We start from the raw sequence: 55503 nt of genomic DNA on the forward strand, positions 1-55503 counted from the left end.
CGGCCCGATCACCGCCCACGACTCATCAGTCAGCTCATGACGACGCACCACGAACAGACCAACGACGCCCCCACTTTGCGGACACGACCTAGGGCTGGGGTCCGGCCGGATCCGCGACCTCGGGCGGAGGTGCGGGACCGGGACCGCGGGCTAGCGTGCGGGCATGTCGACCGACCGGCCGCCCCGCGGCATCGAACAGCGCACCCGTGACGTCCTCGACCGGTTCGCGCGGGAGACCGACGTCTGGGTGGCGTCGGCCGACGCCGACGGCGTGCCGTACCTCGTGCCCCTCTGGTTCGTCTGGCACGACGGTGCGCTCTGGCTCGCCACCCGGCCCGCCACCCCGACCGCCCGCAACCTCCGTACCTGCCCCCGGGTCCGGGTGGCCCTGGGCGACACGCTCGACGTGGTGACGGTCGACGGGGAGGCCGAGGCGCTGAGTTCCGCCCAGGTGCCGGACGGGGCGGCGGGCGCGTTCACGGCGAAGACGGGCTGGGACCCGCGGCGGGACGTGAAGGAGTACGTCTGGTTCCGGCTGCGGCCCCGGTCGATCGAGGCCCGCAAGGGGATGCACGAGATGCGGGACCGGTGGGTGATGCGCGACGGCGCGTGGGCGGCGCCCGAGGCCGTCGCCGGGGCCGTTGTCCGGGAGGCCGACGCGGTCGTACGGTGACCGGCATGAGGCCGCAGCAGCTGCACCCCGCGATCCGCAACCGCGTCCGCTTCCTGCCGAGCATCCCCGCCGGGCCGCTCGGCCGCCGGATCGGACGCGCCGTGCGGCAGCGGCTGCCCGAGCCGAAGCTGCCCGACGGGGTGCTGTGGGGGACCGTGGACGGGCTGCCCGGCGGACCGGTGCGGCTCTACGTCCCCGCGCCGGGCCCGTCGCGTACCGGGGGCGCGGTGCTGTGGATCCACGGCGGCGGGCTGGTCAGCGGCTCCGCCGCGCAGGACCACCGGTGGGCGGGGCGGCTGTGCGCCGAGCTCGGCGTCGTCGTGGTGTCCGCCGAGTACCGGCTCGCGCCCGAACACCCCTTCCCCGTACCCCTCGACGACTGCCACGCGGTGTGGCACTGGCTGCTGGAGCACGCCGGTGACCTCGGCGTCGACGCCGGCCGCGTCGCCGTCGGCGGCCAGAGCGCGGGCGGCGGCCTGGCGGCCGCGCTGGCGCAGCGGCTGCACGACGAGGGCGGCACGCGACCGGTCGCCCAGTGGCTGTTCTGCCCGATGCTCGACGACCGCACGGCGGCCGACCGGGCCCTGGACGCGGTCCGCCACCCGGTGTGGGACAACCGCAGCAACCGCGCGGGCTGGACCGCCTACCTCGGCACGGAGGTCACCGAGGGCGCGTCGCCGCCACCGCCGTACGCCGTGCCCGCCCGCCGCGAGGACCTGGCGGGGCTGCCGCCGGCCTGGGTCGGCATCGGGGACGCCGACCTCTTCCACCGGGAGTCGTGCGACTTCGCCGCACGGCTCCGGGCGGCCGGCGTCGACACCGAACTGGACGTGATGCCGGGCGCCCCGCACGGCGTCGAGACCCTCGCGGGTGACGTGCCGTGGGTGCGGGCCTACATCCGCCGCGCCGAGCGGTGGCTGGCGGAACGGCTCGCGAAGGCCTGAGCCGGGGTCCCGCACGCCCTGGGGGACCCCGGTGCGGGGCGGATCAGCCGGTGCGGGGCGCCAGGGACTCCGCGTAGGCCGCGAACGCGTACGCCGCCTCCAGCGATCCAGGCCGCGGCGGGTCGGCCGGGTCCCAGCCGCGGTCACGGTCCCTCAGGACCTGGGTGAGCAACGGCCGCCACCGCGGGGCGAGTTCCTCGCACCCCCAGGCCAGCGCCCCCGGCTTGGACGCCACCCGGCCGGTCCGCAGCGAGTACAGCACCCGGCAGTACGTCGTCACGACGTAGCGCTGGGTCCAGGCCAGGTCGAACGACGCCCAGGTCCGGACGGACGCCAGCACGCCCGGAAGTGCCGCGCGGGCCTCCGCCCGCACCGCCTCGGGCGGAACCTCGTCCACCACCTCGGTGACCGGCGGGCCGGCCAGCGTGATGCCGTGGTGGCGCAGGATCCACCGGCTGTGCGCGCTGTTGCAGTGGGTGTCCCAGGTCAGCTCCCGGTGGCCGTGGTCGTTGAACAGCCAGGGCGTGCCGAGGCCGCCGACGTCGCGGAGGGAGGCCGTGTCGGCGTACGAGCCCTCGAGGTGCTGCGGCCAGTGGCCCGGCCGCAGCGGGATGCCGTCGTGGAGCCGGCGCAGCGCCGCCTCCGTCCGGCCCCGCGGCAGGCGGGTGGCGGCCACGACGAAGTCGCAGTCGCTGTGGAGGTCTCCGGCGCCGAGGGCGAAGGACCCCTGGACGTAGGCGCCGACGAAGGTGTCACCGAGGATGTCGCGGACCGAGCGGGTCAGGTCGGCGAGGAGCGCGTCGAGCTCCGGGTAGGGGGTGAAGGACGGTGCAGACATGCGGAATCTCCGTGCCCGTGGAAGTGGTCGAAGGACGATCGACGGGCGCGGCGGGGCAGGCTGGGCCGGATCGCCGCGCTCAGGCGGCGCGGCGCGTGCGGATCGCGGCGAAGCAGGTCACGCAGGTCAGGAAGGCCATGGGGGCAGGGTAGCCCCGTCCGGCGGTCCGGGGCGGCGCCTTCCGCGGCCGGGACCGTCCGGCGCGGGGCGGGGCGGCGTGCGCTCCGCCTGGACCCGGACCTCCTGGTACGCCTCGTGCGAGGTGATCCGGAACGCCTCCTCCCAGGAGGCGAGCGCGGCGGAGGCCGCCGCCCCGGCGGTGCCCCGGCGGCGCACCCTGCGGGCCAGCCGGGCGAGGGCGGCCACGGCGACGGCCAGGCCGCCGAGCACCGTCAGGGGCGGCAGGAGCGGCCCGAGCACCTGGAGAGCGTTCATACGGCCATGAGCTTAGGTCGTTTCTTCTGGATCATCTCGCTGACCGGATGAAGATGGCGGCGATGTGGGAGTCCGGCAAGGTAGATGGTGGCGGTCCTGTCGTAGCGGGTGGTCAGGCCGCGCCACTGCTTGAGCTTGTTTATGCACGGCTCGACGATGTTGCGCTGCTTGCAAGCCTCGGGGTCGAAGGCTGGTGGTCTGCCGCCGTTACGGCCCGCACGACGAGGAGTGGGGCGTGCGCCGCTTCTTCGTCCGCGACCCGAACGGCCGCGTGGTCAACGTACTGACGCACCGTTGAGCCGCCGCACCGCCTCCACGGTCTCCGCGGCCCCGTCCTCCGCGGCCATTCGCTCCGCCGCCCGCGCGGCCGCCTCCCGGTGGGCCCGCTGCCTGACGACGCGGTCGAGGGCATCGGCGAGGCGGTCGGCGGTGAGGGTGCGGAAGGGGATCGGCTCGTCGGCGGCGCCGATGGTGGCGAGGCGGCCGGCCCAGAACGGCTGGTCGGCGGTCACGGGCACGGTCACGGCGGGGACCCCGGCCCGCAGCGCGGCGGCCGACGTGCCGGCCCCGGCGTGGTGGACCACGGCGGCCAGGTGCGGGAAGAGCCGGGCGTGTGGGACGTCCCCGATGGTGAGCATGTCGTCGCCTTCGGCGGCGAGCCCGGCGCTGCCGGCCTGGAGGATGCCGCGCAGCTTGGCGCGGCGCAGGGCTCGCACGGCGAGCTCGCTGAGCCGTTCCCCCTCGCCGACCGCCATGCTGCCGAAGCCGATGAGGACGGGCGGGGCGCCGGCGCCCAGGAAGTCCGCCACTTCCCCGGGCAGTTGCCCGTCCGGGTCGTGGTGCGGCCACCAGTTCCCGATCACCTGGAGGCCGGGGCGCCAGTCGGTGGGCCGGGGCACCAGGGCGGGGCTGAATCCGTGCAGGACGGGCCAGTCGGCGCGCTCCTGGCGGCGGCGCGTGTCGGAGGGCTTGGCCGGGGGCAGCCCGAGCTGTTCGCGGAGCGCGGTCACCGCCGGGGCGTACAGGCGGTCGGTCATCCGGAGGGCGAAGCGGCCAGCCAGGCGGTTGCCGGGGCGGCCCAGTGAGCGGGTGCCCGTAACGACGGGCGGGAAGTCGCGGGTCGGTGCGGTGGGCTGGAGGTAGACGCCGATGGCGGGGATGCCCGTGGCCTCGGTGAGGTGCCAGCCCAGCGGGGCGGTCGTGGTCGAGAGCAGCAGCAGATCCGTGCCGTCGGTCATCGCGTCGGCGAACCCCTGGCCCAGGTCCGCGATGAACGCGGAGGCGGCCCGCATGAGTTCGCGCCTGTCCCCGCTCCCGCCGCCGCTCTTGGCCGTGTTGCGCGGGAGGGCGCGGAAGTCCAGCCCGGCGGCGCGGACGAGGGGCTCGAAGGTGCCCGTCGCGGCCAGGGCGACCTCATGGCCGGCCGCGCGGAGTGCGACGCCCAGGCCCGTGTAGGGGGCGATGTCACCGCGCGATCCGGCGGCGGCGATCAGTATTCTCATCGGTTCTCCTCGGGCTCGTCGGTCCGCCGGGCTCGTCGGCCGGCCCGGCTCATCGGTCGTCGCCGCTGTCGACCCGCCGGGCCGCGTTGGCGTGGACGGCCTTGCACAGGTAGGCGGCCAGACCGGGGCGCTGCCGGCTCGGCGGTACGACCAGGGCGAAGGCGCGCGGGTCGGCGGCGAAGTCGTCCGCGATGCGCACGTGCATGGCGGGCGGGCAGGAGGTGAACCAGCGGGAGATGTGCAGCCGGTGCTCCTCGGCGAGGTCCATGGCCCGTTCACCGTCGCTCGGCTCGCCGTCGTCGAAGGCCGCCAGCAGCTCGGCGCGCCAGGCCGTGGCCTCGCCCATGAGCTGCCGCCAGTCCTCCTTGGTGTGCGCGGCGGCCCGGGCCATCGTCTCCCGCTGCCCCGGTGAGTCCGCCCACTTGAGCGCCGCCTCGGTGGCGTAACTCAGGTCGGCGGTGATCTCGCCGAACACCTCGAAGCGCTCCCGGGGGGTCAGCGAGACGCCGGTCCGCTGCACCTCGATCGCCCCCCGGGCCACCTCGGAGAGCCGCCGCAGCCTGGCGATCTCCGCCTCCAGCTGCTTCTGCCGGGCCCGCAGATGGTCCAGGGCGTTAGCGTGCGGGTCCTTGAAGATCTCGGCGATCTCGTCCAGCGGGAAGCCCAGTTCGCGGTAGAAGAGGATCTGCTGGAGCCGGACCAGGTCCGCCTCGTCGTACAGCCGGTAGCCGGCCCGGCTGCGCCCGCTGGGCGAGAGCAGCCCCGACCTGTCGTAGTGGTGCAGCGTGCGCACCGTCACTCCGGCGAAGGCCGCCACCTGCCCCACGGAATAACTCATCCACCCGCCCTTTCCTCGCGACCGATCATCAAGCCTGACGTAAGGGGAGGGTCAAGCCGCGCCCCAGTCCGGGAACACCGGCCCGGCAGCGGTGCTCCATGCTCTGCGGTTCCTACTTGATGGCGGGCACCCCTCGGTCCAGACAGGCCCCAGGCCGCTTCTTCCGGATCATCTCGCTGACCAGATGAAGATGGCGGCGATGTGGAGTCCGGCAAGGTAGATGGTGGCGGTCTTGTCGTAGCGGGTGGCCAGGCCGCGCCACTGCTTGAGCTTGTTGATGCACCGCTCGACGGTGTTGCGCTGCTTGTATGCCTCGCGGTCGAAGGCCGGTGGTCTGCCGCCGTTGCTGCCGCGGCGTTTGCGGTGGGTGGCCTGGTCGGAGGGCTGCGGGATCACCGCCCGGATGCCGCGTCGGCGGAGATGACCGCGGATCGCGCGGGACGAATACGCCCTATCCGCCATCACCACCTCCGGGTTGGTTCTGGGCCGGCCGATGGGCCGGGGCACTCGTAAGCGGGCCATGATCTGGGCGAACGCGGGTGCGTCACCTGCCTGGCCGGGTGTGAGGACGAACGCGAGCGGGTGGCAGCGGCTGTCCGCGACAAGATGGATCTTCGTGGTCAGTCCGCCACGGGACCGTCCGAGGGCATGGTCGTCCGGCTCGCCGGCCGGGGCCCCTTTTGACGGGCCCCGGCGGCGTGCTGATGAGCCCGGGCGACGGTGGAGTCGACCGCGACGATCCAGTCGAGGTCGCCTTCGGCGTCGGCCTGGGCGAGCAAGGCAATGAAGACCTTCTCCCAGGTTCCGTCGACGGCCCACTTCCGCAAGCGGTTGTGGGCGCCCTTCCACGAGCCGAAGTGCTCGGGAAGGTCCATCCACGGCGTGCCGGTGCGGTACTTGAAGGCGATCGCATCGATGACCTGCCAGTGATCACGCCACCGCCCGCCTCGCCTCGGAGTGCGCTCCGGTAGCAACGGCTCGATCCTCGCCCACTGGGCGTCAGTCAACGACACACATCAGCCAACGATCAGATGATCCGGAGGAAACGCCCTAGCCGTCGCCCCGCCCGGGGCAAGGGGCCCCACCGTGCTGGAGCCGCCGGCGGCGGCGAGGGCGTGGGCGCGGTACGGGTCTTCCGGACCGGCCGGCACGTCTCACGGGAGCGGAGAGGAACTGGCCACGCCGGACGACGCCGCACGCCCGGTCGGCGCACGAGACGGCCCGATGGGCGGGACCGTGCACTCCGCCACCCCCGCCGCACCGCACCGACCGCCTCTCGATGCGAGGCCGAACTCGCTTCCGGAGGCGCGTCGTTGGGGCGTCCGGAGCGGCCGGTGGCAGCCAGGGTCCGCAACCGGTCCGGGCATGGCGGACGCCGTGAAGGCGGGCGTACGGGGCACCATGAAGGCATGACCGAAGCCGAACCCTTCCCGCCCGAGCCGTGGCACCTGCGCGGCCGGATGCACGTCAGCCTCTGGCGGGCCCGCCGGAACCGGCTGCCGCGCTGGGCGCTGCCCGCGGGGGTACGCCCGCTGACGGTCGGCGGCCGGTGCGCGCTGCTCACCTTCTGCGTCGACTACTCACCCGAAGGGACCCTCGCCTACCGGGAGTTGCTGCTGGCCCTCGCCGTGCGCCAAGGACGGCGGATCGGCTGCACGGCGGTGGCGGTCTGGGTCGACAGCGAGCAGTCGAAGGCCGGTGGACGGACCCTGTGGGGCATCCCCAAGGAGATCGGCGGCTTCGCCTGGGAACCCTGGGCCGGGGTGCCCGGCACCGAGCACGTCAGGCTCCGGGCCCCCGGCACCGGTGAGGTGCGCGCCGCGTTCCGGCCGGGGCGGCCGCTGCCCGGCCGGCTGCCCGTCCGGACACGCCTGCTGCAGGAGGTGGACGGCGAGACCCTGGCCGTTCCCGCGCATCTGACCGGCAAACCGTCCCTGACCAGGGCCTCCTTCCGCCCCGACCCGGCCGGGGCGCTGGCCTTCCTCGGCGAGGGGCGCCCCCTGCTGTCGTTCACGCTGGAGGACTTCCGGTTCCGGGTGGGGTTCCGGCCCCCGCGCGAGCGGCTCGGCTGAACCGGTCCCCCCACTCCCGTGCCCGGTCGGCCAGTTCGGGCGGGCCGGCGATCCGGAACTCCGCGCCCGCCATGCCGAGGGCCACCAGCGGCCAGTCCAGGTCGTCGGAGGTCATCCGGACCCGGCAGCGGCCCTCGCCCGCCTCCTCCACCTGGCTCCACCGGCCGATCCGCCCCCGCACGGCCTCGGCCGGGGCCTCCACCAGCGCCTCCACCCGATGGGGGCGCGGCGCGTTCTCCAGCCCCGCCCGGACGAAGGCCGCGGCGTCGGCGGCGGGCAGCTCACGGGGACGGAACCGCTCACCGGTGGGCTCCGGGGACCCCAGCCGGTCCAGCCGGAAGCTGCGCCAGGCCGCCCGGTCCAGGTCGTAGGCGACCAGGTACCAGCGGCGTCCCAGCGGCACCAGGCGGTGCGGCTCGGCATGGCGCTCCGTGCGGGCCCCGTCGGCGGCGCGGTAGCCGAAGCGGATCCGCTCCTCGTCACGGCAGGCCAGCGCCACCGTGGTCAGCGCCGACGGATCCACCCCGGCGTCCTCGCCGTCGCCCCAGCGGGCCGGGACCGTCACGGCCCGCAGCGCCTCCACCCGGCGGCGCAGCCGGGCCGGCATCACCCGCACCACCTTCGCCAGCGCCCGCACGGACGACTCCGCCATCCCGTCCACCGCGTTCTGCGCCGCCGTCTGCAGCCCCACCACCAGGGCCACCGCCTCCTCGTCGTCGATCACCAGCGGCGGCAGCGCCGCCCCCGCCGCGAGCTGGTAACCGCCGTCCACGCCCCGGTTCGCCTCCACCGGATAGCCGAGCTCGCGGAGCCGGTCGACGTCCCGGCGCAGGGTGCGGGTGGAGACGCCGAGCCGGCCGGCGAGTTCCGTCCCCGGCCAGTAGCGATGGGTCTGCAGCAGGGACAGCAGCCGCAGGGTGCGTGAGCTCGTGTTCGCCATGACTTCAGTCTGGCGGCCATTGAGGCCGGAAACTGGCCGCAATCCCTTCTAGCGTGGAACACGTCCGGGAACGACGGCCCACGGACCACGGACCACGGACGACAGACGACCGACGACGGCCGACAGATCCAGCGAAGGCGGAGACCCGTAATGAGCGTCAACGAGACGACCACCACCACCGGCGGCACCGACACCCTCACCGGCGAGCGCGCCGACCTGGTGGAGGTGCTGCGGCGGCACCGCGCGTTCCTGCGCACCACGACCGACGGCCTCACCGACGACCAGGCCCGGCAGCGGACCACGGTGAGCGAACTGTGCCTCGGCGGGCTGATCAAGCACGTCGCCGCGGTGGAGAAGGGCTGGGCGGAGTTCATCCTCGAAGGGCCCGCGGCGATGGGCGACTTCGAGAACATGACGGAGTCCGACTGGGCGGAGCGCGCCGCGGAGTTCCGGCTGCTGCCCGAGGAGACGCTGGCCGGCGTGCTCGACGCCTACGCGGAGGTGGCCGCCCGCACCGACGCCCTGGTCGCCTCCCTGCCCGACCTGGACGCGAGCCACCCGCTGCCGAAGGCCCCCTGGTTCGAGGAGGACGCCCGCTGGTCCGCGCGGCGGACCCTGCTGCACATCATCGCGGAGACCGCCCAGCACGCGGGCCACGCGGACATCATCCGGGAGGGCCTGGACGGCGCGAAGACGATGGGCTGAGTCACCGCGCCGCTTCCGCCCCGGTCACCGCGCCGCTTCCGGCCCGGTCACCGCGCCGCAACCGGCCCGGTCACCGGTCCGCGCCGACGGAACGGTCGCCGGCGGGGGAGAGGCACCAGTCGAGGAGGCCGGACCACGGCCCGTACCCGGAGTCGGGGTTCAGGTGGGCGGTGCCCGGGAGGACGTCGGCGGGCAGGCCCAGCGGCTCGGCGTAGGCGGCGTCCGCGCCCTCCACGCAGTACGGGTCGTCGTCGCCGCAGACCACACGGGTGTGGCGGGCGGCCGCCGCCACCCGCTCGGGCGCGAGCGGCGGGGGAGTGAAGGCGGCGATCTCGCGGTGCTCCCGCAGGAAGGCGGGCCCCGGCGGGGCGATCAGCAGGACGCGGTCCACCGGCGTGGTCACCAGGCCGCGGTCGACGGCGTGCAGCCAGGTCGGGCAGGCGAGGCTGTGGCACAGGACGGTGCGGTGCGGGGCGCGCAGCGAGGCCAGGTGGGTGGCGTACTCCGACAGCCAGTCGTCCAGGCGCGGCTCGTCCGGCTCCGGCATCTGGGGGTAGACCACCTCGTGCCCCAGCTCGGCGAGCCGGTCCGCCAGCCGGTGCTGCCAGTGGTCGGCGGGCCGGCGGTTCTGCCAGCCGTGCAGGATGAGGAAGCCCTGCTCGGGCGCGCTGTCGTTCATGGCACACATGATCGGCCGCTGCCGTCCGGGGAGTCCAGGCCGTCTCGGGACACGAACACCGGGCCGGAGCCGGGGACGGAGGAAACGGGCCCCGGCCGTCCTACCGTGAGGGCATGGCCATCGACTGGAACAACGAGCTGGTCGAACAGCTCGACCGGCACTGGCGGAACCAGCTGCGGCCACGCCTGGCGGGCCTGACCGACGAGGAGTACTTCTGGGAGCCGGCGCCGGACTGCTGGAACGTCCGCCACCGGGGCGAGAGCACGGCCCCGATCGCCGCGGGCGCGGGGGAGTTCACCATCGAGTACGCCTTCCCCGAGCCCGACCCGCCGCCGGTGACCACCATCGCCTGGCGGCTGGGCCACCTGGTGGTCGGCGTCCTCGGAACGCGGGTCGCCGCCCACTTCGGCGGACCGGCCGTCGACTACGCGACCTTCGCGTACGCCGGCACGGCCGACGCGGCGCTCGCCCAGCTCGACGAGGCCTACGCGGGGTGGACGGCGGGGGTGCGCCGGCTGGGCGAGGACGGGCTGGCGCGGCGCTGCGGCCCGGCGGAGCACGACTTCGCCGAGTACCCGATGGCCTCGCTGGTCCTGCACATCAACCGCGAGGTCATCCACCACGGGGCGGAGGTCGCGCTGCTCCGCGACCTCCACCGTGCCCGTGGGGCGGACAGGATCTAGGGCCGGTCGGGCCGGGCGTACGGTCGCGTCATGATCTCCATGTTGTGGCCGTCCGGGTCGGTGAAGTACGCGCCGCGTCCGCCGAAGAGGCGGTTGAAGCGGCCCGCTTCGCTGTGGTTCGGATCGGCGAAGTAGGTGACGCCGAGCGCGTCCAGGCGGGCCAGCATCACGTCGAACTCCTCGTCGGGGACCAGGAAGGCGTAGTGCTGGCTCTGCACCGGCTCGTCGCGCTGCTCGTAGAAGTCGAGGGTGACGCCGTTGCCGAGGTCGACGGGCAGGAAGGGGCCGAAGGGCGCGCCGACCCTCAGCCCCAGGACGGCGGCGAGGAACTCCGCCGAGAGCTGACGGTCCTTGGCCAGGACGGCGACGTGGTCGAGCCGGACTGCGGTGACGGACATGGGAAGCAGGTCTCCAGGGATGCGGTTCCGGAAGGGGCGGTGGGACGGGGATTCCGGAACCGGGGGCGGGCCGCGGGCCCGCGCCGGAGTCATGCCGAGGCCGGGCGCCTCACTCGTGCGTGGCCCAAGGCCGACCCGGCAGTCATGGGGGTGAGTCTAGTGCGGTGACCACGCCGGGGGACAGGGCCACCCGGCTGTTCCCGGCGCCCCGCGGCCCGGCACGTCGGGGCGCCGGTCGTGCCCCCGCCGATACGCTGGGGCCACGTCGGCACCCCCGCCCCGCCATCAAGGGCTTCCGGGAGTTCTTCCAGGAGTTGTGGAGACAACGCATGACTGATGTGGGCCTCGGCAGCGGCAAAGTGGTCGTGAACAGGGCGATGTCGCTGGACGGCTTCATCGCCGGTCCCGACCACGCGATGGACTGGATCGGCGAGTACCTGCCCCCGGACGCGTTCCCGGAGATCATGGCGGCCACCGGCGCCATGCTCGTCGGCCGGGGCACGTACGAGGTCGCCCGGCGCATGGCCCCGCAGGACACCACCTACGACGGAGGGCACCAGTTCGTCCTCACCCACGAGCCCCCCGACGACCCGGTCCCCGGCGTCACGTTCCTCACCTGCGACATCGAGGAAGCCGTCGCCACCGCCCGCGGCGCCGCGGGCGGCAGGAACCTGGAGATCCTCGGCGCCGACCTCGCCGCCCAGTGCCTGCGACGCGGTCTCGTCGACGAGATCCTGGTGTACGTCGTGCCGGTGCTGCTCGGCGACGGGGTGCGCTTCTCGCCCCCGGGCCTCGGCCGGATCGACCTCGAACCCTTCGACAACACCCAGGCGGGCGCCGTCACGGTGCTCCGCTTCCGCGTGCGGAAGTAGACGGCCGTCGGCCCGTGGCCAGGGTCAGGCGACCGGGGCCGGGGTGCGGAGGTCGCACCGGGACGCCTGGTCGACCAGGTCGCGCAGGCAGGCGAGGTAGCGGGCCCGCCCCTCGGCCCCCGTCTCGGCCCCCGAATCGGCCCCCGTTTCGGGGGCGGTCCCGGTCGCGGGCGTGGGTGCGGGCTCGGTTTCGGGCGCGGCCCCGGTCGCGGGCTCGGCCAGGCGGTCGAGGACGCCGTGGGCCGTCGCGCGGTAGGCGTCCAGGTCGCGCCGGAAGCGGTCTAGCACCGGTTCGCGGAGCAGCACGGCCAGCAGTTCCTCGCGGGCCTCCGGCGAGGTGCGGGCGACCGGGCGCAGCACCCGCAGCCGGGCGGCGTCCCGGGGCGGGGCGCACTCGGCGGCGCAGGCCAGGAGGTGGGTGACCGTGCCGTTGCGGAGGTCCTCGTGGCGGCCGGAGGTGATGTCCTCCTGGTCGTTGAAGAGCTGCCAGAGGACCCCGAACACGTCGCCGAACTCCCGCCAGAGCGCCGTGCGGGCCCGGCCCGCCCCCGCGAGCAGCGCCGCCATCGCGGTGATCATCGCGAATGGGGCGCCGGACTTGCCGCGGTAGGTGGCCAGCACCGCGTCGCGCCGCGGCTCGCCCCGCCCGCCACCGAGGTCGGCGAGCTGGCCGGCCACCGCCGCGAGACCGCAGGAGGTGAGCTCCGCGCCGAGGTCACGGCGGACGGCCGACGGCAGGCGGGGGGAGTCGAGCAGGCGCAGCGGCAGCAGGGTCCCGACCGCCAGCGTGGTCAGCGCGGCCTCGGGACCGCTTGCGGGGCCCGTGCCGGACCCGCGTCCGGACAGTGCCTCGGCGTCCGCGAGGTCGTCCATGCGGCAGGCGGCCGTCCACCACAGCAGATGCACCGCCGCCAGCGGGAGCGCCGGCTCCGGGTCGCCGGTCTCCGCGCCGTGCACCGCCAGGGGCAGCACCGACAGCGGGTAGCGCATCGGCTGCCGGCGCAGCAGCTCCTCGCAGGAGGTCCGCAGCAGACTGCCGGGCGGTCCGGTCAGTTCGAGCGCGGCGGCCAGTTCGGCCCGGATGCCGTCGGCGTGGCCGGCGTGAAGTTCCTGGTAGGTCAGGGAAGGCACGCGTTTTCCCCCGTCAGCCACTGGGTGCCGAGTGAGCCTTGATTCGAGCACCCACGCCGCGGGAAGAGCCAGGCGGATTTCGGCCAGATCGGCCGATTGCCGCTGTTCGGAGCGGTGGGGCGGTCGGTCGGGGTGGGGTTTCGGTCAACTCGTGTGCGTGACGATGATGTTGGTGTCTAAGTTTAGTCGTACAAGCCGTTCTGACGGGGTGACAGCAGGGACACCGACCGCTTCGCCCACGGCCGGAGGAGAGCACGCATGACCACGCAGCCCCACCGCACCATCGACACCTCGGTGCCGCACTCCGCGCGCATCTGGAACTACTGGCTCGGCGGCAAGGACAACTACCCCGTCGACGAGGAGGCCGGCAACGCCTACACGGCCGTCTTCCCCGGGATCACCACCATCGCCCGGTCCAGCCGCGCCTTCCTCGGCCGCAGCATCCGCCACCTCGTCGTGGAGTGCGGCATCCGCCAGTTCCTCGACGTCGGCACCGGTCTGCCCACCAGCGACAACACCCACGAGGTCGCCCAGCGGCACGCTCCCGACGCCCGGATCGTCTACGTGGACAACGACCCGCTGGTGCTCACCCACGCCCGCGCGCTGCTGACCTCCACCCCCGAGGGCGCCACCGCCTACCTCGACGCCGACCTCTACCGGCCCGAGGCGATCATCGAGGCCGCGGCCGAGACCCTCGACCTCACCCGGCCGACCGCACTGATCCTCAGCGGGACGCTCGGGCACGTCCCCGAGCACAAGACCGCCCGTGACCTGGTCCGCAGGCTGATGGGCGGGCTGCCCACGGGCAGCTACCTGTGCGTCAACGACGGTTCGCGCGGCGTGGACCCCGAGTACGAGCGCGCGCAGGACGGCTACAACGAGACCGGCGCCGTCCCGTACTTCCTGCGCCCCGTCGAGGAGATCGAGGCGTACTTCGAGGGCATGGAGATGATCGAGCCGGGCGTCGTCTCCGTGCCGCTCTGGCACCCGGAGGAGGGCGCGGACACCACGCCGATCGGCCAGCACGGAGGCGTCGGCCGCAAGGTCTGAGGAAGCCGCCGGGAACGCCGCCGGAAGCCTCGCCGGGAACGCCGCCGGAAGCGCCGCCGGGGGCTCCCGCGCGGACGCCGCGAGCGGTGCCGCGAGGGTCGCCGGGAACGCCGCCGCGGCGGGCGACGACGGCCGGGTGGATCGGGAGGGCCGCGAGGGCCGGAAAGGTCCGCATACCGGCTGAACAGCATCCGTGCGGACGGGAGTTCCCGTTCGCCCCGGTTTCACGCGAAGGTGTGGAGCCGGGGCCCGGGGCGCATGCCGGGACGCCCTCCCGGACAGGACCCGGCCATGACGCAGCCGTTCCGACTCCCGCAGTTCTACATGCCGTATCCCGCGCGGCTGAACCCGCACCTCGACGAGGCCCGGACCCACTCCACCCGGTGGGCCCGGGAGATGGGGATGCTCGAGGGTTCCGGTGTCTGGGAGCAGTCCGACCTCGAGGCGCACGACTACGGCCTGCTGTGCGCCTACACCCACCCCGACTGCGACGGTCCCGCCCTCTCGCTGATCACCGACTGGTACGTCTGGGTCTTCTTCTTCGACGACCACTTCCTTGAGATGTTCAAACGCGGCCTGGACCGGGCCGGCGGACACGCCCACCTGGAGCGCCTGCCGCTGTTCATGCCGCTCGACCCGGCGACCCCGGTGCCCGAGCCGCTGAACCCGGTGGAGGCCGGCCTCGCCGACCTGTGGGCGCGCACCGTCCCGGCCATGTCGGAGCACTGGCGCCGCCGCTTCGCCCTCGCCACCGAGCACCTGCTGAACGAGTCCCTCTGGGAGCTCTCCAACATCGGCGAGGGCCGGATCGCCAACCCGGTGGAGTACATCGAGATGCGCCGCAAGGTCGGCGGCGCCCCCTGGTCGGCCGGCCTGGTCGAGTACGCCACCGCCGAGATCCCGCACCGCGTCGCGGGGTCCCGGCCGCTGAGGGTCCTGATGGAGACCTTCTCCGACGGCGTCCACCTGCGCAACGACCTGTTCTCCTACCAGCGCGAGGTCGAGGAGGAGGGCGAGCTCAGCAACGGCGTCCTGGTCCTGGAGAACTTCTTCGGCTGCGGCACCCAGCAGGCCGCGGAGATCGTCAACGACGTCCTCACCTCACGCCTCCACCAGTTCGAGCACACCGCCCTCACCGAGGTGCCCGCCGTCGCCCTCGAGGCCGGCCTCACCCCCGACGAGGTCGCCGCCGTCGCCGCCTACACCCGGGGCCTCCAGGACTGGCAGTCCGGCGGCCACGAATGGCACCTGAGGTCCAGCCGGTACATGAACCAGGGCGCCCTCGACGCCCGCACCGACCCGCTGCGCGGCCCCACCGGCCTGGGCGCCTCCGTCGCCGACGTGCGGGCGCTGCTGGCCAGCGCCGGGGCGCAGCGGCTGCGGAACCACACCCACGTGCCCTTCCAGCGGGTCGGCCCGTCCCGGATCCCCGATCTGCCCATGCCCTTCCAGCTCACCCTCAGCCCCCACCTGGGCGACGCCCGCGGCCGCCTGCGCGACTGGGTGGAGGCCACGGGGATCTTCGCCGAGGGCGTGTGGGACGAGGACAAGCTCCGCGCCTACGACCTGCCGCTGTGCGCCGCCGGCATCCACCCCTCCGGCACCGCCGACGCCCTCGACCTGGCCTCCGCCTGGCTGGCCTGGGGCACCTACGGCGACGACTACTACCCGCTGGTCTTCGGACACCGCCGGGACCTCGCCGCCGCCCGGCTCACCACCGCGCGCCTGTCCGCCTGCATGCCCCTGGACGGTTCGCCGCCCCCGCCGCCCGCCAACGCCATGGAACGCGGACTCGCGGACCTGTGGGCCCGCACCACCGCCGGCATGGACCCCGCGCAACGGCGGACCCTGAGGGAGTCGGTCGACTCCATGACCGAGAGCTGGGTCTGGGAGCTCTCCAACCAGCTCCAGCACCGCGTCCCCGACCCGGTGGACTACCTGGAGATGCGGCGCGCCACCTTCGGCGCCGACTTCACCATGAGCCTGTGCCGCCTCGGCCACGGCCCCGCCGTGCCGCCCGAGGTCTACCGCAGCGGCCCGGTCCGCTCCCTGGAGAACGCCGCCGTCGACTACGCCTGCCTGGTGAACGACATCTTCTCGTACCAGAAGGAGATCGAGTTCGAGGGCGAGATCCACAACGCCGTGCTGGTGGTCCAGAACTTCTTCGGCTGCGACTACCCCGACGCCCTCCGCGTCGTCCAGGACCTCGCCACCCGGCGGATGGAGCAGTTCCAGCACGTCGTCGCCCACGAGCTGCCCGTGCTGCAGGAAGACCTCCGGCTCGGCGCCGAGGCGCGGCAGGCCGTCGACGGCTATGTCGCCGACCTGCGGAACTGGATGGCGGGCATCCTGAACTGGCACCGCGAGGTCGACCGCTACAAGGACGCCTGGCTCTCCCGGCGCGCCCACCGGTTCCTGCCCGGAGCGCCCCCCGGACCGCCGCCGTCCCTCTCCGCCACCGGCGCCCGGGACGCCTTCGGCCGGCCCGTCGGACCGCAGTTCCTGACCGTCCCGTAGCGCCTGTCCGGGCGGGGGCCGGGGTGGTGGCGGGCGGGGGCCGGACGGGGACGGGGGGTGGGGCCGCGCGGTGGCGTAGGTGGGCGTGAACATGCCGATGCCGCTACGGCGCGGGGGCCGATGGGGGACACTGGGGAGCTGGGGCGGACGGTCCGCGGCCGTCCCCCGCCGTGCGCGTCCGCCCGTCCGTCCACCGCGTCCGTCACCGCCAGGAGGCCCCCGATGACCGGCCCCTTCGACCCCTTCAGTGCCGACGACCACCGGGCGCGGATGGAGCGCGCCGCCCGTGAGGCCGAGGCGGCGGGACTGGCCGGACTGCTGATCGCCCCGGGCCCCGACATGGTGTGGCTCAGCGGCTACACCCCGCCCGCCGCCACCGAGCGCCTCACCCTCCTGGCCGTCGTCCCCGGCCGGGACCCGGTGCTGGTCGTACCGACCCTGGAGGCCCCGGACGCCGCCAAGGCCGCCGGCGCGCCCGCCCTCACCCTGCGGGACTGGACGGACGGCAAGGACCCCTACGCGATCGCCGCCCTCGGCCTCGACGCCCGGGGCCGCTTCGGCGTCAGCGACAACACCTGGGCGCTGCATCTCCTCGGCATGCGGCGAGCCCTGCCCGACAGCTCCCACGTCGCCCTGAGCGAGGCGCTGCCGATGCTGCGGGCCGTCAAGGACACCGTCGAGCTCCAGCGGATGGCCGCCGCCGGAGCAGCCGCGGACGCCGCGTTCGGCGAGATCCGCACGGTCCGCTTCGCCGGCCGCCGGGAGAGCGAGATCGCCGCGGACCTCGCCGGCCTGCTGCGCCGCTTCGGCCACGAGCAGGTCGACTTCACCGTCGTCGGATCCGGCCCCAACGGCGCCGACCCGCACCACGAGGCCGGTGAGCGTGTCGTCGAGGAGGGCGACATGGTGGTCCTCGACTTCGGCGGCCTGATGCACGGCTACGGCTCCGACATCTCCCGCACCGTGCACGTCGGCGAGCCCACGGAGGAGGAACGCCGCGTCCACGACATCGTCCGCGAGGCCCAGGAGGCCGGTTTCCGCGCGGTGCGCCCCGGCGCCGAGTGCCAGGACGTCGACCGGGCCGCCCGCGCGGTGATCACCGAGGCCGGCTACGGCGACCGCTTCATCCACCGCACCGGCCACGGCATCGGCGTCACCACGCACGAGCCGCCGTACATGGTCGAGGGCGAGCGGCAGCCGCTGGTGCCCGGCATGTGCTTCTCGGTCGAGCCCGGCATCTACCTGCCCGGCCGCTTCGGGGTCCGGATCGAGGACATCGTGACGGTCACCGAGGGAGGGGGACTGCGCCTCAACGAGGCGCCTCGTGAGATCGTGAAGGTCGGCTGATGCGCCACGCGGACCGGCCGACGGCATCCCGAACCCCCTTCGGGCCGGACGAACACGAGCAAAACGGCACCACCACCATGAATCAGGCACCGACGGCACCGCCACCGCCTTCCGAGGACGAGCTGCGCGAGCTGGTCCGCACCCTCCTTCCGTCCGCCTCCGGAGACGGAGACGAGTCCTCCGGGGAACCGGAGATCCGGCCCGTGGTGGACGAGAAGACACCCGAACCGGAGCGAGGGCACAGCACCTGGTGGGTCGGCGACCGGCACGTGCTGAGGCTCGCCCACGACCGCGAACAGTCCGCGCGGCGGCTCAGGGAGCTGCGGCTGCGGGATCTGGTCCGGCCGTACGTCGGGGTCCCGGTGCCGGTGAGCCGCGGGCACGGGGAGTGGCGACCCGGCCTGGTGTACACGTTGGACACCCGTCTGCCGGGCGGCGCCGGCGCACGGCACAAGGTGACCGCGCTGGGCGAGGCCGACCTCGCCGGGCTGCTCACCGGCCTGCACGCGGTGCCGCTGCGGCAGGCGGAGGCGGTCGGCGTGCCCAAGGAGACGCCCCGGTCCCTGGAGACGCTGCGGCGGGAGGCCGGGCTGGCCGCCAAGGAACTGGTCGCCGCCGACGAGATCGACGCGGCGTGGCTGCGGCCCCTGAGCGAGGCGGGCGCGGCGCAGCTGGAGGTCCGGCCCGGGACGGCGGCGCTGGCGCACCGGGCGATGAGCGCGGAACACCTGGTGATCAGCGAGGACGGCCGGGTGCGGGGGGTGCTGGACTGGACCGACGCGGTGCTGGGGGACCCCGCGGAGGACATCGCGGGCCTCGCGCGGGCGATCGGGTCGCCGGCCGCGGTCCGGGCGGCGACGCTCGCGGGGTACGGGCCCCGGCCGTGCCTGCGGGGGCTGTGGCTCGCGCGGTGCGACGCGGTGCTGCGGCTCGCGGCGCTGGTGCGGCGGTTCGGGCCGGGGGAGTCGGAGCGGCACACGTTGTTGCGGACGGAGTTGGCGCAGGCCTGGGAGCCGATCCTTCTCGAACGCGTGTCCGACCTCCGCGAAGAACCCTACTGACCCCTCCGCCCCGCACGAGCCCTGGCCCTTGCCGACGGCACCGTGCGCACGTGACGCCCGCCGCAGCGTGCGTGCGCGATGGCCTGCGCCCACCCTCCCCCAAGCTCTCGGTTTCGCTCGAGCATGGGGGAGCCCCGTCGCCCCAGCGGCATGGTTCGCCCGGTGGGCGGGGGCGGGGTGGCGCGTGGGGTCAGGACTGGAGGAGGACCGCGCAGGATTCGGCGGGGAGGTGGAGGAGGCCGTCGGGGTCGGGGGTCTCGAGGGGGGTCCAGGAGGCGAGGATCTCGACGGGGCGGGACCCGAGGGGAATCTCCGCCGCCTCGGACCCGAGGTTGAGGACGATGCGGAGGTCACCCCGGCGGAAGGCGAACCACCGCGCCTCCGCGTCGTGGACGACCCGCACGTCCGCGAGGTCCGGATCCGTGAGGTCCCCCTGCTCGTGCCGCAGCGCGATCAGCATCCGGTACCACGCCAGCAACCGCGCGTGCGGCTCCTTGGACGGCTCCGTCCAGTCCAGGCAGGACCGGTCCCGCGTCGCCGGGTCCTGCGGATCCGGCACGTCCTCCTCCGCCCAGCCGTGCGCCGCGAACTCCCGCCGCCGCCCCTGCCGGACCGCCTCCGCCAGCTCCGGGTCCGTGTGGTCGGTGAAGAACTGCCAGGGCGTCGAGGCGCCCCACTCCTCACCCATGAACAGCATCGGCGTGAACGGCGAGGTCAGCGTGAGAGTCGCCGCGCAGGCCAGCAGGCCGGGGGAGAGCGTGGCCGACAGCCGGTCGCCCTGCGCCCGGTTGCCGATCTGGTCGTGGGTCTGGGAGTAGCCCAGCAGCCGGTGCGCCGCGAACCGGGTCCGGTCCAGCGGCCGCCCGTGCCGCCGGCCGCGGAAGCTGGAGTACGTGCCGTCGTGGAAGAACCCGGCGGTGAGCGTCTTGGCCAGCGCGGTGAACGGGTCGCGGGCGAAGTCCGCGTAGTAGCCCTGCGACTCGCCGGTCAGCGCGGTGTGCGCCGCGTGGTGGAAGTCGTCGTTCCACTGGGCGTGCAGCCCCAGCCCGCCCGTCTCGCGCGGGGCGACCAGCCGGGGGTCGTTGAGGTCGGACTCGGCGATCAGGAACAGCGGCCGCCCCAGTCCCACCGCCAGCCGGTCCACCGCCGTGGAGAGCTCCTCCAGGAAGTGGTAGGCGCGGTCGTCGCAGAGGGCGTGCACGGCGTCCAGCCGCAGACCGTCCAGCCGGTAGTCCCGCAGCCAGGACAGGGCGCTGTCGATCAGGAACTCGCGGACCTCGTCGGAACCCTGGGCGTCCAGGTTGACGGCGGCCCCCCACGGCGTGTGGTGGGTGTCGGTGAAGTAGGGGCCGAACCGCGGCAGGTGGTTGCCGGACGGCCCCAAGTGGTTGTGGACCACGTCGAGCACGACGCCCAGCCCCAGTTCGTGCGCCCGGTCCACGAACCGCTTGAGGGCCTCCGGGCCCCCGTACGGCTCGTGCACCGCCCACAGCGAGACGCCCTCGTAGCCCCAGCCGTGCCGCCCGGGGAACGGGCAGAGCGGCATCAGCTCCACATGGGTGACGCCGAGGTCGGCGAGGTGCTCCAGCCGCGAGGCGGCGGCGTCCAGCGTGCCCTCGGGCGTGAACGTGCCCACGTGCATCTCGTAGAGGACCGCGCCCGGCAGCGGCCGCCCCTGCCAGTTCGCCCGCCACCGGTACCGCCCGTGGTCGACGACGGCGCTCGGCCCGTCCGGCCCGTCGGGCTGCCGCCGGGAGCGCGGGTCCGGCAGCACCGGCCCGCCGTCCAGCGAGAACCCGTACCGCGTTCCGTCCTCGGCGTCGGCCTGCGCCGTCCACCACCCCCGGCGCAGCGGGTCGGCCTCCATGGCGTGCTCGCTCCCCGCGCAATGGAGCGTCACCCGACCGGCCTGCGGCGCCCACACCTCGAACTCCACGAACGGCTCCCCTTCGTTCCAGCGAATGACCCGGATGCCCTGGATGCAGCGGCACCATCCTGCGTCACGGAGCGAGCGTCGCGCTCCGGATCACGACCTTCCCTCCCGTGCGGCACCTCACCCTCTACTCCGTTCAGGTGAGTTGGGTGTGGCAGTGCCCGAAGGGTGCCGATGCATGGGGTATGAGACTGATCTCCTGCGCCCCGGCCGTCCGGGGCCTCCCGGTGCGCGGCGCCCTGCTGACGGCCGCCGCGCTGCTGCTGACGGCGCCCGCCGTGCCCGCCCACGCCGCGCCGTCCGAGCCCTACCAGGGCAACTGGGTCTACGTGTCCGTGACCCACGGGGAAGCCCGCGCCGGCGCGGCCCCCGAGGCCAGGGGCGCGCTCCTGCTGTGCGATCCCCCGCAGGCCGCGGGCCACCGGGAGGCGACCCGCGCCTGCGCCGAGCTGGCGGAGGCGGGCGGCGACCCGACCGCCGTCCCGCAGCGGGCGGACGCCGTCTGCCCCATGCGGTACGCGCCGGTCACCGCCCGCGCCCGCGGCGAGTGGGGCGGCAGGCCGGTGCAGTACACGGAGACCTTTCCCAACGAGTGCGTGATGACCGCCCGAACGGGTGATGTGTTCACCCTTGCCGATGCCGTGCCGCCGGCGGAGACCGCTCCGACGGGGGCGACCGCTCCGACGGCGGAGACCGCTCCGACGGAGGCCACCGCTTCCCGGTGACCACGGAGGGACGCGGGCGGGCGCGGCACCACCGGCCCGCGTCCGCCCGCGTCCGCCACGTCAGGCGTCGTCGTCCACCCGCTCCAGGAGGGCGACCGGCAGGGGGCGGAACAGGTCGGCGAGCGGAACGCGGCCCTCGAACTCCCGCCCGGGAGTGCTCAGGTCGGCCCAGCGGCCGGGCGGCAGGGGAAGCGTGGTCGTGCCCCAGCCGCCGGCCTCCTCCAGCCGCACCGACAACCGGGTGACGGCGGTCAACACCCGCCCGGACCGGGTGAACGCCAGGCAGTGCCCGGCCGCCGCCCCCTCGGCGGACACCGGCCGGTAGGAGGCGTCGGCGCCGAACAGCTCGGGCCGCCGCCGGCGCAGACGCAGCGCGGCGGTGGTCAGCGCCCCCTTGTCCCCCGGGTCGGGGTGGGGGAGGACGGCGGGGGCACGGTTGTCCGGGTCCACCAGGGCCCGGTACTCGGCCTCGCCGCCCTGGTAGACGTCCGGCACGCCGGGCACGGTCAGGTGGAGCAGCGTCGCCGCCAGGACGTTGGCCCGGATGTGCGGCTCCAGCGACCGCCGCAGCGCCGTCACCCGCTCGCCGGGCGATCCGCACAGGGCCGCGGTGACGAAGCCGGTCACCGTCTCCTCGTAACGGGCGTCCTGTTCGGTCCAGGTGGTGTGCAGGCCGCTCTCGCGGGCGTGCTTGAGCAGGGCACCGGACAGCCGCTCCGCCGAGGCCTCGCCGAGGCCGAACAGCGTCTGCCAGCCCGCCCAGGCCAGCCCGCGGTCGGGCCCGTCGCCGCTCGCGGTGTCCGCCGCGCTCGCCTCCTCGACCACCCGCGCCCACCGGTCCGGGCACTGGGTCAGCACCGCGATCGCGGCCCGGACGTCGGCGCTGCGCTTGGTGTCGTGGGTGGAGAGCACGGTGCCGGTCAGCGGGCGCTCCCGCTGGGTGCGCGCGCACCAGGCGTGGAACTCCTCCGGCTCCAGCCCCGGCCGGTCCGGGGAGCCGCCGACCTCGTTCGCCGACAGCAGCGGCACGTAGCGGTAGAAGGCGCTGTCCTCCACCGACTTGGCGCGCAGCGCCGACGAGGTCTGGGCGAACCGCGTGCACAGTTCCGTCTGTTCGGGCCATTCGCCGTGGACGCCGCACAGCAGGCCGCGCACCACGTCCACCGCCTCCGCCTCCTGCGGCACCGCGAACGCCGCCCGGGCCTCGGCCGCGGCCTCCTCGGTGAGCACCGTGCCGGCGTCCCGCGGCGTGTACGGCCGGTACACCTCCATCCGCACCAGCAGCTCCCGCAGCGCGGCGCGCAGCGCCCACGGGGCGCGGTCGAGGAGCGCCGGGTCGCCGGAGGTGGCGCACGCGGCGGAGGCCGCGCGGGTCAGCCGGGTCATCTCCGAGGCCAGCTCGTGGTCGACCACCCGCCCGGCGCTGCGGAGCCGGGTGGACTCCCAGTCGCCGCCGAGGTCGTCGGGCGGCGCGGTGTGCCGCCGGTAGCGCTCCAGCAGGTCCCGCGCGCCGGCCGGGTCGGTGAGGACCGCGTCCAGCCTCCGCAGGGCGTCGTAGCCGGTGGTCCCGGCCACCGGCCAGGACTCCGGGAGGCGTTCGTCCTCCGCGAGGATCTTCTCCACCACCGTCCAGCGGCCGCCGGTCGCCTTCTCCAGCCTCCGCAGGTAGGCCCCGGGGTCGGCCAGGCCGTCCGGGTGGTCGATGCGCAGGCCGTCGACGACGCCCTCGTCCAGCAGCTCGAGAATCTTGCCGTGGGTGGCGTCGAAGACCTCGGGGTCCTCCACCCGGACGCCGATCAGCTCCGAGACGGTGAAGAAGCGCCGGTAGTTGAGCTCGGTGCGCGCCAGCCGCCACCAGGCGAGCCGGTACCACTGGGCGTCCAGCAGCTCGGGCAGCGGCAGGTCCTCCGTGCCGGGGCGGAGCGGGAAGGCCTGGTCGTGGTGGCGCAGCACGTCGCCGTCGACCCGCAGGTGGGGGAGTTCGCCGCCGAGGGGGCCGCCGAGGACCGGCAGCAGCATCCGGCCGTCCCCGGCCCGCCGGTCGATGTCGAACCAGGCCGCGTAGGGCGAGTCGGGGCCCTTGCGCAGCACCTCCCACAGGGCGCGGTTGTGCTGCGGGGACATGGCCATGTGGTTCGGCACGATGTCGACGACCAGGCCGAGGCCCAGGTCGCGGGCGGTGCGGGACAGGGAGCGCAGGCCCTCCTCACCGCCCAGTTCCTCGCGGACCCGGGTCGGGTCGGTGACGTCGTAGCCGTGCGTGGAGCCGGGGACGGCCTCGAGGACGGGGGAGAGGTGGAGGTGGGAGACGCCGAGGGCGGCGAGGTGGGGTGCGGCGGCCTCGGCGGCGGCGAACGGGAAGCCGGGCTGGAGCTGCAACCGGTACGTGGCGGTGGGCGCGCGGGAGTCCATGGGGAGGATGTACCCCGGGGTGGGGCGGGGGTTGCCGGGTTGCTCCGGATGGGTGACGAGCGGTGACGGGCGGGACTCCTGAGGCGCCCCGCACCGGCCGGCCCCGCGGGACGCGCCGAAGCCGCCTGAGCGGCCGGGCCGGCCGGTCGGACGCGCCGCAGCGCCCCACCGCCCCGCCGGGTGGCGGCGCGGTGGGGCGGTGGGGCTGAAGGGCGGTGATGCCGGCTCAGGCGGGGCGCTGCAGCACCGTCAGGGAGCGGTCGGGGAGCTTCAGCCGGTCACCGGCGCGGTGCTTGGGGCCGCCGCCCTCCGGGACGCCCTCGGCGAGGGCCGTGTCGACCACCACCTGCCAGTGCTGGCCGTGGTCGTCCGGCAGGGTGAACTCGATGGGCTGCGGCGAGGCGTTGAAGAGCAGCAGGAACGAGTCGTCGGTGACCCGCTCGCCGCGCGGCCCCGGCTCCGAGATGGCGTTGCCGTTGAGGAACACGGTCAGCGCGCTGGCCGGCGCCGTCTCCCAGTCCTCCCGGGTCATCTCCGCGCCCTCCGGGGTGAACCAGGCGATGTCGGAGAGCTCGTCGTGGGTGCCCTCGACCGGGCGGCCGTGGAAGAAGCGCCGACGGCGGAACACCGGGTGGTCGCGGCGCAGCCACACCATGGAGCGCGTGAACTCCCGGATCCGCAGCGCCTCCTCGTCGAGTTCCGCGTCGTCCTCCCCGGTGGGCCACGGCACCCAGGCCAGCTCGTTGTCCTGGCAGTAGGCGTTGTTGTTGCCGTGCTGGGTGCGGGCGAACTCGTCGCCGTGGCCGAGCATCGGCACGCCCTGGGAGAGCATCAGCGTGGCGATGAAGTTGCGGATCTGCCGCCCGCGCAGCGCGAGCACGCCGGGGTCGTCGGTCTCGCCCTCGACCCCGCAGTTCCAGGACCGGTTGTGGCTCTCGCCGTCGCGGTTGTCCTCGCCGTTGGCCTCGTTGTGCTTGTCGTTGTACGAGACCAGGTCCCGCAGGGTGAAACCGTCGTGGCAGGTCACGAAGTTGACCGAGGCGAGCGGGCGGCGGCCGTCGTCCTGGTACAGGTCGGAGGAGCCGGTCAGCCGGGAGGCGAACTCGGCCAGGGCGCGCGGCTCGCCCCGCCACAGGTCCCGGACGGTGTCCCGGTACTTGCCGTTCCACTCCGTCCACAGCGGCGGGAAGTTGCCCACCTGGTAGCCGCCCTCGCCGACGTCCCAGGGCTCGGCGATCAGCTTCACCTGGGAGACCACCGGGTCCTGCTGCACCAGGTCGAAGAACGACGACAGCCGGTCCACCTCGTGGAACTGGCGGGCCAGGGTGGCCGCCAGGTCGAAGCGGAAACCGTCCACGTGCATCTCGGTGACCCAGTACCGCAGCGAATCCATGATCATCTGGAGTACGTGCGGGGAGCGCATCAGCAGGCTGTTGCCGGTGCCCGTGGTGTCCATGTAGTAGCGCGGGTCCTCGGTCAGCCGGTAGTACGAGCAGTTGTCCAGGCCGCGGAAGGACAGGGTGGGGCCCAGGTGGTTGCCCTCGGCGGTGTGGTTGTAGACCACGTCGAGGATGACCTCGATGCCCGCCTCGTGGAGCGCCCGCACCGCCGACTTGAACTCCAGCACCTGCTGCCCGCGGTCGCCCCAGGAGGCGTAGGAGTTGTGCGGGGCGAAGAAGCCGATGGTGTTGTAGCCCCAGTAGTTGCTCAGGCCCAGGTCGACGAGGCGGTGGTCGTCGACGAACTGGTGGACCGGCATCAGCTCCAGCGCCGTGACGCCCAGGTCCGTCAGGTGCTCCAGGATCGCCGGGTGCGCCAGCGCCGCGTAGGTGCCGCGCAGCTCCTCGGGCAGCGCCGGATGGCGCATCGTCAGGCCCTTCACATGGGCCTCGTAGATCACGGTCTCGTGGTACGGGGTGCGCGGCGGGCGGTCGTCGCCCCAGTCGAAGTACGGGTTCACCACCACGGACGTCATGGTGTGCGGCGCGGAGTCCATGTCGTTGCGGCTGTCGGGGGCGCCGAAGCGGTAGCCGTAGACCTCCTCGCCCCAGCGGACCGACCCCGAGACCGCCTTCGCGTACGGGTCGAGCAGCAGCTTCGCCGAGTTCGTCCGCAGCCCGTGCTCCGGGGCGTAGGGGCCGTGCACCCGGAAGCCGTACCGCTGGCCGGGCATCACCCCCGGCAGGTAGGCGTGACGCACGAACGCGTCGCTCTCCCGCAGCTCGACCGCCGTCTCCGAGCCGTCGTCGTGGAGCAGACACAGCTCCACCCGCTCGGCGGCCTCCGTGAAGACCGCGAAATTCGTGCCGGCGCCGTCGTACGTGGCACCCAGTGGATACGCCTCTCCGGGCCAGACCTGCATGGACTCGACTCTCCCAGGTGAGTGCGGATCGACGGTGCCTCTTCGCGCCGATTCTTCCCGAAAGAAGGAGAAGCACGCACTGATCGCCCTGATTCGGTGTCACGGGTCAACGCCCGCCGCCCGCGGCTCACCCGGAGGAGCGACGGGGAATGATGAGGGATCCGGGGAGATTCCGGGAGAAGCGGAATCGGCCATTCTCGCGCGCAGGCCGGACCGGGGGGGCCCGGTGGGCCCGCGACCACCGCCGATGCAGTATGAAAAGACTCACTCCGTCTCCCTCACACTGCTGGAACAGGCGTGCCGGATCCGGTAGTTGGGGAAGGAGCCTGTGCATCCGGCTGCACCGCCCGCCAACCCGGAGTAATCTTTCTTGATCATTGACGAGGACAGCTCCGGGGGAGCGGAAGGCGGTGCGCGGGTGGGCTCGGGAGGCCTGGAGTTGCCCCCTGGCGACAACGGTCGCGAGGGGAACCCGGCAGACGCCCCGCCCGGCGCGGTGTCGCTCGCCCGGCCGATGGAGGCCGCCATCGGGCCGGAGCTCGAATGGGGCGCCGAGGCCTGGAGCGAGGTCCGCACCCGGGCCCAGCGGGCCGGCCGCGCCTACATCTGGCTGAATCTGGTCGAACAGCGGATGCGCGCCGTCGTGGCCGCCGTGCTGCGCCCGGTCTACGAACCCGTCCACGGCGACGACTGGGTGGTCGCCGCGGCCGGACCCGCCGGGCAGGAATGGGTGCAGCGCGCCGTAGCCGTCCGCGAGGTCAGCCGGCGCAAGGGGTACCTGCTCGACCCGGCCGACGACAACGTGCTCAGCTTCCTGACGCTCCCGCAGCTACGCGAGTTGACCGTCCAGCACTGGCCCTGCTTCGAGCCCTACTTCGACGACCGCCGCGACCTGGAGCTGGCGCTCGACGAGCTCGAGGTCGCCCGCAACGTCGTCACCCGCAACCGCGCCCTGTCCGAGGCGGTCCTCGCCCAGGCCGAGCGGGCCTCGGCCCGGCTGCTCGACATGCTGGGCGCGGGTGCCGACGTGCCCTCCGCCCGGCGTCTGCCGGTCGACGCCGTTGAGGACCTGGTGGGCGACCGGTACGCCGACGTGGTCGCCGTCCACCCCGACCGGGTGCGGCTGCTGCGGCACTTCCCCGCCGAGGACATCTTCGGAGAGGCCCGCCGGCTCGACGCCATCGGCATCGGCCTCAACCTGCTGGTGCAGAACTTCTCCGGCCGGCGGCTGGTCCGCCTCGCCGAGTCCGGCACCCGGGTCCGGCTGCTGTTCCTCAACCCCGCGTCCAGCGCCGTCCGCAGGCGTGAGCGGGAACTCGGCATCAAGCGTGGCGAGCTGAGCCGGGCCGTGGAGATGAACATCCTCCACATGCGCCGGGTGCGGTCCCGGCTGCGCGACCCCGGCGCCTTCGAGATCCAGGTCTACGACGAGACGCCGCGGTTCACGGCCTACCTGGTCGACGGGGACGGCGCCGACGGGATCGGGGTCGTCCAGTCGTACCTGCGGCGCACCCGCGGCATGGAGGCCCCGGTGATGCTGCTGCGCAACGGCGGCAGGGTGGTCAGGTCGGGCGCGGCCGAGGAGAGTGCCCTGTTCCCCACCTACCGGGAGGAGTTCGAGGTGGCCTGGGCGGATTCGCGGCCCGTGTCCTGATTTCCGCCCGCCCGATTTCGCCGGGGATGAGGCGGGACGGGAGGGAGTGCGGCGCGGGCGTTGTCAGTGGTGCGTGCGAAGGTGAGGAACACCTGGGGGACGCATCACCACACGAAGGGGGCCGCCATGGGCTGGCACCACGCACCGCTGATCGGCTTCGATCTGGAGACCACCGGCACCGACCCGCACGAGGCCCGCATCGTCACGGCCGCCGTGCTGGAGGTCAGGGAGGGCGAGATCGCCGGCCGCCGGGAATGGCTCGCCGATCCCGGCATGGAGATCCCCGCCGAGGCGGTCGCCGTGCACGGCATCACCAACGAGCGGGTGACGGCCTGCGGCCTGCCCGCCGACCGGGTGGCCGACGAGGTGGCGGGCGTGCTCACGTCCTACTGGCAGGCCGGCATACCCGTGGTCGTCTACAACGCGGCCTTCGACCTCACCCTGCTCTCCGCCGAGCTGCGCCGCCACGGACTGCCCTCGCTGCGCGAACGGCTGGGCGGACAGGACCCGGCACCGGTCGTCGACCCGTACACCGTGGACCGCGCGGTCGACCGCTACCGGCGGGGCAAGCGGACGCTGGAGGCGGTGTGCGCCGAGTACGGCGTGCCGCTGGAGGACGCGCACGACGCGGCGGCCGACGCGCTGGCCGCGGCACGCCTGGCCCGGGCGATAGCCGTGCGGCACGCCAAGGTGGCCGACCTCGGCGTCGCCGAACTGCACCGGCTCCAGATCGGCTGGCGGGCCGAATGGGCGGCCGGCTTCCAGGAGTTCCTCCGCGCCAAGGGGGAGACGGACGTGGTGGTCGACGGAGCCTGGCCACTGCGCGAAGCGGCCTGACCCCCCGCCTACGGCGCGCCGGAGCGGCCGGCGCGTTCCGTCAGAACGGGTACCAGCGGACCGTCGGGTCTCCCTCGCGCAGGGAGGCGACCCGGCGCTCGAACTCGGCGAGCGCCTTGGGATTGTGGGGGGCGTGCTGGGCCACCCAGGCGCAGCTCGCGGTCTCGCGGGCACCGCGCAGGACGGCGCACCCCTCCCACTCGCGCACGTCCCAGCCGTAGACGCCGGTGAAGGTCTCGTACGCCTCGGCGGACAGGCCGTAGCGGTCGTGGGACAGCGCCATCACGACCAGGTCGTGCTCGCGGAGGTCGGAGGAGAAGGTCTCCAGGTCCATCAGGACGGGGCCGTCCGGGCCGACGAGGACGTTGCGGGGAAGCGCGTCGCCGTGGACGGGGCCCGGGGGGAGGTGCGGGGTGAGAGCGGCGGCCTCGGCGGCGAAGCCGTCGCGGCGGGCGCGGAGGAAGGCGGCGTCCTCGGGGTCGATCGCGTCGCCCGCCAGGGTCAGCCAGCGCTCGACGCCGCCGAGGAGCTCCCGGCGGGGCAGCGGGAACGGCGGCGCCGGCAGGGCGTGCACCACGTGCAGCAGCTCGGCCAGGTCGCGGGCCTCCGCGGGGCGGACCGGGTCGGGCAGGCGGCGCCAGAGGGTCACCGGGTGCCCCTCGACCAGCTCGGGTTCCCCGGCCACCGGGCGGGGCGCCGGGACGTCCCGCTCCTCCAGCCACCGGGCGACGGCCACCTCGTGGCGGGCGCGGTCCAGCAGCTCGGGCGTACGGGCGATCTTGACGACGAGGTCCCCGGCGGCGAACACGGCGTTCTCGCCGAGGGCCAGCAAGGGGGCGTCCGCGGCGGCGGGGGCCTCGCCCAGCGAGGGGTGGGTCTTCCTGGCGGCGGCCAGGACGGCGCGGGCGGCTGCCTCGTCCATGCGGGTCCTTCGACGGTTCCGGTTCGTGCGGGCACAGTCTCCCACCCCGCCGAACCATCCCGTCCGACGGTCCCCACCCACCGTGCCCACCCACCCGCCGGCCGTCCTGTGCCTGTCCCCGCGCGGCGGCCCGTCCGCCGCGTGCCCGCGTGCCCTGGGCACGGGAGGCCCGTGGGGGAGGGGTGGCGGGGCGCCCCGCCGTGTCGCCGGACCGGCGGAGTCGGGGCGTTCCCCGCGCGGCGGCCAGAGGCGGCCGCGCGGGGAAACGGGCGGTCCCGCGGGGAGAAGGGCGGGCCCGCGGGATCAGGCGCCGGGGATCTGGCGGGCGTGGAAGGCGGCGCGGACGGCCGCGGCCGCCTTCGCCCCGTACATCTCCTCCGCCGTGGCGATCGTCGCCGCCGCCGCGTCGGCGAAGCCGGTGTCCGGGGCGAAGTCGAACTGCGCGTTCACGATGACGCGGTCCGCCGCGCGCGCCCCCAGCGCCTGCCGGATGTCGAACAGCGCACGGGACCAGATCTGCCCGTCCGCGTGGACCTGGCCCACCCGGTCCGCGTAGGTCTTGGTGCCGTCGATCCGCCGCAGGCAGTGCGGCGTGCCGGAGTAGGGGACCGCGTCCCAGTCCGCCACGCACGCCAGGTCCGCGTTCCGTTCCCACCCGTAGCGCGCCGCCGCGTGCTCGCCCACGGTCACCGCCAGGTAGTCCCCGAAGGCCTCGCCGATCGCCCCGGCCTCCACGGAGGTGCCGTAGCCCGGCACCTGGGCGTGGTGGACCGCGTGCCCGTACTCGTGGACGATCACCTCGGCGTCCTCGGCGTCGTCCACCCCGCCCTTGCCGAGCCGGATCTCCGTCTTCTTGTCCGTGTAGTAGGAGTTGTCGGCGCCCCACTGGTTCAGCCGCACCGGCTGCGCACGGTCGTTGACGCCCGGCAGTTCGCTGCCGAAGCCGAGGCCCTGCAGGTACTCCTGGGCCTCGTTGATCCAGAAGTACGCCATCACCTGCTCGAACCCGTCGTCGTGCCGGTCGTAGCCCGCCGCCTCCGCCACCGTGGCCGGCGCGCCGGTCTCCGAGCGGACGGTCACCCACCGGCCGGAGAGCCGGCCGCTGCCGTCGAGGTTGCGCAGCGCCGCCAGGGCGTAGGCGGAGTCCGGGACGGCGGACGCGGCGTCCTTGGCGTCCACCAGGGTCTGGTCGCCGGACGACTGGACCGGGTTGACCATGAAGACGCGCCCGACCGGCGTGTCCTCGGCCGCGACGGCGGTCCCGGCGGTGGCCAGACCGGCCAGCGCGGCGACGGCGACGGCCGCCGCCGTGGTGCGGCGAGGTGTTCGACGGATCATGTGGATCCTCCGGAGTCCGTGGGTATGCAACGGGGGGTGGGTGGCGGTGATCCTTCCCCATCCACCAGGGTGTTGACCAGAAGCGGCCGTCACTGCCGTACCATCCACGGACAACTCCTCACCCCGGCGGCGGCCCGAGTCCGCTGTCCGGGCGCAGTGTTACGGCGAGACGCGGGAGGACCCGATGGCACGGGGCAGGCATCGCAGGCGCAGACGAGGTGTCGCGCTGCGTGCCCTCCTGGGCGGGACGGCGCTCGCGCTCACCGGGGCGGCGACCGTCATCAGCGTCTCGCAGGCGACCGGCGAGACACCGGGCCCGCTGCAGCGCATCCCCGCGGCGGCCGGGCCCGAACTCCGCGAGCAGGCCGTGCCGTGGCCGCACCTCGACGCGCTCGCCGAGGACCTGGGCGGTCCCGTCCCGCCGGCCACCGTGCTCCGCGAGGCCGAGCACGAGATGTCGGCGGAGGACGACTGCGCCGGGCCCGGGGCGCTCCCCGCCGAGCCCGAGGCGGCGCGCGCCTACTGCTGGGAGAAGGCCGACGCCCGGGACGAGGACTGGGCCCCGGTGTCGGTGACCACCTCCGCGGACGCCGACGACGACGGCCGATGGGGCGAGGACCGGGTGATCCTGTCCGCCTGGACGCGGACCGCCGACGCCGCCGGGCCCGGTTCGGCGCGGGTCGCCTTCGTGGACGCGGGCGACCCCGACCGGCTCACCTACACCTGGGCGCTGCTGGCGCTGCCCACCGCGCCCACCGGGGCGCGCGAGGCGACGCCCGCCGAGGACGGCGGGCAGGACGAGGACGGCTACCGGCCGCTCGGAGGCGAACTCCGCGGCATGGTCTGGTACCAGGACAAGCTCCTCGCCACCGTGGGAACGCCCGGTGGGAAGGAGGCGCTGTACGTGTTCTCGCTGGACCGCGTCCACCGGACGGCGAAGGCGAGCCCGACGGCGAGCCCGGCGACGGGCGCGACGGCGACGACGGGCACCGCGGACCGCAGCCGGTTCGTGCTGCCGGCCGTCGCCTCCTACGAACTGCGGGGCGGCGGATGCCGGGCGGAGGAGGAGGGCTCGGCCTGCCTCGGCGCCCTCTCGCTGGACCGCTCCACCTCGCCGGACACCCTGGTGACGGCCGAGCGGCGGGCCGAGGGGCCGTCACGGCTCTGGCGGTACACACTCAGCCGCTACCCGGGCCGGGAGGGCCTGCTCTCCCTCGACGGCGGCGGGTCGGCGCGGCCGGTGGAGAGCTTCCGGACCGAGGCTGCCGGGATCAGGGGCGTGGTGTCCCACCGCGCCGAGGGAGCCGCCGAGGGCCGCTGGTACCTGGCCTCGGACCCGCAGGAGGCCGCCGGCGGCCGGGGCGCGCTGTGGGCCCAGTCGGCGGGGGAACGCACCGCCCGCGCGGCCCGCTGCGGTGACTACGAACTGCCGTACTGCTGGGCGGCCGGAGCGCGCGGGCTGGCCTACCGGCAGGGCGCCGGTGAGATCTGGGGCGTCTCGGACGCGCCGGAGCGGGGCGGGCGGAGCCTGTTCGCGGTGCCGCTCGGCGAGGTCGACGCCTCCCTGGAGTAGCGGCCGCGCACCCTGTGAGCAGCGTTTCCTCGACAGGCCGCCCGCCGCGGTTATTGTCTGACCGCATGAACCGCACCACTGTCACCACCTGGTCCCTCGAGCAGACCTCGCCGGCCGACCTGCGCCCCGCGGCCGTGCCCGAGGGAGACGTCCGCGTCGTGCGGGCCGAGGCGCCCTCGCCCGAGTTCAACAGGTTCCTGTACGCCTCGGTCGGCGGCGACATCACCTGGATCGACCGGCTCGGCTGGTCCTACGCCCGGTGGCAGGAGCACCTGGAGCGCCCCGGGATCGAGACCTGGGTGGCCTACGACCGGGGGACGCCCGCGGGCTACGTGGAGCTGGAGGCGCAGGACGAGGGCGTCGTGGAGATCGTCTACTTCGGTCTGCTGCCCGCGTTCCGGGGCCGGCGGATCGGCGGGCACCTGCTCTCCGTGGGCACCGCCCGCGCCTGGGACCTCGCCGAGCGGTGGCCGGAGCGGATGCCCACCCAGCGGGTGTGGCTGCACACCTGCAGCCTGGACGGGGAGCACGCGATGGACAACTACCAGCGGCGCGGGTTCCGGCTGTTCCGCACCGAGACGGAGGAGGAGGACGTCCCCGCGGCCCCCGGCCCCTGGCCCGACGCCTTCCCGGTCTGACCCGTCCGACCCGTCCGACCCATCTGCCCCCGGAGATCCCGCGGTCCCGGGCCGGCCGCCGGGCTGGCTACAGTGGCCTCCATGAGCGATCGCCCCGGGCCGCGGGTCATGCCGCCGGTGCTCCTCGGTGCGGGGGACGGCGACTGGTCGCCTGTCACCGCCGGAGAGTCGGGAGCGGTCGTCCTTCGCAGCGCGGACGCCACCCGGTATGCCAAGTGCGTGTCCGCCGCGCACGCAGCCGACCTGCGGGCCGAGCGCGACCGGGTCGCCTGGCTTCACGGTCAGGGTGTGCCCGGTCCCCGAGTGCTCGACTGGCACTCCGGTGACGCCGGCGCCTGCCTGGTGACCAGTGCCGTCTCCGGCATTCCCGCCGATCAGGTGCCCGCCGAGGACTTGCGGGTCGCCTGGGAACCGGTCGCGGACGCGGTGCGCCGACTGCACGAGCTGCCCGTGTCGCAGTGCCCGTTCCGCCGGGGCCTGGACACCATGGTCGCCGTGGCACGCGACGTCGTGGCCCGCGACGCGGTCACCCCGGAGTTCCTCCCGGTCGAGCAGCAGGACACGCCCACTCCGGCGCTGCTGGACCGCCTCACCCGGCAGGTCCCATGGCGGCGGGAGCAGGAAGTCGCCGACACGGTCGTCTGCCACGGGGATCTGTGCCTGCCCAACATCATCCTCGATCCGCGGACCCTGCACGTGTCAGGCTTCATCGACCTGGGCCGCCTCGGACTCGCCGACCGGTACGCCGACCTGTCGCTGCTGCTCGCCAGCGCACGGGAGACATGGCCGGACGAGGAGCGGGGACGGGCCGCGGACAGGGCGTTCGCCGAGACGTACGGCATCGCTCTGGACCACGACCGGCTCCGCTTCTACCTCCATCTCGACCCGCTCACCTGGGGTTGATCCGTTGATCCGTCCCTTGGCCTCAGGTCGGGCGAATGCCTCTCACGACGGCCGCGCCGAGCCCGTATCAGCCTGACTTCGTACGGGCCCGGCGCGGGTACCTCACTGACCGATGGTGCTCTGCGGACCGGTGTACTGCTTCAGGAGCGCCGGGACGTCCTTGGCCGGGTCCAGGGAGTAGCTGTAGTAGCTGCGCGGGTCGAAGGTGGTGCCGCCGGTCTGCTGTCGGCCGCTGGAGTTGACGACGACGGAACCGGACTGTGTCAGGGACGCGGCCGAGGTGTCGGGGTAGTACGGGTTGGCCACGTTGTCGTAGTAGCTGTTCTCGATCACGGTCCTGGACGCCCCGCGCGAGAGGTTGCCGTACGAGCTGACGTTCTGCAGGTAGTTGTTGTAGAGGTGCGCCAGCGCCACGTTGTCGATGCTGGGGTTGCGCTGGTTGGTGTCGTGGATCCAGTTGTGGTGGATCGTCATGCGGGCCGTCGTGTTCTCGGTCCAGCCGATGCCGAACGCCTTGTTGACGTTGCCCAGTTCGTTCCAGGACACCGTGAGGTAGCTGGTGTCCTTGCGGCTGTCGATGAGGCCGTCGTTCATCCGCTGGATGCGGTTGTGGTCGATCCAGATGTGGTCGGCGGTGTCCATCTGGATGCCGTCGTAGTCGTAGGTCTTGTCGTCGGGATCGTCCTCGGCCATCCGGGTGTCACGGATGGTGAGGTTGCGGATGATGACGTTGCGGGTGCCCTCTCGGAGGAAGAAGCCGCCGTTGACGATCTGACCGGAGGTGCCGACTCCGATCACCGTCTTGTTCGAGGTGACCGGTATCTCGTGGCCGTACGGGCTGACGGTGATCGCCCCGGCGACCTTGATGGTGTACGGCTCCGCGGCCGTGGCGTACTTCACCAGGTCCGCGTAGGTCTTCACGGTGACCGTCGCTCCGGCCGCGCCGCCCGTGGTGCCGCCGCCGGTGGAGGCGAAGCCGTCGGCCGTGTTGGACCAGGTCCGGCCGCCGCCGCTGCCGGAGACGGGTTTGAACGCCCATTGCTTGTTGGTGTTGTGGGTGCAGGTTTCCTGGATGACGGGGGTGCCGTTGGTGGTGGAGGCGTTCTGGTCGGAGAGGCAGAGGCCGGACTTGGCGTTGATGATCTGGTAGGTGCCGGTGCCGCTGGGGGTGAGGCGCCATTGCTGGTGGGTCTGGCCGGTGCCGCAGCCCCACTGCTGGACCTGGGTGCCGCTGGTGGTGGAGCCGGAGGGGACGTCGACGCACTGGCCGCTGTTGACGCCGACCAGGGTGTAGACGTCGGTTCCGGCCGGTTTGAGGGTGAACTGCTGCCAGGGGGAGTTGTCGGTGCAGGTCCACTGCTGCAGCTTGGTGCCGGAGGTGGTGGAGGCGCCGGGTACGTCGACGCATTTGCCGGACTTCGTGACCACCAGCTGGTAGGCGGTGTTCACGGCCGGGAGCGTTGCCGCGCGGGCGTTGCCCGTGGCCGTGACGGAGGCGACCACGCCGCCCGCCAGCACGGCCAGGGCGGAGACGAACACGGCGGTTCTGGTGGGGCGACGCCGGTGTGACACACGGCGCGGGGTGGGGGGCCGGACGCTCGGGGGAGCGGGCGCGGCCGACGGATCGGACCTCATCGCTCTGATGTCCCTTCCTCGTTGCGGCGCCGGACCCGTCAGGACCGCCTCACGGCGGGCCGGGCGGTGTCCGGCCGGAGCGTGCCGGCGGTGGGGGAAGCACCGCGGCGAAGGGGTAGATGCGCCTGGGGAGCGTGGGATAACAGAAACGTGCGGGAATTTTTTCCGGGCTCATCTCCCGCGCGCCTCACGCCACTTGCTTTTACAAGCGGCAACGCCCGTGCCACAATCCTGGGCCGTTGAGCGCGCTTGTTCGATTGCGGGCCCTGGCCGGGCGCCGGGCCCGGCGTCTTCGTGTGTCGGCTCACCGGGGACGCGCGGAGGGAGTACTGGCCGATGGACCACCCTCCGCGAGGGCACACCGGCCGCGGTGACGCGGCCGACCCGGCGACAGCCGGCACCTCCCCGCACGAGACGTCGCTGGTGCGCGCCGCCCAGAACGGTGACAGGGGCGCGCTCGAAGAACTCCTCACCGGTTGTCTGCCCCTGCTCCACCGGATCGTCGCGCGTGCCCTCGGCGGCCACGCCGACACGGACGACCTGGTGCAGGAGGCGATGCTGCGCATCATCCAGGGACTGCCCCAGCTGCGGGAGCCGGACCGGTTCCGTTCCTGGGCCGTGGCCGTCGTGTACCGGCAGATCCAGCAGTACTGGCGCCGTCAACGGCACACCCGCGCCGCGGCCCTGCCGGAGCACCCGGCCGACGAACCGGTCGACCCGCAGGGCGACTTCGCCGACCGGAGCGTCGCCGAGCTGATCCTGGCCGACCAGCGCCGCGGAATCGTCCGGGCCACCCGCTGGCTGGAGCAGGACGACCGCCGCCTGCTCGCCCTGTGGTGGGAGGAGACCGCCGGGGTGCTGAGCCGCGGCGAACTGGCCGCGGCCCTGGGCCTGCCGCGCAGCCATGTCGCCGTCCGGGTGCAACGCATGAAGGAGCAGTTGCAGACCGCCCGGCTCGTCGAGGCCGGGCTCGCCGCCGTACCGCGGTGCCAGGGACTCACCGCCGCGGCGCGCGGCTGGGACGGGCGGCCGAGCGCGCTGTGGCGCAAACGGCTGAGCCGGCACGTCCGCGACTGCCCCGCCTGCGGCGCTCCGCGCGAGGGCCTGGTCCCGCCCGAAAGGCTGCTGCCCGGAATCGCCGTACTGCCGGTGCCCGCGGGGCTGCTGGCCGGGCTCGCCCACCTGCTGGGTTCGGCCGAGGCGGGGTCGGTCCAGACCGTGGCCGGAGCCGGGCCGGCCCTCGCCTCCGACGCCGTCCGGGGGGCCCGGCCGAGACTTCTGGCCGGCGTCGCGGCGGCATCGGTGGTGGTGCTCGGGGCGTTCCTGCTGCCGTGGGGGCAGCCCGCCGCACCGGACGGGCCGCCCGGCTCCGCACCGAAGGCCGCCCCGGCCCCCACGGCGGCCACCGGCGGTCCGTCGCCGTCCCCCTCGGCGGCGGGCGCGGGTGAACTGTACGTGGCGCCCGGCGGATCGGACGACAAGGGCGACGGCAGCCTCGCCCGCCCGTACGCCACCCTGGGCAAGGCGGCCGGGCTGGTGCGTCCCGGCCAGACCATCGTCCTGCGCGGTGGCGTGTACCGGCCCACGGAACCCGTGGTCCTCGACACCGACGGCACCGCCGGGCAGCCCATCACGCTGACCGCCCACCGCGGTGAACGGCCGGTGCTCGACGTCTCCGGAGTCGGCGAAGGGGAGTGGGCCGTCGTCCAGCGCGCCGACCACTGGACCGTGCGGAACCTGGAAGTACGGGGGTCCCGCAGCCACGCTTGGGTGTGCAGGGGATGCGCGTACGACGTCTTCGACGGCCTGACCGTGCACCACAACGCCGGGGCGGGGCTGATCCTGCGGGACGACGGCACGGTCGGCAACACCGTCGTCGACAGCGACTTCCACGACAACCGCGACGCGACCGGCGGCGGCGCGGGCCTGGCCGTCGTCTTCGGGTCGGGCGACGGCAACACCGTCCGCCACTGCCGTACCTGGGGCAACGGCGGCGACGGGGTCGACCTGGGCGGTTTCACCGACCCCGTGCTGCTCGACGGCAACTGGTCGTACCGCAACGGGAACGGCTTCACCTTCGGCGGCGGACGCAGCAGAGCCGCCGTGGCACACGTCGCCCGGTACAACGCCGCCTGGAGCAACAGCGGTTACGGCTTCACCGACGAGGGCAACACGGGGGCCCTCACCCTGGAACGCAACAGTGCCTACCGCAACGGTCTGGCCGGTTTCCGGATCGCCGACTCCGCCGGGACCCTGACCGGGAACGCCGCCTGGGGCGACGGACGGGGGACGCGCCTCGGGCCGTCCGTCCGCTCCGCCGGCAACACCTGGGACGCGGGCGGGCCGCGCGTCGCCCTGACCGACCTGGGGTCGGCCGACCCGAACGACGCGGAGGGCCCGCGCGGCCCCGACGGCTCGCTTCCCCGCACGGCCTTCCTCCGGCCCGACGATCCGGCCACCACCGTCGGCGCGCCGATGACGCCCTGAGCGCCACCCGCCCGCCCCGCCTGGCCTGCCCGGCCCGCCTGGCCTGCCCGGCCCGCCTGGCCGGCCGGTCTTCCGGGCCCCTCCGGCTGCGCCGGTCCCGCGTGGCCGTGGCCCGGCTCCTCGGGGGCTCCGGCCAGGGCCGCGCGGGCCTGGCCGCACCCTCCGGAGGGCAGACGGACTGCCCCTGGCCCGGCCTGGGCAGCCCGGAGCTCTTCTGCCACGGTCCGGGCATGTCGAGGTCGGAGCCCCTCATCCGCGGTCGAGCAGGCCGGGGCCCTCGCCCGAGGGTGCCCCCGCGCCCCGTCCGGCAGCGGGCCCACGGTCTGGCAAGGGCGCCCCCGCGGTCCCGTCCGACAGGGTGGGCCAGGCTCGCTCGCCCCCGGCCCGACGCTGCCCCGCGTCCCCGCGTCCCCGCGTCCCCGCGACGGTGCCCCCCGCGCTCCCGCCCAGCGAGCCCCAGCACCCTCGCCCGGCAGTGGGCCCCGCGCCCGCCGCCCGGCGGCCCCCGCGCACCCGCCCGGCGGTGACCCCCGCGCCCCTCCCGCCCCCGCCGCCCCGTGGGTCCCGCCCGTCCCACGTCCCCCGGCCGCCCCGCCGGCCCCGGGGACCTTCGCGAGGCTCAGTACTTCCCGCCCGCTCCGGGCGGCCACACCCGCCTGACCTGGATCTCCCCGCCCGGCCGGGGTCGGTGCTCATGACACCGCCGGGCCGCATGTTGAGACGTATCTGTCCGTATCCCGGACGACAGTGGACGGTCTCCGCCGCGCCATGACACGCTTCCGCCATGTTCGGAACTGGAATCGCCCTGGTGAGTCGACGGCACGTCGACCTCGGCCGCATGTCCAGCGCCATCTGTCCGGCCTGCTGACGAGTCCTCAGCCGCCCGACATCCCCTCCGCCCTCCCGCGTACCGCGCCGCCCGCCGCGGCCCGCACCCCTGCCCCTGCGCGCGAAAGCCCAGGTCAGAGCCGTATGCCCGTCTGTCCCGAAGGACTGTGAACCATGGCCGCCACGCCCGAGAATCCCGCCGCCTCCCGCCGCAAGGTGAGCCGACACCGCGGCGAGGGTCAGTGGGCCGCCGGACACTTCACCCCGCTCAACGGGAACGAGCAGTTCAAGAAGGACGACGACGGTCTCAACGTGCGGACACGCATTGAGACGATCTACTCCCAGCGCGGCTTCGACTCCATCGACCCCAACGACCTCCGCGGCCGCATGCGTTGGTGGGGCCTGTACACCCAGCGCCGCCCCGGGATCGACGGCGGCAAGACGGCGATCCTGGAGCCTGAGGAGCTGGACGACCGCTACTTCATGCTCCGCGTCCGCATCGACGGCGGCCGGCTCACCACGGAGCAGCTGCGGGTCATCGGCGAGATCTCCGAGGAGTTCGCCCGCGGCACCGCCGACATCACCGACCGGCAGAACATCCAGCTGCACTGGATCCGCATCGAGGACGTCCCCGAGATCTGGAACCGCCTGGAGGCGGTCGGCCTGTCCACCACCGAGGCATGCGGCGACACCCCGCGCGCCTTCCTCGGCTCCCCGGTGGCCGGCATCGCCGAGGACGAGATCATCGACGGCACCCCCGCCCTCGACGAGGCGTACCGCCGGATCGTCGGCAACCCCGCCTACTCGAACCTGCCGCGCAAGTTCAAGACCGCGATCTCCGGCTCGCCGCTGCTGGACGTGGCGCACGAGATCAACGACATCGCGTTCGTCGGCGTGCGGCACCCGGAGCACGGCCCCGGCTTCGACCTCTGGGTCGGCGGCGGCCTCTCCACCAACCCCAAGCTGGGCGTCCGGCTGGGCGCCTGGGTGCCGCTGGACGAGGTGCCGGACGTCCTCGAGGGCGTCATCTCGATCTTCCGCGACTACGGCTACCGGCGGCTGCGCAACCGCGCCCGCCTGAAGTTCCTGGTCGCCGACTGGGGCCCGGAGAAGTTCCGCCAGGTCCTGCAGGACGAGTACCTCAAGCGCGAACTGATCGACGGCCCGGCCCCCGCCGAGCCGGTGGAGCGCTGGCGCGACCACGTCGGCGTGCACCGGCAGAAGGACGGCCGCTACTACGTCGGCTTCGCCCCGCGGGTCGGCCGCGTGGACGGCGCCACCCTCACCAAGATCGCGGACCTGGCGGCCGAGCACGGCTCCGGCCGGCTGCGCACCACCGTCGAGCAGAAGATGATCGTGCTGGACGTGACCGAGGACCAGGTCGCCTCGCTGACCGAGGGGCTGCGCGCGCTCGACCTGATCGTCGACCCCTCCCCGTTCCGCCGCGGCACCATGGCCTGCACCGGCATCGAGTACTGCAAGCTGGCCATCGTCGAGACCAAGGCACGCGGCTCCGCGCTGATCGACGAACTCGAGCGCCGGCTCCCGGAGTTCGACGAGCCGCTGACCATCAACCTCAACGGCTGCCCCAACGCCTGCGCCCGCATCCAGGTGGCGGACATCGGTCTCAAGGGCCAGCTGGTCCTCGACGACGACGGCCGGCAGGTCGAGGGCTTCCAGGTGCACCTCGGCGGCGCGCTCGGCCTGGAGGCCGGGTTCGGCCGCAAGGTCCGCGGCCTGAAGGTCACCTCCGCCGAACTCCCCGACTACGTCGAGCGGGTTCTGCGCCGCTACCTGGAGCAGCGCGAGCCCGGCGAGCGGTTCGCCGCCTGGACCGCACGGGCCGGCGAGAAGGACCTGTCGTGAGCGAGCGCGCGGCGCCCTTCCACTGCCCCTACTGCGGGGACGAGGACCTGCGGCCGGCCGAGGAGGGCCCGGGCGCCTGGGAGTGCGGGGCCTGCAACCGCGCCTTCCGGCTGAAGTACCTCGGACTGCTCTCCCGCGGCTTCCAGCAGCACGGGTCCCGGGACGGCGGCACCACCCGGGACAGCGACACCGACCGGCACGGCACACAGGAGGAGGGGACATGACCACGGCACAGCGGCAGCGCACCGACGAGGAACTGAAGGCCCTCGCCGAGCGCGCGGGCCGGGAACTCGAGGACGCCCCGGCCGCGGAGATCATGAAGTGGGCCGTCGAGACCTTCGGCGACCGCTTCTGTGTGACCTCCTCCATGGAGGACGCGGTGGTGGCCCACCTCGCCTCCCGGGTCAGGCCGGGCGTGGACGTGGTGTTCCTGGACACCGGCTACCACTTCGAGGAGACCATCGGCACCCGCGACGCCGTGGACGCGGTGATGAACGTCAACGTCATCACCCTCACCCCCCGGCAGACCGTCGCCGAGCAGGACGCCGAGTACGGGCCGAAGCTCCACGACCGCGACCCGGACCTGTGCTGCAAGCTGCGCAAGGTCCAGCCGCTCGAACAGGGGCTCCGGGGCTACCAGGCCTGGGCCACCGGCCTGCGCCGCGACGAGTCCCCGACCCGCGCGAACACGCCCGTCGTCGGCTGGGACGAGAAGCGCGGCAAGGTCAAGATCTCGCCGATCGCCCGGTGGACCCAGGACGACGTGGACGCCTACGTCGCCCAGCACGGCGTGCTCACCAACCCGCTGCTGATGGACGGCTACGCCTCCGTCGGCTGCGCGCCCTGCACCCGCCGGGTGCTGGAGGGCGAGGACGCCCGGGCCGGCCGCTGGGCCGGGCGCGGCAAGACCGAGTGCGGGCTGCACGGATGACCGGCGGCACCCGAGCGCGAGGGAACCGATGACCAAGGAGAACGAGCAGGTGAGCGAGGACGTGACCGGAGCCACCGTCTGGCTGACGGGTCTGCCGAGCGCCGGCAAGACCACGATCGCCCTGGAGCTCGCCGGACGCCTGCGCGCGGAGGGACACCGCGTGGAGGTCCTCGACGGCGACGAGATCCGCGAGTTCCTCTCGGCGGGCCTCGGCTTCAGCCGCGAGGACCGCCACACCAACGTGCAGCGCATCGGCTTCCTCGCCGAACTGCTCTCCCGCAACGGCGTCACCACGCTGGTCCCGGTGATCGCGCCCTACGCCGACAGCCGGGACGCCGTCCGCAAGCGGCACGAGGCGGGCGGCACCCCCTACCTGGAGGTGCACGTCGCCACGCCGCTCGACGTCTGCTCCGTGCGCGACGTGAAGGGGCTGTACGCCAAGCAGGCCGCCGGCGAGATATCCGGCCTCACCGGGGTCGACGACCCGTACGAGGCGCCCGAGACCCCCGACCTGCGGATCGAGTCCCAGGACCAGACCGTCGCCGAGTCCGCCGCCGCCGTCCACGCGCTGCTCACCGAGAGGGGCCTGGCATGACCACCGTCGCCGCACTCCGCGACACCGCCGCGGGCCAGGGTCCGCTCGGCCACCTGGACGTCCTCGAGTCCGAGGCCGTGCACATCTTCCGCGAGGTCGCGGGCGAGTTCGAACGACCGGTGATCCTCTTCTCCGGCGGCAAGGACTCCATCGTGATGCTGCACCTGGCGCTCAAGGCGTTCGCGCCCGCGCCGGTGCCCTTCGCCCTGCTCCACGTGGACACCGGACACAACTTCCCCGAGGTCATCGAGTACCGCGACCGTGTGGTCGCCGCACATGGCCTGCGCCTCCATGTGGCCTCCGTCCAGGACTACATCGACCGCGGTGTGCTCCGCGAACGCCCCGACGGCACCCGCAACCCGCTCCAGACGGTCCCGCTGACCGAGACCATCCAGAGCGAGAAGTTCGACGCCGTCTTCGGCGGCGGCCGGCGCGACGAGGAGAAGGCCCGCGCCAAGGAGCGCGTCTTCTCCCTGCGCGACGAGTTCTCCCAGTGGGACCCGCGCCGCCAGCGCCCCGAGCTGTGGAACCTGTACAACGGCCGGCACGCCCCCGGCGAGCACGTCCGCGTCTTCCCGCTCTCCAACTGGACCGAGCTGGACGTCTGGCAGTACATCAAGCGCGAGGGCATCGAGCTCCCGTCGATCTACTTCGCGCACGACCGCGAGGTCTTCGCCCGCAACGGCATGTGGCTGACCGCCGGCGAGTGGGGCGGCCCCAAGGACGGCGAGACGGTCGAGAAGCGCCTGATCCGCTACCGCACCGTCGGTGACATGTCCTGCACCGGCGCCGTCGACTCCGACGCCGCCACGCTGGACCAGGTGATCGCCGAGATCGCCGCCTCCCGGCTCACCGAGCGCGGCGCCACCCGCGCCGACGACAAGCTCTCCGAGGCAGCGATGGAAGACCGCAAGCGCGAGGGGTACTTCTAGCCATGACCACCACCACCGCCGACCAGGCCGCCGAACCCACCACGCTGCTGCGGTTCGCCACCGCCGGATCCGTCGACGACGGCAAGTCCACCCTGGTGGGCCGGCTGCTGCACGACTCCAAGTCGGTCCTCGCCGACCAGCTCGAGGCCGTCGAACGGGCCTCCGCCGGCCGCGGCCAGGACGCCCCCGACCTGGCGCTGCTCACCGACGGCCTGCGCGCCGAGCGGGAACAGGGCATCACCATCGACGTGGCGTACCGCTACTTCGCCACGCCGCGGCGGCGGTTCATCCTCGCCGACACCCCCGGCCACGTGCAGTACACGCGGAACATGGTCACCGGCGCCTCCACCGCCGAACTCACCGTGATCCTGGTCGACGCCCGCAACGGCGTCGTCGAGCAGACCCGCCGGCACGCCGCCATCGCCGCCCTGCTGCGCGTCCCGCACGTCGTCCTCGCCGTCAACAAGATGGACCTGGTCGACTACGCGGAGCCGGTGTTCGCGGCGATCGCCGAGGAGTTCACCGCCTACGCCGCCGAGCTGGGCGTCCCCGAGGTCACCACCGTCCCGATCTCCGCGCTGGCCGGGGACAACGTCGTCGAGCCCTCCGCCCACATGGACTGGTACGGCGGCCCCACCGTGCTCGAGCACCTGGAGACCGTGCGGGTCGACGGCACCGTGGACCGCCTCCCGGCCCGGCTGCCGGTGCAGTACGTCATCCGCCCGCAGACCGCCGAGCACCCCGACTACCGCGGCTACGCCGGACAGATCGCCGCCGGCTCCCTCCGCGTCGGCGAGGAGGTCACCGTGCTGCCCTCCGGCCGCACCACCCGCATCGCGGGCATCGACCTGCTCGGCGTGCCGGTGGAGTCCGCCCGGGCCCCGCAGTCGGTGACCGTGCTCCTCGAGGACGACCTGGACATCTCGCGCGGCGACCTGATCGCCCCGGCCCAGGCCGCGCCCGCCACCACCCAGGACGTCGAGGCCACGGTCTGCCACGTCGCCGACCGGCCGCTCACCGAGGGCCACCGGGTGCTGCTCAAGCACGGCACCCGCGTCGTCAAGGCCGTCGTCAAGGAGATCCCGTCCCGGCTCACCCTGGACGACCTCTCCCTGCACCCGCGGCCCGGGCAGCTCGCCGCCAACGACATCGGCCGCGTGGTGCTGCGCACCGCCGAGCCGCTGCCGCTCGACGCCTACACCCGGTCCCGCACCACCGGCGCCTTCATCCTGATCGACCCCGCCGACGGCTCCACCCTCACCGCCGGCATGGCCGGCGACTCCTTCGCCACCGCCCGGCAGGCCGCCGCGACCGGCCAGGCCGCCGCGGACGACGACGGGTGGGACTTCTGACCATGAACACCCCCGGTTTCTTCGGCACGTTCGCCAAGGAGGGCGGCCGCGTCGGCAGCGGCACCCTCGGCAGCGGGCAGGGCGGAGTCGCCCGATGTGCGGGCGGCACCCGGCGCGTCCGGCACCGACTCCGCACCCCACGAAGACCCGCCCGCCCCCCCGGCCACCGCCTGAACCCCAGGCCGTGACCGCCGGGCCGACGAGAGGACCCCCTCCCGTGCCTGCCAACCGCTCCCTGTTCCGCCGGGGCCTCGCCGTGGCTGCCGCCCTGCCGCTGCTCGCCCTCGCGGCCTGCGGCTACGGCTCCCAGGCGACGGACGACGCGACGGCCGAGGTCGCCGCCCGGGGCGAGAAGACCGACGGTCTGGACAGCGTCCGCATCGGCTACTTCGGCAACCTCACCCACGCCACCCCGCTGGTCGCACGCCAGAAGGGCTTCCTCCAGAAGGAACTGGGCGGCACCCGGGCCGCGTACCAGGTCTTCAACGCCGGCCCCTCCGAGATCGAGGCCCTCAACTCGGGCTCCGTCGACATCGGCTGGATCGGCCCCTCGCCGGCCGTCAACGGCTACACCAAGTCCCTCGGCAAGAACCTCCGCATCATCGGCGGCTCCGCCTCCGGCGGCGTCAAGCTGGTCGTCGACCCCGACCGGATCAAGAGCCTGAAGGACGTCAAGGGCAAGCGGATCGCCACCCCGCAGCTCGGCAACACCCAGGACGTGGCCTTCCTGCACTGGATCGGCGAACAGGGCTGGACGGTCGACGCGCAGAGCGGCAAGGGCGACGTCTCCGTCGTCCGCTCCGACAACAAGGTGACCCCGGGGGCGTTCGCCGCCGGCTCGATCGACGGCGCCTGGGTGCCCGAGCCGACCGCCTCCAAGCTGGTCGCCGACGGCGGCGAGGTCCTGCTCGACGAGTCCGACCTGTGGCCGGACGAGCAGTTCGTCATCACCAACATCATCGTCTCCCAGACGTTCCTCAGCGAGCACCCCGAGGCCGTCGAGGCCGTGCTGCGGGCCTCCGTGGAGACCAACGAGTGGATCAACGCCCACCCCGACGAGGCCAAGCGCGCCGTCAACGCCCAGCTGGAACGCGACACCGGCAAGGCGCTGCCCGCCGAGGTGCTCGACCCGGCGTGGGAGTCCATCCGGATCACCGACGACCCGCTGGCCGCCACCCTGGACGCCCAGGCGAGGCACGCCGTCGACGCGGGACTCCTGGAGAACCCCCGGCTGGACGGCATCTACGACCTGCGCCCGCTCAACACCGTCCTCGAGAAGGCCGGAAAGCCCGCCGTCGACGACGCCGGCCTGGGCACCCGCTGACCCCGGTCAGCGCCGACCGCGCCAAGCAACCACCCACACCCGCGACTTCTCCCAGGAGGTGACCATGGCGGCCATCACGCTCGCCACGGCCGAGGACACCCGGACCGACGTCCGCAGCGCCGCGCGCATCGAGCACGTCTCCAAGTCCTTCACCGGGCCCGCCGGAAGCCAGCTCGTCCTCGACGACATCAGCCTCGACGTCGCCCACGGCGAGTTCGTCACCCTCCTCGGGGCCTCCGGCTGCGGCAAGTCCACCCTGCTCAACCTGGTCGCCGGCCTCGACCGGCCCAGCTCGGGCGCCATCACCACCGACGGCCGCCCTGCCCTGATGTTCCAGGAACACGCCCTGTTCCCCTGGCTCACCGCCGGGAAGAACATCGAACTCGCCCTGAAGCTCAGGGGAGTCGACAAGAACCTGCGCCGCGAGCGCGCCGAGGAACTCCTCGAACTGGTCCGCCTCAAGGGCTCCTACGGCAAGCGCGTCCACGAACTCTCCGGCGGCATGCGCCAGCGCGTCGCCCTCGCCCGCGCACTCGCCCAGGACAGCAAACTGCTGCTGATGGACGAGCCGTTCGCCGCCCTCGACGCCATCACGCGCGACGTGCTGCACGACGAACTCACCCGCATCTGGCGGGAGACCGACGTGTCCGTCCTGTTCGTCACCCACAACGTGCGCGAGGCGGTGCGGCTGGCCCAGCGGGTCGTGCTGCTCTCCTCCCGGCCGGGCCGCATCGCCCACGAGTGGAGCGTCGGCATCCCGCACCCGCGCCGCATCGAGGACGCCGCCGTGGCGGAGCTGTCCGTCGAGATCACCGAACAACTCCGTGGGGAGATCCGCCGACATGGCCAGCACTGACACCCCGACCACGACCGAGCGGAAGCGGCAGGCCGACGACACCGCCGGGCTCGAGGCCGGCCTCGACGCCCTCGAATCGGTCGAGGTCCGGCGCACCCCGCTGCGGCAGACACTGCTGCAGAAGGTCCTCCCGCCGGTCCTCGCCGTGCTCCTGGTGGTGGTCCTCTGGCAGCTCCTGGTCACCCTGAAGATCGTCGACGACCCCACCAAGCTGCCCGCGCCCTCCGACGTCTGGGCCGAGGTGCGCGAGTCCTGGCTCCAGGGCGAACTCCTCGGCTACATCTGGACCAGCGTCTCCCGCGGCCTGCTCGGCTTCCTGCTCGCCCTCGCCATCGGCACCCCGCTCGGGCTGCTGGTCGCCCGCGTCAAGTTCGTCCGTGCCGCCATCGGCCCGATCCTCTCCGGCCTCCAGTCGCTGCCCTCGGTCGCCTGGGTGCCGCCCGCCGTCATCTGGCTCGGCCTCAACAACTCCATGATGTACGCGGTCATCCTGCTCGGCGCGGTCCCGTCCATCGCCAACGGACTGGTCTCCGGCGTCGACCAGGTACCCCCGCTCTTCCTGCGCGCGGGGCGCACCCTCGGCGCCACCGGCCTCAAGGGCGCCTGGCACATCGTGATGCCGGCCGCGCTGCCCGGCTACGTCGCCGGCATGAAGCAGGGCTGGGCGTTCTCCTGGCGCTCCCTGATGGCCGCCGAGATCATCGCCTCCTCGCCCGATCTCGGCGTGGGACTCGGCCAGTTGCTGGAGAACGGCCGCAACGCCTCCTCCATGTCCCTGGTCTTCCTCGCCATCATCCTGATCCTGGTCGTCGGCATCGCCATCGACCTGCTGATCTTCAGTCCCCTGGAGCGGCGGATCCTGCGCGGCCGCGGCCTCCTCGTCAAGAGCTGATCGGTTTGCCCGTCATGCGCCACGCCCCGGTCCGCCCCGTCCTGCTGGTCATCGCCCACGGCAGCCGCGACCCGCGCCACGCCGCCACCGTCCACGCGCTGGTGCGCGCGGTGCGGGCCCGGCGGCCCGGGCTGCGGGTGGAGACCGCGTTCCTCGACTTCAACGTCCCCTCCGTGGGCGGAGTCCTCACGTCGCTGGACGCGGAAGGGGTCCGGGACGTGGTCGCCCTCCCGCTGCTGCTCACCCGCGCCTTCCACGCGAAGGCGGACATCCCCGCCGTGCTGCGCGAGGCGCCGCCGTCCCTGCGGATCCGGGTGGCCGACGTCCTCGGCCCGGACCCGCTGCTCACGGCGGCACTGGAGCGGCGGCTCCACGAGGCGGGGCTCACCCCCGCCGACAGGCCCACGACCGGGGTCGTCCTGGCCTCGGCGGGCTCCTCCGACCCGGAGGCGATCGCGGTGATCGCTGACATCGCGCGGGAGTGGCGGCACACCGGTTGGTGCGCCGTGCGGCCCGCGTTCGCCTCCGGCCCCCTCCCCAGGACCGAGGACGCGGTCCGCGCGCTGCGGGCCGCCGGGTGCGAACGGGTCGCCGTCGCCCCGTACGTCCTCGCCCCGGGCCGCCTCCCCGACCGCATCGCGGCCGGCGCCGCGGCCGCCTCCGCGGACGTCCTCGCCGAGGTGCTGGGCCCCGCCCCGGAGGTGGCGCGGCTCCTGCTGGCCCGGTACGACGAGGCCCGGCACCACGGGGCGCTGGCCCGGGCCGCCTGACCCGGGCCGCCTGACACGGGCCGTCCGGCACGGCCCGCCTGGCCGGGGCCGTCCGGTGCGCGCCGCGGCGCTCCCGGCGCCCGCGGTCAGCCCAGCAGTCCGTACCCCTGCCACGCGGGCCACACGACCGCCAGGGCGGCCGACGCGAGCACGGCGGCGACGAGGACCTTCCCGCGCGGGTGCCGGGACAGCGGCGGCACGTGATACGCCGCGCACACCCAGCCGGTGAAGGTCAGCAGGCTCCCCACCAGGATCGCGGGGCTCGACCCCGACGGGCAGGGAGGGCCGTACCTGCCGCCGCACGAGTTGCCGGGCATCTGCTGGAATCCCCACACGATGCCCACCACCCCCAGGGAGAGCACCGCGCCCGCCACGGCGACCAGGAGCACCGCTTTCGGCAGCGGCCGTGGTTCGTCGGTGGTGCGCTCCGTCATGCTTCCCCCCGGAAGTCGGTCCTCACCGCGCGTGCCCGCGGCGGCAGGACAGTGTAAGCAGCCGGCGGAGGGCGCCCGGGGTGCCGCTCACGGTGCCGTCAGGGCCGCCAGCTTGAGCACCGTGTTCCAGTTGCGGGTGGTGGCTACCAGGCCCTTGGTCAGGCGGGGCTTGGCGAGCTGTTCCGCCAGCCTGGAGCGGCCCATGCCGTCCGGCAGGTACAGGTACAGCGCGCGGTCGCCGACGCGGAACTCCTCGGGTAGGTACGCGTCCCGGTCGAGCTCCGCGAAGCGGGCGTCGTCGACATCCTGGTCGAGAAACGTGACGTGGAGCTGCCGGCCCTCCAGCTCCGCGGCCGGGAACGGGCAGGCGTCGACGACGCCCGCCAGGTAGGCGTGGTCGCGGACCAGCACCTGGCAGGCGAACGCGAACCGCTTCCCCAGCGCCTCCGCCAGCTCCGCGGCCAGCGCCTCCTCGTCCCCGCGGCCGGCCGTGAACACCGCCTGACCGCTCTGCAGATACGTCCGCACGTCCCCGTGCCCGAGCTCCTCCAGCACGGCCCGCAGCTCGGCCATCGGCATCTTCCGCCCGCCGCCCACGTTGACCCCGCGGAGCAGCGCCGCATACGTCGTCATGGGGTCACCCTACGGCGGTGGTACGGCACCCGCGCGGAGCCGCCCGGCACGGGCCGCCGCCCCCTTCCGCGGCGGCGGGGCGGCCGGTGACGCGCGGAACTCCCGTGCCGGGCCCGTGCGTTCGGTACGGTGGCGGCCCAGCACGCCGACAGGCGCCCACGTCGACACGAGGGACTACAGGGGATTCCGGTGAAGGTCGAGTTGGAACTGAGGGACGGCACCGGGACGTCGCAGCGGGAACTGCGGTCCTTGCAACGATGGTTGAACGACTCCAGGGCCGAGCACGGCGCCACCGCCGAGCCGGTCACGCGCCCGCCTCGGCCCGGTGAGATGGGCACGGGCATCGAGCTGATCCTCGCGTCGGTGTCCACCGGCGCGGCGCTGCTGCAACTGGTGTTCGCCGTGGACACCTGGGTCAAGGCCCGCAGGCCCCGGTCGCAGGTCGTCATCCATCTGCACGGCGTCACCGCCCAGGAGGCGGCGTCGCTGGGCCGGGCGGCACCCGGCGTCACCGTGGTCCGCGCCGAGGAGGCGGACGGGGACGGCGGCGACAGCGGGGCCGGCGGCCACGGCGAGGCCCGCGACGACAGCCGGGCCGGCGGCCACGGCGAGGCCCGCGACGACAGCCGGGCCGGTGGCGACACCCAGTCCGGGGGCGACACCCGGTCCGGGGGCGACGGCCCGGTGGGCCCGGCATGACCACGCCCGAACCGCAGGCCGCTTCCGACCCGTCCGTGACCCCGCAGAAGCGGATCGACCCGGCCCGCTCCGCCTGCGTGCTGATCGGCGTCGACGACTACACCCAACTGCAGCCGCTGCGCAGCGTGCGGCACAACCTCCGCGCGCTCAAGAAGGCGCTGACCGACGAGCGGATCGTGGGCATCCCCCCGGAGCACGTCCTCGTGGTGGAGAACCCTGCCTCGGCGGCAGCCCTGGTCGGCCCGGTCAACAAGGCGGGCAAGCTGGCCAAGGACACCCTGATCGTCTACTACGCGGGCCACGGGCTGCTCGACCACCACGACGAGGAGCACCTGTACCTCACCCTGCCCGACTCCGTGGAGGGCGAGCCGTGGACCTCCGTCTCCGACTTCCTCCTCCGCGCCGCCATCAGGGACAGCTCCGCCGAGCGGCACGTGCTGCTCCTCGACTGCTGCTACAGCGGCAAGGTCCTCGACGGCGGCATGTCCGCCGCCGACCGCGGGCTGCGGGCGTCCAGCCAGGCCCTGGCCGGCGTCCACGGGTCCTACGTGATGACCTCGTCCTCGGCGACCCGCAAGTCGTACGCCTCGGACCCGGCGACCTGCAGCGCCTTCACCGGTGCCCTCGTCGGCACGCTGCGCGACGGGCTGCCGGACGGGCCCCCGATGCTGGGGCTGCACGACGTCTACAAGGCCGTCCGGGAACGCATGGCCTCCGACGGGCCCGGACCGCGGCAGGAGCCGCAGGTCCTGGACAAGGGCGGCATCGGCGCGCTGCCGTTCGCCCGCAACATCGCCCTGGAGCCCGCCCCGGCCCCCGGTGCCCCGGTACCGGGGGCGGCCGGTGTGACGCCGCGGCGTCACCGGACCGTGGCGGCCGCGGCCTTCGTCCTGGGCCTGGTGGCGGGCCTCGTGGTGGTGCCCGCCGGCGGCGACTGGTGGCGTGAGCGGCACCCCCGTCCGGCGGGCGGCGTCTGTTCCGACCGCGCGGCACTGCTCAGCTACTCCGACGCCCTGGACAAGGCGCAGGTCTCCGGGGAGCGCGTCGAAGGCCTGTCCGCCCTCGCCCTCACCGATGACGGCCGGGCGCTGGCGCTCACCGACAACGACATCGGCCGGGTCTTCCCCCTGGAGCTCGGCCCGCCGGAGGAACTCGCCCCCCGGCCGCTGACCGCCCGTACGCTGCGGGCGCCCACCGGCGCGGCCCCCTCCAAGTGGTTCGACGGCGAGGGCATGGTGGTCGAGGAGGGCGGGGAGACCATCCTGGTGGCCTCCGAGACCGGCCCGGCCATCCGCCGCTTCAGCCTGGTGACCGGCCGTCAGATGGGCGATCCGCTGCCCGTCCCGGAGGCGTTCCGCTCGCACCCGGGCGGCCACGCGCAGGCCGGTCGGACCCTCGAGTCGCTGGCCCTCTCCGAGAACGGCGAGTACCTGTACGCGGCGATGGAGGGCGCGCTGGCCGTCGACGGCGACGCCCGCGGCCGGAACCTCCTGCGGATCCAGCGCTACCGGGGCACCCCCGGCGGCGAGTACCGCCTGGACCAGCAGTACGCGTACCGCACCGACGAAGGCATGTACCTGGTCGAGCTGGCCGCGGTCGGCGACGACCGGCTGCTGGCCCTGGAGCGCCAGTACGTCGCGGGCGTCGGCAACACGGTCCGGATCTACGACGTCCCGCTCGACGGCGCCCCCGTCGCCGACGAGGAGACCGCCCTGTACGACCAGAGCGCCGACGTGTTCGTCGAGCACACCCTCCTGGTCGACCTGGCGGACTGCCCGTCCGGCGACCCCGGCGTCGTCCCCGTCAAGGGGCCGCAGCTCAACCCCCTGCTGCAGAACGTCGAGGGGATGGCGCTCGGCGAGCCCTGGACCACCGGCCCGGAGAAGGGGCGGCGGCCTCTCTACCTGGTCGCGGACGACAACGCCAACGCCGAGCAGATCACCCGCCTCTACGCCCTCAGCGTGCGTCTCTAGCCTCCGGCCCCCGTCGTCGGCGTCCGGCCCCGTCGTCGTCGAGGGCCGGGCTGACGGCTGGTCAGCCGGGACGGCGGTCGGGCAGCTCCGCCTCGATCAGGTCGGCCGCCCGGCGGGTGCCGCCCTCCTCGGCCATCTCCGCGCCGAGCGCGGCCAGCCGGGCCGCCACCTCCGGGTCGTCGACCAGGGCGAGGGCCGCCGCCCGCAGTGTGTCGGCGGTGGCCTCCTCGGCGGGCAGGTGCCGGGCGATGCCGAGGCCCTCCAGCATGTCCGCGTTCATGTGCTGGTCCGCGGCCTGCGGGACGGCGATCATCGGGGTCGCGCTCGCCATGCCCTCCTGGCTGCCGCCCGCTCCCGCGTGGGTGACGAACAGGTCGGCCCCGGCGAGCACCGCGCGCTGCGGCACCCAGTCGTGGACCTCGACGTTCGGCGGGACGTCGCCCAGTTCCGAGGGGTCGACGTGCTTGCCGATCTGCAGCACGGTGTGCCAGCCGGGGAGGTCGCCGAAGGCCTTGACGCACTCCCGGTAGAACGCGGGCCTCTGGGTGAACGCCGAGCCGAGTGACACCAGCACGACCTTCTCGGCGCCGGCCGGACGCCGCCAGTCGCCCTGGGCGGCCGGATCCGCCTGGCAGGCTCCGACGAAGCTGTACACGTCCTCGTTCACCCGGTCGGCGTTCGGCTGGAGCGCCTTCGGGATGAGGACCAGGGCGCGGTCGGGGCGTCCGCCGAAGGTGTCCGGGTCCAGGGGCACGCCGTTGTCGTCCAGCCACTTCTGGTACCGGGCGTAGTAGGCCTGGCCGCGCGGCGTCCTCCGCGGCTCCTCCCAGAGGGGTTCGCCCACCTCCTTCTCGTACCCCTCCCAGGCGACCATGGCGGGGGAGAGGCAGATCGCGGGGACGCCCCACCGGTGGGCGAGGACGCGGGCGGGGTAGCCGGCGATGTCGTACAGCACCAGGTCGGGGCGGTCGCCCTCGTAGGCGGCCTCGAGCTGGGGCAGCGCCTGGATCGCGTCGTCGAGGAACGGCTCGACGTTGTCGAGGAGCGTGGTGCCCCACGCCTCCGGCGGGTCCTCGGGGGAGGGCAGCGTGGAGTTCCACGGCTTGACCTCCGCGCCGGTTGCGGCGGCCTTCCCGGCGAGGAGGGGAGGGATCGCGTAGGTCACCCGGTGCCCGCGGCGCACGAGTTCGCGGATCACCTCCAGGCTGGGGTTCACGTGGCCGTGGGCCGCGATGGAGAACATGGCGATGTGGGCGGGGCGGGGGGCGCTCATGCCCCGAACCTAACGGCCCGCCGCGCCCGCATCACCTCGTTTCCCGCCGCCCGGCCCCAGGCCGTCGCCGCCCCGGCCTCACGCTGTCGCCGCCCCGGCTCAGGCCGTCGCGGGTGCGGCGAGGGTGGTGCGGGCGGCGGGGACGACGACGGGGGAGCCGTCACCGGGAGCGGTCAGGATGTCGGCGTCGATGCCGTACAGGTCCTTGACGAGGGCGGCGGTGACGACGTCACGGGGGGCGCCCTCGGCGACGACCTTGCCGGACTTCATGGCGACCACGGTGTCCGCGTACCGCGCGGCCAGCGCGAGGTCGTGCAGGACCATCACCACCGTGCGCCCGGCCGCCGCGACCTCGCGGATCAGCTCCAGCACCTCCACCGCGTGGCCGAGGTCGAGCGCCGAGGTGGGCTCGTCGAGCAGGACGACGGGGGTCTGCTGGGCGAGGACCACCGCCAGCCAGCACCGCTGCCGCTGGCCGCCGGAGAGCCGGTCGACCCGCCGCCCGGCGAGCTCCAGGGTGCCGGTGGCCTCCAGCGCCGCCCGCACCGCCGCCTCGTCCTCCCGCGACCACTGCCGCAGCAGGCCCTGGTGCGGGTGGCGCCCGTACCGCACCAGCCCGGCCACGGTGACCGCCTCCGGCGCGGTCGGGGCCTGCGGCAGCAGGCCGATGCGCCGCGCCGCGGTGCGCCGCTTCATCCGCCGGACGTCCTCGTCGCCCACCCGCACCGTGCCGGACTCCGGCTCGTGCAGCCGCGCCACGGACCGCAGCAGGGTGGACTTGCCGCACCCGTTGGGGCCGACGATCGCGACGACCTTGCCCGCCGGCACCGACAGGTCGACGCCGTCGACCACCCGGTGGCCGGCGTAACCCGCGACCAGCCCCTGGACCTCCAGGCGGAGGCCTTCGGCAGAGCTCATGACGGTTGTTCCTCTCAGCGTTCTCATCACGCGGCGTTCAGGCGTTGTCGGCGGGGTCGCGGAACAGCACCCACAGCAGGAAGGGGCCGCCCAGGACACTGGTGACGACGCCCACCGGGATCTCCACGGGGGCGATGACGCGGCCCAGCGCGTCCGCGGCGGCGATCAGCACCGCGCCGGTCAGCGCGGAGCCGAGGACGGGAACCCGGGTCGGGCCGGCCAGCCGGGAGGCCAGGATCGGGGCGGCCAGCGCGACGAAGGCGATGGGGCCGCCGATGCCGACGGCGCAGCCGGACAGCGCGACCGCCAGGGCCAGTGCCGCCCCGCGGGTGCGGCGCAGGTCCACGCCGAGGCTCGCGGCGAGTTCGTCGTCCAGCCGCAGCAGCTGCAGCCGGTTGCCGGCGGCCAGGGCGAGCGGCACCAGCACGACCAGGACCCACAGCAGCGGCGTGCCCACCGACCAGTCGCGGCCGTTGAGGCTGCCGACGGTCCACAGGAAGACGCCGCCGGCGGTGTTGTCGTTCTCCCGGGACATCACCAGGTCGGTCACGGCGGCGATGACGGTGGAGACGCCGATGCCGACCACCAGCACCCGGTGGCCCTTGGTGCCGACGCCGCCCGCGCACAGCACCACCAGCGCGGCGGCAGCGGCGGCGCCCAGCGGCCCCAGCCACCAGTCGCCGATGGTGCCGGTGGTGGAGCCGACCACGGAGGCCACCACCACGGCGGTGGCGCCCTCGTTGACGCCGATCACGTCGGGGGTGGCGAGGCGGTTGCCCGCCAGGGTCTGCAGCAGGCAGCCGGCGACGCCGAGCGCGGCGCCCACCAGCAGGCCCACCATGACGCGGGGCAGCCGGAACTCCTGCACCAGCATCACGGTCGCCGCGTCGCCGGTGCCGAGGAGTCCCTCGAGGGTGCGGGCGAAGCTCATGCCGGTCGAGCTGGCGAAGGACGCCAGCGCCACCACGACCGCGCCGAGCGCCACCAGGGCGAGGGTGACCAGGGCGGTGCGGCGCGGGAACAGCCAGGAGAAGCCGCCGGTCCGTACGACCGTGCTGTCCGGGGGTGTCACGTCCGGCTCCGCCGCCCCGGCCGGGCGGAACGTTTCCGCGCCCTCGCCGTC

Annotated in this window: 50 protein-coding genes and 2 pseudogenes (1 of these 52 only partly in view); 31 read left to right on the top strand and 21 right to left on the bottom strand. The window is 74.0% G+C overall.

Annotated elements, in window-relative coordinates; all coding sequences use genetic code 11:
• Positions 1–163: 163 nt before the first annotated feature.
• Together ACWD3O_RS31100 and ACWD3O_RS31105 are read left to right on the top strand one after the other, a co-directional pair.
• Positions 164–673 carry a pyridoxamine 5'-phosphate oxidase family protein gene (locus tag ACWD3O_RS31100; RefSeq protein ID WP_451409506.1) on the top strand — a complete coding sequence of 170 codons (510 nt, stop codon included), beginning with the start codon at positions 164–166 and terminating at the stop codon, positions 671–673.
• Between the two features lie 5 nt (positions 674–678).
• Positions 679–1617: an alpha/beta hydrolase gene (locus ACWD3O_RS31105; RefSeq protein WP_451418198.1), complete on the top strand. Its 939-nt coding sequence runs from the start codon at positions 679–681 to the stop codon at positions 1615–1617.
• 43 nt (positions 1618–1660) lie between these two features.
• Here the strand turns inward: ACWD3O_RS31105 and ACWD3O_RS31110 are convergent, their stop codons facing one another.
• The 3 genes and pseudogenes from ACWD3O_RS31110 to ACWD3O_RS31120 form a co-directional block, all read right to left on the bottom strand.
• Positions 1661–2455 carry an aminoglycoside adenylyltransferase domain-containing protein gene (locus ACWD3O_RS31110; RefSeq protein ID WP_451418199.1) on the bottom strand — a complete coding sequence of 265 codons (795 nt, stop codon included), beginning with the start codon at positions 2453–2455 and terminating at the stop codon, positions 1661–1663.
• A 126-nt stretch (positions 2456–2581) separates the two neighbouring features.
• A complete protein-coding gene (locus tag ACWD3O_RS31115) occupies positions 2582–2890 on the bottom strand; it encodes a hypothetical protein (RefSeq protein ID WP_451418200.1) in 309 nt (102 codons plus the stop codon).
• Positions 2891–2921: 31 nt separating this feature from the next.
• A pseudogene (locus ACWD3O_RS31120) lies at positions 2922–3111 on the bottom strand (IS5/IS1182 family transposase); the annotation flags it as partial.
• Here ACWD3O_RS31120 and ACWD3O_RS31125 point away from each other — a divergent pair.
• Positions 3111–3188: pseudogene (locus ACWD3O_RS31125) on the top strand (VOC family protein); the annotation flags it as partial. The pseudogenes ACWD3O_RS31120 and ACWD3O_RS31125 sit on opposite strands and share 1 nt — an antisense overlap.
• Here ACWD3O_RS31125 and ACWD3O_RS31130 read toward each other — a convergent pair.
• From ACWD3O_RS31130 to ACWD3O_RS31140, 3 genes are all read right to left on the bottom strand, one after another.
• Positions 3166–4392 (bottom strand): glycosyltransferase, encoded by a 1227-nt coding sequence (locus ACWD3O_RS31130; protein WP_451409510.1) that lies wholly within the window; start codon positions 4390–4392, stop codon positions 3166–3168. The pseudogene ACWD3O_RS31125 and the gene ACWD3O_RS31130 sit on opposite strands and share 23 nt — an antisense overlap.
• Positions 4393–4441: 49 nt before the next feature.
• Entirely contained in the window at positions 4442–5230 is a 789-nt protein-coding gene (locus tag ACWD3O_RS31135; RefSeq protein WP_451409511.1) for a MerR family transcriptional regulator, read from the bottom strand.
• 168 nt (positions 5231–5398) lie between these two features.
• Positions 5399–6243, bottom strand: a protein-coding gene (locus ACWD3O_RS31140; RefSeq protein ID WP_451418201.1) for an IS5 family transposase whose coding sequence is annotated in 2 segments (ribosomal slippage) — positions 5399–5913 and positions 5913–6243 — 846 coding nt in all. Because the reading frame shifts where the segments join, the coding sequence is not laid out codon by codon here.
• 396 nt (positions 6244–6639) lie between these two features.
• Here ACWD3O_RS31140 and ACWD3O_RS31145 point away from each other — a divergent pair.
• Positions 6640–7302, top strand: coding sequence for an acetoacetate decarboxylase family protein (locus ACWD3O_RS31145; RefSeq protein WP_451418202.1), 663 nt, complete (start codon positions 6640–6642; stop codon positions 7300–7302).
• On the opposite strand, the gene ACWD3O_RS31150 is transcribed toward ACWD3O_RS31145, so the two are convergent.
• A complete protein-coding gene (locus tag ACWD3O_RS31150; protein ID WP_451409514.1) occupies positions 7241–8242 on the bottom strand; it encodes a helix-turn-helix transcriptional regulator in 1002 nt (333 codons plus the stop codon). The two genes, ACWD3O_RS31145 and ACWD3O_RS31150, sit on opposite strands and share 62 nt — an antisense overlap.
• A gap of 150 nt (positions 8243–8392) precedes the next feature.
• Between ACWD3O_RS31150 and ACWD3O_RS31155 the strand changes: the two genes are divergently transcribed.
• Positions 8393–8947 carry a DinB family protein gene (locus ACWD3O_RS31155; protein WP_451409515.1) on the top strand — a complete coding sequence of 185 codons (555 nt, stop codon included), beginning with the start codon at positions 8393–8395 and terminating at the stop codon, positions 8945–8947.
• A gap of 70 nt (positions 8948–9017) precedes the next feature.
• On the opposite strand, the gene ACWD3O_RS31160 is transcribed toward ACWD3O_RS31155, so the two are convergent.
• A complete protein-coding gene (locus ACWD3O_RS31160) occupies positions 9018–9626 on the bottom strand; it encodes an RBBP9/YdeN family alpha/beta hydrolase (protein WP_451418203.1) in 609 nt (202 codons plus the stop codon).
• A gap of 113 nt (positions 9627–9739) precedes the next feature.
• On the opposite strand from ACWD3O_RS31160, the gene ACWD3O_RS31165 reads away from it, so the two are divergent.
• Positions 9740–10309 (top strand): DinB family protein, encoded by a 570-nt coding sequence (locus ACWD3O_RS31165; protein WP_451409517.1) that lies wholly within the window; start codon positions 9740–9742, stop codon positions 10307–10309.
• Here the strand turns inward: ACWD3O_RS31165 and ACWD3O_RS31170 are convergent.
• The gene (locus tag ACWD3O_RS31170; RefSeq protein ID WP_451409518.1) at positions 10306–10707 is read right to left on the bottom strand and encodes a VOC family protein; all 402 of its coding nucleotides are present in this window, start codon (positions 10705–10707) and stop codon (positions 10306–10308) included. The genes ACWD3O_RS31165 and ACWD3O_RS31170 overlap by 4 nt on opposite strands.
• Before the next feature lie 329 nt (positions 10708–11036).
• Between ACWD3O_RS31170 and ACWD3O_RS31175 the strand changes: the two genes are divergently transcribed.
• On the top strand, positions 11037–11579 hold the full coding sequence (locus ACWD3O_RS31175) for a dihydrofolate reductase family protein (protein ID WP_451409519.1): 543 nt from the start codon (positions 11037–11039) through the stop codon (positions 11577–11579).
• 24 nt (positions 11580–11603) lie between these two features.
• On the opposite strand, the gene ACWD3O_RS31180 is transcribed toward ACWD3O_RS31175, so the two are convergent.
• Positions 11604–12710, bottom strand: coding sequence for a polyprenyl synthetase family protein (locus tag ACWD3O_RS31180; RefSeq protein WP_451418204.1), 1107 nt, complete (start codon positions 12708–12710; stop codon positions 11604–11606).
• A 258-nt stretch (positions 12711–12968) separates the two neighbouring features.
• Here ACWD3O_RS31180 and ACWD3O_RS31185 point away from each other — a divergent pair, with 258 nt between their 5' ends.
• The 4 genes from ACWD3O_RS31185 (at position 12969) to ACWD3O_RS31200 (ending at position 18685) form a co-directional block, all read left to right on the top strand.
• On the top strand, positions 12969–13760 hold the full coding sequence (locus ACWD3O_RS31185; protein WP_451409521.1) for an SAM-dependent methyltransferase: 792 nt from the start codon (positions 12969–12971) through the stop codon (positions 13758–13760).
• A 291-nt stretch (positions 13761–14051) separates the two neighbouring features.
• A complete protein-coding gene (cyc2, locus tag ACWD3O_RS31190) occupies positions 14052–16277 on the top strand; it encodes a germacradienol/geosmin synthase Cyc2 (protein ID WP_451418205.1) in 2226 nt (741 codons plus the stop codon).
• Positions 16278–16499: 222 nt separating this feature from the next.
• Positions 16500–17624: a M24 family metallopeptidase gene (locus tag ACWD3O_RS31195; protein WP_451409523.1), complete on the top strand. Its 1125-nt coding sequence runs from the start codon at positions 16500–16502 to the stop codon at positions 17622–17624.
• Positions 17625–17701: 77 nt separating this feature from the next.
• Entirely contained in the window at positions 17702–18685 is a 984-nt protein-coding gene (locus ACWD3O_RS31200; protein WP_451409524.1) for an aminoglycoside phosphotransferase family protein, read from the top strand.
• Positions 18686–18875: 190 nt separating this feature from the next.
• Here the strand turns inward: ACWD3O_RS31200 and treZ are convergent, their stop codons facing one another.
• Positions 18876–20621 (bottom strand): malto-oligosyltrehalose trehalohydrolase, encoded by a 1746-nt coding sequence (gene treZ / locus ACWD3O_RS31205; RefSeq protein ID WP_451409525.1) that lies wholly within the window; start codon positions 20619–20621, stop codon positions 18876–18878.
• A gap of 182 nt (positions 20622–20803) precedes the next feature.
• On the opposite strand from treZ, the gene ACWD3O_RS31210 reads away from it, so the two are divergent.
• Positions 20804–21343, top strand: coding sequence for an SSI family serine proteinase inhibitor (locus tag ACWD3O_RS31210; RefSeq protein ID WP_451409526.1), 540 nt, complete (start codon positions 20804–20806; stop codon positions 21341–21343).
• A 60-nt stretch (positions 21344–21403) separates the two neighbouring features.
• Here the strand turns inward: ACWD3O_RS31210 and treY are convergent, their stop codons facing one another.
• Both treY and glgX read right to left on the bottom strand, forming a co-directional pair.
• Positions 21404–23755: a malto-oligosyltrehalose synthase gene (gene treY, locus ACWD3O_RS31215; protein ID WP_451418206.1), complete on the bottom strand. Its 2352-nt coding sequence runs from the start codon at positions 23753–23755 to the stop codon at positions 21404–21406.
• Between the two features lie 226 nt (positions 23756–23981).
• Entirely contained in the window at positions 23982–26117 is a 2136-nt protein-coding gene (gene glgX / locus ACWD3O_RS31220) for a glycogen debranching protein GlgX (RefSeq protein WP_451409528.1), read from the bottom strand.
• A 418-nt stretch (positions 26118–26535) separates the two neighbouring features.
• Between glgX and ACWD3O_RS31225 the strand changes: the two genes are divergently transcribed.
• A complete protein-coding gene (locus tag ACWD3O_RS31225) occupies positions 26536–27771 on the top strand; it encodes an SAV2148 family HEPN domain-containing protein (RefSeq protein ID WP_451409550.1) in 1236 nt (411 codons plus the stop codon).
• A gap of 126 nt (positions 27772–27897) precedes the next feature.
• A complete protein-coding gene (locus tag ACWD3O_RS31230; protein WP_451409529.1) occupies positions 27898–28608 on the top strand; it encodes an exonuclease domain-containing protein in 711 nt (236 codons plus the stop codon).
• A gap of 40 nt (positions 28609–28648) precedes the next feature.
• Here ACWD3O_RS31230 and ACWD3O_RS31235 read toward each other — a convergent pair whose 3' ends face one another.
• Together ACWD3O_RS31235 and ACWD3O_RS31240 are read right to left on the bottom strand one after the other, a co-directional pair.
• Positions 28649–29530: a phosphotransferase enzyme family protein gene (locus ACWD3O_RS31235; protein ID WP_451409530.1), complete on the bottom strand. Its 882-nt coding sequence runs from the start codon at positions 29528–29530 to the stop codon at positions 28649–28651.
• A gap of 303 nt (positions 29531–29833) precedes the next feature.
• A complete protein-coding gene (locus ACWD3O_RS31240) occupies positions 29834–30868 on the bottom strand; it encodes a M4 family metallopeptidase (RefSeq protein WP_451414310.1) in 1035 nt (344 codons plus the stop codon).
• A gap of 184 nt (positions 30869–31052) precedes the next feature.
• On the opposite strand from ACWD3O_RS31240, the gene ACWD3O_RS31245 reads away from it, so the two are divergent.
• The 3 genes from ACWD3O_RS31245 to ACWD3O_RS31255 all read left to right on the top strand — a co-directional run bounded on the left by ACWD3O_RS31245 (position 31053) and on the right by ACWD3O_RS31255 (position 33982).
• Positions 31053–32441 (top strand): hypothetical protein, encoded by a 1389-nt coding sequence (locus ACWD3O_RS31245; RefSeq protein WP_451418207.1) that lies wholly within the window; start codon positions 31053–31055, stop codon positions 32439–32441.
• A 65-nt stretch (positions 32442–32506) separates the two neighbouring features.
• Entirely contained in the window at positions 32507–33079 is a 573-nt protein-coding gene (locus tag ACWD3O_RS31250) for a GNAT family N-acetyltransferase (RefSeq protein WP_451414312.1), read from the top strand.
• 81 nt (positions 33080–33160) lie between these two features.
• Positions 33161–33982, top strand: coding sequence for an APH(3'') family aminoglycoside O-phosphotransferase (locus tag ACWD3O_RS31255; protein WP_451418208.1), 822 nt, complete (start codon positions 33161–33163; stop codon positions 33980–33982).
• A gap of 102 nt (positions 33983–34084) precedes the next feature.
• Here ACWD3O_RS31255 and ACWD3O_RS31260 read toward each other — a convergent pair whose 3' ends face one another.
• Positions 34085–35521 carry an RICIN domain-containing protein gene (locus ACWD3O_RS31260; protein WP_451418209.1) on the bottom strand — a complete coding sequence of 479 codons (1437 nt, stop codon included), beginning with the start codon at positions 35519–35521 and terminating at the stop codon, positions 34085–34087.
• Between the two features lie 432 nt (positions 35522–35953).
• On the opposite strand from ACWD3O_RS31260, the gene ACWD3O_RS31265 reads away from it, so the two are divergent.
• The 12 genes from ACWD3O_RS31265 to ACWD3O_RS31320 all read left to right on the top strand — a co-directional run bounded on the left by ACWD3O_RS31265 (position 35954) and on the right by ACWD3O_RS31320 (position 48450).
• A complete protein-coding gene (locus ACWD3O_RS31265; RefSeq protein ID WP_451418210.1) occupies positions 35954–38104 on the top strand; it encodes a sigma-70 family RNA polymerase sigma factor in 2151 nt (716 codons plus the stop codon).
• A gap of 784 nt (positions 38105–38888) precedes the next feature.
• A complete protein-coding gene (locus tag ACWD3O_RS31270; RefSeq protein ID WP_356135130.1) occupies positions 38889–38972 on the top strand; it encodes a putative leader peptide in 84 nt (27 codons plus the stop codon).
• A 134-nt stretch (positions 38973–39106) separates the two neighbouring features.
• On the top strand, positions 39107–40798 hold the full coding sequence (locus ACWD3O_RS31275) for a nitrite/sulfite reductase (RefSeq protein WP_451413849.1): 1692 nt from the start codon (positions 39107–39109) through the stop codon (positions 40796–40798).
• A complete protein-coding gene (locus ACWD3O_RS31280; RefSeq protein WP_451413850.1) occupies positions 40795–41022 on the top strand; it encodes a hypothetical protein in 228 nt (75 codons plus the stop codon). The genes ACWD3O_RS31275 and ACWD3O_RS31280 overlap by 4 nt, the downstream gene beginning before the upstream one ends.
• Positions 41019–41729: a phosphoadenylyl-sulfate reductase gene (locus ACWD3O_RS31285; protein ID WP_451413851.1), complete on the top strand. Its 711-nt coding sequence runs from the start codon at positions 41019–41021 to the stop codon at positions 41727–41729. The genes ACWD3O_RS31280 and ACWD3O_RS31285 overlap by 4 nt, the downstream gene beginning before the upstream one ends.
• A gap of 28 nt (positions 41730–41757) precedes the next feature.
• A complete protein-coding gene (cysC, locus tag ACWD3O_RS31290) occupies positions 41758–42324 on the top strand; it encodes an adenylyl-sulfate kinase (RefSeq protein WP_451418211.1) in 567 nt (188 codons plus the stop codon).
• Complete coding sequence (gene cysD, locus ACWD3O_RS31295) at positions 42321–43256, top strand: sulfate adenylyltransferase subunit CysD (protein ID WP_451413853.1); 936 nt, start codon at positions 42321–42323, stop codon at positions 43254–43256. The genes cysC and cysD overlap by 4 nt, the downstream gene beginning before the upstream one ends.
• 2 nt (positions 43257–43258) lie before the next feature.
• Positions 43259–44608: a sulfate adenylyltransferase subunit 1 gene (locus tag ACWD3O_RS31300; protein ID WP_451413854.1), complete on the top strand. Its 1350-nt coding sequence runs from the start codon at positions 43259–43261 to the stop codon at positions 44606–44608.
• Positions 44609–44825: 217 nt separating this feature from the next.
• The gene (locus ACWD3O_RS31305; protein WP_451418212.1) at positions 44826–45932 is read left to right on the top strand and encodes an aliphatic sulfonate ABC transporter substrate-binding protein; all 1107 of its coding nucleotides are present in this window, start codon (positions 44826–44828) and stop codon (positions 45930–45932) included.
• A gap of 64 nt (positions 45933–45996) precedes the next feature.
• The gene (locus tag ACWD3O_RS31310) at positions 45997–46788 is read left to right on the top strand and encodes an ABC transporter ATP-binding protein (RefSeq protein ID WP_451413857.1); all 792 of its coding nucleotides are present in this window, start codon (positions 45997–45999) and stop codon (positions 46786–46788) included.
• A complete protein-coding gene (locus ACWD3O_RS31315) occupies positions 46775–47680 on the top strand; it encodes an ABC transporter permease (RefSeq protein ID WP_451413858.1) in 906 nt (301 codons plus the stop codon). Before ACWD3O_RS31310 ends, ACWD3O_RS31315 begins: the two co-directional genes overlap by 14 nt.
• 14 nt (positions 47681–47694) lie before the next feature.
• Positions 47695–48450, top strand: coding sequence for a sirohydrochlorin chelatase (locus tag ACWD3O_RS31320; protein ID WP_451413859.1), 756 nt, complete (start codon positions 47695–47697; stop codon positions 48448–48450).
• 86 nt (positions 48451–48536) lie between these two features.
• Here ACWD3O_RS31320 and ACWD3O_RS31325 read toward each other — a convergent pair whose 3' ends face one another.
• Together ACWD3O_RS31325 and ACWD3O_RS31330 are read right to left on the bottom strand one after the other, a co-directional pair.
• Positions 48537–48884 (bottom strand): hypothetical protein, encoded by a 348-nt coding sequence (locus tag ACWD3O_RS31325; protein ID WP_451413860.1) that lies wholly within the window; start codon positions 48882–48884, stop codon positions 48537–48539.
• Between the two features lie 87 nt (positions 48885–48971).
• Complete coding sequence (locus ACWD3O_RS31330) at positions 48972–49517, bottom strand: DUF1697 domain-containing protein (RefSeq protein WP_451413861.1); 546 nt, start codon at positions 49515–49517, stop codon at positions 48972–48974.
• A gap of 189 nt (positions 49518–49706) precedes the next feature.
• On the opposite strand from ACWD3O_RS31330, the gene ACWD3O_RS31335 reads away from it, so the two are divergent.
• Both ACWD3O_RS31335 and ACWD3O_RS31340 read left to right on the top strand, forming a co-directional pair.
• On the top strand, positions 49707–50216 hold the full coding sequence (locus ACWD3O_RS31335; RefSeq protein ID WP_451418213.1) for an effector-associated constant component EACC1: 510 nt from the start codon (positions 49707–49709) through the stop codon (positions 50214–50216).
• The gene (locus ACWD3O_RS31340) at positions 50213–52189 is read left to right on the top strand and encodes a caspase, EACC1-associated type (protein WP_451413863.1); all 1977 of its coding nucleotides are present in this window, start codon (positions 50213–50215) and stop codon (positions 52187–52189) included. The genes ACWD3O_RS31335 and ACWD3O_RS31340 overlap by 4 nt, the downstream gene beginning before the upstream one ends.
• Before the next feature lie 61 nt (positions 52190–52250).
• Here the strand turns inward: ACWD3O_RS31340 and mgt are convergent, their stop codons facing one another.
• The 3 genes from mgt to ACWD3O_RS31355 form a co-directional block, all read right to left on the bottom strand.
• On the bottom strand, positions 52251–53462 hold the full coding sequence (mgt, locus tag ACWD3O_RS31345; RefSeq protein ID WP_451418214.1) for a macrolide-inactivating glycosyltransferase: 1212 nt from the start codon (positions 53460–53462) through the stop codon (positions 52251–52253).
• 99 nt (positions 53463–53561) lie between these two features.
• Entirely contained in the window at positions 53562–54380 is an 819-nt protein-coding gene (locus ACWD3O_RS31350) for an ABC transporter ATP-binding protein (RefSeq protein WP_451413866.1), read from the bottom strand.
• Positions 54381–54417: 37 nt separating this feature from the next.
• Positions 54418–55503, bottom strand: partial view of a FecCD family ABC transporter permease gene (locus ACWD3O_RS31355; protein ID WP_451413867.1) — the 3' portion only. The gene runs 30 nt beyond the window's last position; the window shows 1086 of its 1116 coding nt (coding positions 31–1116); its start codon lies off the right edge, out of view; the stop codon is at positions 54418–54420.

The organism is Streptomyces sp. NPDC002640, from assembly GCF_053592575.1.

What these genes read in the sequence shown, in the direction of transcription:
- ACWD3O_RS31285 (WP_451413851.1), top strand. Translation starts at nt 41,019, where the DNA reads ATGACCACGGCACAGCGGCAGCGCACCGACGAGGAACTGAAGGCCCTC.
- ACWD3O_RS31155 (WP_451409515.1), top strand. Translation starts at nt 8,393, where the DNA reads ATGAGCGTCAACGAGACGACCACCACCACCGGCGGCACCGACACCCTC.
- ACWD3O_RS31330 (WP_451413861.1), bottom strand. Translation starts at nt 49,517, where the DNA reads ATGACGACGTATGCGGCGCTGCTCCGCGGGGTCAACGTGGGCGGCGGG.
- ACWD3O_RS31255 (WP_451418208.1), top strand. Translation starts at nt 33,161, where the DNA reads ATGAGCGATCGCCCCGGGCCGCGGGTCATGCCGCCGGTGCTCCTCGGT.
- cyc2 (WP_451418205.1), top strand. Translation starts at nt 14,052, where the DNA reads ATGACGCAGCCGTTCCGACTCCCGCAGTTCTACATGCCGTATCCCGCG.
- ACWD3O_RS31110 (WP_451418199.1), bottom strand. Translation starts at nt 2,455, where the DNA reads ATGTCTGCACCGTCCTTCACCCCCTACCCGGAGCTCGACGCGCTCCTC.
- ACWD3O_RS31185 (WP_451409521.1), top strand. Translation starts at nt 12,969, where the DNA reads ATGACCACGCAGCCCCACCGCACCATCGACACCTCGGTGCCGCACTCC.
- ACWD3O_RS31150 (WP_451409514.1), bottom strand. Translation starts at nt 8,242, where the DNA reads ATGGCGAACACGAGCTCACGCACCCTGCGGCTGCTGTCCCTGCTGCAG.
- ACWD3O_RS31200 (WP_451409524.1), top strand. Translation starts at nt 17,702, where the DNA reads ATGAATCAGGCACCGACGGCACCGCCACCGCCTTCCGAGGACGAGCTG.
- ACWD3O_RS31145 (WP_451418202.1), top strand. Translation starts at nt 6,640, where the DNA reads ATGACCGAAGCCGAACCCTTCCCGCCCGAGCCGTGGCACCTGCGCGGC.
- ACWD3O_RS31115 (WP_451418200.1), bottom strand. Translation starts at nt 2,890, where the DNA reads ATGAACGCTCTCCAGGTGCTCGGGCCGCTCCTGCCGCCCCTGACGGTG.
- ACWD3O_RS31325 (WP_451413860.1), bottom strand. Translation starts at nt 48,884, where the DNA reads ATGACGGAGCGCACCACCGACGAACCACGGCCGCTGCCGAAAGCGGTG.
- glgX (WP_451409528.1), bottom strand. Translation starts at nt 26,117, where the DNA reads ATGCAGGTCTGGCCCGGAGAGGCGTATCCACTGGGTGCCACGTACGAC.
- ACWD3O_RS31105 (WP_451418198.1), top strand. Translation starts at nt 679, where the DNA reads ATGAGGCCGCAGCAGCTGCACCCCGCGATCCGCAACCGCGTCCGCTTC.
- ACWD3O_RS31300 (WP_451413854.1), top strand. Translation starts at nt 43,259, where the DNA reads ATGACCACCACCACCGCCGACCAGGCCGCCGAACCCACCACGCTGCTG.
- ACWD3O_RS31210 (WP_451409526.1), top strand. Translation starts at nt 20,804, where the DNA reads ATGAGACTGATCTCCTGCGCCCCGGCCGTCCGGGGCCTCCCGGTGCGC.
- ACWD3O_RS31235 (WP_451409530.1), bottom strand. Translation starts at nt 29,530, where the DNA reads ATGGACGAGGCAGCCGCCCGCGCCGTCCTGGCCGCCGCCAGGAAGACC.
- ACWD3O_RS31240 (WP_451414310.1), bottom strand. Translation starts at nt 30,868, where the DNA reads ATGATCCGTCGAACACCTCGCCGCACCACGGCGGCGGCCGTCGCCGTC.
- mgt (WP_451418214.1), bottom strand. Translation starts at nt 53,462, where the DNA reads ATGAGCGCCCCCCGCCCCGCCCACATCGCCATGTTCTCCATCGCGGCC.
- ACWD3O_RS31195 (WP_451409523.1), top strand. Translation starts at nt 16,500, where the DNA reads ATGACCGGCCCCTTCGACCCCTTCAGTGCCGACGACCACCGGGCGCGG.
- ACWD3O_RS31135 (WP_451409511.1), bottom strand. Translation starts at nt 5,230, where the DNA reads ATGAGTTATTCCGTGGGGCAGGTGGCGGCCTTCGCCGGAGTGACGGTG.
- ACWD3O_RS31270 (WP_356135130.1), top strand. Translation starts at nt 38,889, where the DNA reads ATGTTCGGAACTGGAATCGCCCTGGTGAGTCGACGGCACGTCGACCTC.
- ACWD3O_RS31250 (WP_451414312.1), top strand. Translation starts at nt 32,507, where the DNA reads ATGAACCGCACCACTGTCACCACCTGGTCCCTCGAGCAGACCTCGCCG.
- ACWD3O_RS31315 (WP_451413858.1), top strand. Translation starts at nt 46,775, where the DNA reads ATGGCCAGCACTGACACCCCGACCACGACCGAGCGGAAGCGGCAGGCC.
- ACWD3O_RS31265 (WP_451418210.1), top strand. Translation starts at nt 35,954, where the DNA reads ATGGACCACCCTCCGCGAGGGCACACCGGCCGCGGTGACGCGGCCGAC.
- ACWD3O_RS31320 (WP_451413859.1), top strand. Translation starts at nt 47,695, where the DNA reads ATGCGCCACGCCCCGGTCCGCCCCGTCCTGCTGGTCATCGCCCACGGC.
- ACWD3O_RS31160 (WP_451418203.1), bottom strand. Translation starts at nt 9,626, where the DNA reads ATGAACGACAGCGCGCCCGAGCAGGGCTTCCTCATCCTGCACGGCTGG.
- ACWD3O_RS31275 (WP_451413849.1), top strand. Translation starts at nt 39,107, where the DNA reads ATGGCCGCCACGCCCGAGAATCCCGCCGCCTCCCGCCGCAAGGTGAGC.
- cysC (WP_451418211.1), top strand. Translation starts at nt 41,758, where the DNA reads ATGACCAAGGAGAACGAGCAGGTGAGCGAGGACGTGACCGGAGCCACC.
- ACWD3O_RS31100 (WP_451409506.1), top strand. Translation starts at nt 164, where the DNA reads ATGTCGACCGACCGGCCGCCCCGCGGCATCGAACAGCGCACCCGTGAC.
- ACWD3O_RS31350 (WP_451413866.1), bottom strand. Translation starts at nt 54,380, where the DNA reads ATGAGCTCTGCCGAAGGCCTCCGCCTGGAGGTCCAGGGGCTGGTCGCG.
- ACWD3O_RS31165 (WP_451409517.1), top strand. Translation starts at nt 9,740, where the DNA reads ATGGCCATCGACTGGAACAACGAGCTGGTCGAACAGCTCGACCGGCAC.
- cysD (WP_451413853.1), top strand. Translation starts at nt 42,321, where the DNA reads ATGACCACCGTCGCCGCACTCCGCGACACCGCCGCGGGCCAGGGTCCG.
- ACWD3O_RS31310 (WP_451413857.1), top strand. Translation starts at nt 45,997, where the DNA reads ATGGCGGCCATCACGCTCGCCACGGCCGAGGACACCCGGACCGACGTC.
- ACWD3O_RS31230 (WP_451409529.1), top strand. Translation starts at nt 27,898, where the DNA reads ATGGGCTGGCACCACGCACCGCTGATCGGCTTCGATCTGGAGACCACC.
- ACWD3O_RS31130 (WP_451409510.1), bottom strand. Translation starts at nt 4,392, where the DNA reads ATGAGAATACTGATCGCCGCCGCCGGATCGCGCGGTGACATCGCCCCC.
- ACWD3O_RS31175 (WP_451409519.1), top strand. Translation starts at nt 11,037, where the DNA reads ATGACTGATGTGGGCCTCGGCAGCGGCAAAGTGGTCGTGAACAGGGCG.
- ACWD3O_RS31340 (WP_451413863.1), top strand. Translation starts at nt 50,213, where the DNA reads ATGACCACGCCCGAACCGCAGGCCGCTTCCGACCCGTCCGTGACCCCG.
- treY (WP_451418206.1), bottom strand. Translation starts at nt 23,755, where the DNA reads ATGGACTCCCGCGCGCCCACCGCCACGTACCGGTTGCAGCTCCAGCCC.
- ACWD3O_RS31245 (WP_451418207.1), top strand. Translation starts at nt 31,053, where the DNA reads ATGGCACGGGGCAGGCATCGCAGGCGCAGACGAGGTGTCGCGCTGCGT.
- ACWD3O_RS31170 (WP_451409518.1), bottom strand. Translation starts at nt 10,707, where the DNA reads ATGTCCGTCACCGCAGTCCGGCTCGACCACGTCGCCGTCCTGGCCAAG.